The organism is Cellulomonas sp. ATA003 (assembly GCF_031582905.1).
Classification (GTDB): domain Bacteria; phylum Actinomycetota; class Actinomycetes; order Actinomycetales; family Cellulomonadaceae; genus Pengzhenrongella.
The window spans coordinates 1603923-1661593 of the sequence record NZ_CP133990.1; the positions used below are offsets into that span (position 1 = coordinate 1603923).

The 57671-nt window shown below is 73.8% G+C and carries 41 protein-coding genes, 1 tRNA gene and 13 pseudogenes (2 of these 55 cut by a window edge); 34 read left to right on the forward strand and 21 right to left on the reverse strand.

The annotated features are described in order from the left end of the window. Positions 1 to 1151: pseudogene (uvrA, locus tag REH70_RS07840) on the forward strand (excinuclease ABC subunit UvrA); it begins 1830 nt to the left of the window's first position. 13 nt (positions 1152 to 1164) lie between these two features. On the opposite strand, the pseudogene REH70_RS07845 reads toward uvrA, so the two are convergent. After that, a pseudogene (locus REH70_RS07845) lies at positions 1165 to 1643 on the reverse strand (OsmC family protein). A gap of 67 nt (positions 1644 to 1710) precedes the next feature. Here REH70_RS07845 and uvrC point away from each other — a divergent pair. From uvrC to REH70_RS07890, 9 genes and pseudogenes are all read left to right on the forward strand, one after another. After that, a pseudogene (gene uvrC / locus REH70_RS07850) lies at positions 1711 to 3949 on the forward strand (excinuclease ABC subunit UvrC). Next, a pseudogene (gene rapZ / locus REH70_RS07855) lies at positions 3946 to 4889 on the forward strand (RNase adapter RapZ). Before uvrC ends, rapZ begins: the two co-directional pseudogenes overlap by 4 nt. Before the next feature lie 4 nt (positions 4890 to 4893). Continuing rightward, positions 4894 to 5892, forward strand: a complete 999-nt coding sequence (gene yvcK, locus REH70_RS07860) for a uridine diphosphate-N-acetylglucosamine-binding protein YvcK (protein ID WP_310753579.1) — start codon at positions 4894 to 4896, stop codon at positions 5890 to 5892. Positions 5893 to 5964: 72 nt separating this feature from the next. Then, a pseudogene (gene whiA, locus REH70_RS07865) lies at positions 5965 to 6944 on the forward strand (DNA-binding protein WhiA). Between the two features lie 438 nt (positions 6945 to 7382). Further along, positions 7383 to 8390: a type I glyceraldehyde-3-phosphate dehydrogenase gene (gene gap, locus REH70_RS07870; RefSeq protein WP_310753580.1), complete on the forward strand. Its 1008-nt coding sequence runs from the start codon at positions 7383 to 7385 to the stop codon at positions 8388 to 8390. A gap of 116 nt (positions 8391 to 8506) precedes the next feature. Continuing rightward, a complete protein-coding gene (locus REH70_RS07875) occupies positions 8507 to 9706 on the forward strand; it encodes a phosphoglycerate kinase (RefSeq protein ID WP_310753581.1) in 1200 nt (399 codons plus the stop codon). Positions 9707 to 9764: 58 nt separating this feature from the next. After that, entirely contained in the window at positions 9765 to 10535 is a 771-nt protein-coding gene (gene tpiA / locus REH70_RS07880; protein WP_310753583.1) for a triose-phosphate isomerase, read from the forward strand. Positions 10536 to 10694: 159 nt separating this feature from the next. After that, positions 10695 to 10940, forward strand: coding sequence for a preprotein translocase subunit SecG (secG, locus tag REH70_RS07885; RefSeq protein ID WP_310753585.1), 246 nt, complete (start codon positions 10695 to 10697; stop codon positions 10938 to 10940). Between the two features lie 49 nt (positions 10941 to 10989). Then, positions 10990 to 11337 (forward strand): RNA polymerase-binding protein RbpA, encoded by a 348-nt coding sequence (locus REH70_RS07890; RefSeq protein WP_310753586.1) that lies wholly within the window; start codon positions 10990 to 10992, stop codon positions 11335 to 11337. Between the two features lie 108 nt (positions 11338 to 11445). Here the strand turns inward: REH70_RS07890 and REH70_RS07895 are convergent, their stop codons facing one another. From REH70_RS07895 to tkt, 10 genes and pseudogenes are all read right to left on the reverse strand, one after another. Next, positions 11446 to 12270, reverse strand: coding sequence for a sensor histidine kinase (locus REH70_RS07895; protein ID WP_310753587.1), 825 nt, complete (start codon positions 12268 to 12270; stop codon positions 11446 to 11448). Positions 12271 to 12310: 40 nt separating this feature from the next. Beyond that, positions 12311 to 12484: an STAS domain-containing protein gene (locus REH70_RS20555; RefSeq protein WP_396134738.1), complete on the reverse strand. Its 174-nt coding sequence runs from the start codon at positions 12482 to 12484 to the stop codon at positions 12311 to 12313. Then, positions 12412 to 12747, reverse strand: coding sequence for a hypothetical protein (locus REH70_RS07900; RefSeq protein WP_310753589.1), 336 nt, complete (start codon positions 12745 to 12747; stop codon positions 12412 to 12414). The genes REH70_RS20555 and REH70_RS07900 overlap by 73 nt, the downstream gene beginning before the upstream one ends. Beyond that, positions 12699 to 13139, reverse strand: a complete 441-nt coding sequence (locus REH70_RS07905; RefSeq protein ID WP_310753590.1) for a hypothetical protein — start codon at positions 13137 to 13139, stop codon at positions 12699 to 12701. Before REH70_RS07905 ends, REH70_RS07900 begins: the two co-directional genes overlap by 49 nt. 119 nt (positions 13140 to 13258) lie before the next feature. Beyond that, positions 13259 to 14010 (reverse strand): annotated as a pseudogene (pgl, locus tag REH70_RS07915) (6-phosphogluconolactonase). After that, positions 14007 to 14936, reverse strand: a complete 930-nt coding sequence (gene opcA, locus REH70_RS07920; RefSeq protein ID WP_310753593.1) for a glucose-6-phosphate dehydrogenase assembly protein OpcA — start codon at positions 14934 to 14936, stop codon at positions 14007 to 14009. The pseudogene pgl and the gene opcA overlap by 4 nt, the downstream one beginning before the upstream one ends. 33 nt (positions 14937 to 14969) lie before the next feature. Next, a pseudogene (zwf, locus tag REH70_RS07925) lies at positions 14970 to 16510 on the reverse strand (glucose-6-phosphate dehydrogenase). Further along, complete coding sequence (locus tag REH70_RS07930; protein WP_310754194.1) at positions 16507 to 18147, reverse strand: glucose-6-phosphate isomerase; 1641 nt, start codon at positions 18145 to 18147, stop codon at positions 16507 to 16509. The pseudogene zwf and the gene REH70_RS07930 overlap by 4 nt, the downstream one beginning before the upstream one ends. Before the next feature lie 74 nt (positions 18148 to 18221). Then, positions 18222 to 19376, reverse strand: a complete 1155-nt coding sequence (tal, locus tag REH70_RS07935) for a transaldolase (RefSeq protein ID WP_310753595.1) — start codon at positions 19374 to 19376, stop codon at positions 18222 to 18224. A gap of 44 nt (positions 19377 to 19420) precedes the next feature. Beyond that, positions 19421 to 21639, reverse strand: a pseudogene (gene tkt, locus REH70_RS07940) (transketolase). 458 nt (positions 21640 to 22097) lie between these two features. Here tkt and REH70_RS07945 point away from each other — a divergent pair. The 18 genes and pseudogenes from REH70_RS07945 to REH70_RS08030 all read left to right on the forward strand — a co-directional run bounded on the left by REH70_RS07945 (position 22098) and on the right by REH70_RS08030 (position 38944). Next, positions 22098 to 22970 (forward strand): heme o synthase, encoded by an 873-nt coding sequence (locus REH70_RS07945; protein ID WP_310754196.1) that lies wholly within the window; start codon positions 22098 to 22100, stop codon positions 22968 to 22970. 7 nt (positions 22971 to 22977) lie between these two features. Then, on the forward strand, positions 22978 to 23958 hold the full coding sequence (gene xerD, locus REH70_RS07950; RefSeq protein ID WP_310753596.1) for a site-specific tyrosine recombinase XerD: 981 nt from the start codon (positions 22978 to 22980) through the stop codon (positions 23956 to 23958). 10 nt (positions 23959 to 23968) lie between these two features. Continuing rightward, positions 23969 to 24857: pseudogene (locus tag REH70_RS07955) on the forward strand (ParA family protein). A 75-nt stretch (positions 24858 to 24932) separates the two neighbouring features. Further along, positions 24933 to 25727, forward strand: a pseudogene (locus REH70_RS07960) (segregation and condensation protein A); the annotation flags it as partial. Next, positions 25724 to 26398, forward strand: a complete 675-nt coding sequence (locus tag REH70_RS07965) for an SMC-Scp complex subunit ScpB (protein ID WP_310753598.1) — start codon at positions 25724 to 25726, stop codon at positions 26396 to 26398. The pseudogene REH70_RS07960 and the gene REH70_RS07965, both read left to right, overlap by 4 nt. A gap of 752 nt (positions 26399 to 27150) precedes the next feature. Beyond that, positions 27151 to 27894, forward strand: a complete 744-nt coding sequence (locus REH70_RS07970; RefSeq protein ID WP_310754197.1) for a pseudouridine synthase — start codon at positions 27151 to 27153, stop codon at positions 27892 to 27894. A 67-nt stretch (positions 27895 to 27961) separates the two neighbouring features. Beyond that, positions 27962 to 29083, forward strand: a complete 1122-nt coding sequence (locus tag REH70_RS07975; RefSeq protein WP_310753599.1) for a prephenate dehydrogenase — start codon at positions 27962 to 27964, stop codon at positions 29081 to 29083. A gap of 14 nt (positions 29084 to 29097) precedes the next feature. Beyond that, positions 29098 to 29817: a (d)CMP kinase gene (gene cmk, locus REH70_RS07980; RefSeq protein ID WP_310753600.1), complete on the forward strand. Its 720-nt coding sequence runs from the start codon at positions 29098 to 29100 to the stop codon at positions 29815 to 29817. Positions 29818 to 29900: 83 nt separating this feature from the next. Next, a complete protein-coding gene (locus REH70_RS07985) occupies positions 29901 to 30593 on the forward strand; it encodes a lysophospholipid acyltransferase family protein (protein ID WP_310753602.1) in 693 nt (230 codons plus the stop codon). A gap of 54 nt (positions 30594 to 30647) precedes the next feature. Next, positions 30648 to 32168 (forward strand): ribosome biogenesis GTPase Der, encoded by a 1521-nt coding sequence (der, locus tag REH70_RS07990; protein WP_310753603.1) that lies wholly within the window; start codon positions 30648 to 30650, stop codon positions 32166 to 32168. Beyond that, positions 32165 to 33298: a hypothetical protein gene (locus REH70_RS07995; protein WP_310753605.1), complete on the forward strand. Its 1134-nt coding sequence runs from the start codon at positions 32165 to 32167 to the stop codon at positions 33296 to 33298. Before der ends, REH70_RS07995 begins: the two co-directional genes overlap by 4 nt. A gap of 27 nt (positions 33299 to 33325) precedes the next feature. Continuing rightward, positions 33326 to 33399, forward strand: a tRNA-Pro gene (locus REH70_RS08000). 208 nt (positions 33400 to 33607) lie between these two features. After that, positions 33608 to 34858, forward strand: a complete 1251-nt coding sequence (locus REH70_RS08005; protein ID WP_310753607.1) for a ScyD/ScyE family protein — start codon at positions 33608 to 33610, stop codon at positions 34856 to 34858. Positions 34859 to 35001: 143 nt separating this feature from the next. Then, entirely contained in the window at positions 35002 to 35406 is a 405-nt protein-coding gene (locus tag REH70_RS08010; protein ID WP_310753608.1) for a metalloregulator ArsR/SmtB family transcription factor, read from the forward strand. Then, the gene (locus tag REH70_RS08015) at positions 35403 to 36050 is read left to right on the forward strand and encodes a cation transporter (protein WP_310753610.1); all 648 of its coding nucleotides are present in this window, start codon (positions 35403 to 35405) and stop codon (positions 36048 to 36050) included. The genes REH70_RS08010 and REH70_RS08015 overlap by 4 nt, the downstream gene beginning before the upstream one ends. Before the next feature lie 45 nt (positions 36051 to 36095). Next, positions 36096 to 37013, forward strand: coding sequence for a cation diffusion facilitator family transporter (locus REH70_RS08020; protein ID WP_310753611.1), 918 nt, complete (start codon positions 36096 to 36098; stop codon positions 37011 to 37013). A gap of 90 nt (positions 37014 to 37103) precedes the next feature. Next, a complete protein-coding gene (locus REH70_RS08025; RefSeq protein WP_310753613.1) occupies positions 37104 to 38213 on the forward strand; it encodes a CDP-glycerol glycerophosphotransferase family protein in 1110 nt (369 codons plus the stop codon). Further along, a complete protein-coding gene (locus REH70_RS08030) occupies positions 38210 to 38944 on the forward strand; it encodes an NTP transferase domain-containing protein (RefSeq protein ID WP_310753614.1) in 735 nt (244 codons plus the stop codon). The genes REH70_RS08025 and REH70_RS08030 overlap by 4 nt, the downstream gene beginning before the upstream one ends. Before the next feature lie 24 nt (positions 38945 to 38968). Here REH70_RS08030 and REH70_RS08035 read toward each other — a convergent pair whose 3' ends face one another. The 5 genes from REH70_RS08035 to fdhA all read right to left on the reverse strand — a co-directional run bounded on the left by REH70_RS08035 (position 38969) and on the right by fdhA (position 44917). Further along, positions 38969 to 39439 (reverse strand): DUF427 domain-containing protein, encoded by a 471-nt coding sequence (locus REH70_RS08035; protein ID WP_310753615.1) that lies wholly within the window; start codon positions 39437 to 39439, stop codon positions 38969 to 38971. 69 nt (positions 39440 to 39508) lie between these two features. Next, positions 39509 to 42292: an HAD-IC family P-type ATPase gene (locus REH70_RS08040; RefSeq protein WP_310753617.1), complete on the reverse strand. Its 2784-nt coding sequence runs from the start codon at positions 42290 to 42292 to the stop codon at positions 39509 to 39511. Positions 42293 to 42445: 153 nt separating this feature from the next. Then, entirely contained in the window at positions 42446 to 42985 is a 540-nt protein-coding gene (locus REH70_RS08045; protein ID WP_310753618.1) for a methyltransferase domain-containing protein, read from the reverse strand. Then, positions 42892 to 43530, reverse strand: a complete 639-nt coding sequence (locus REH70_RS08050; RefSeq protein WP_310753620.1) for a hypothetical protein — start codon at positions 43528 to 43530, stop codon at positions 42892 to 42894. Before REH70_RS08050 ends, REH70_RS08045 begins: the two co-directional genes overlap by 94 nt. Before the next feature lie 223 nt (positions 43531 to 43753). Continuing rightward, the gene (gene fdhA / locus REH70_RS08055) at positions 43754 to 44917 is read right to left on the reverse strand and encodes a formaldehyde dehydrogenase, glutathione-independent (RefSeq protein ID WP_396134739.1); all 1164 of its coding nucleotides are present in this window, start codon (positions 44915 to 44917) and stop codon (positions 43754 to 43756) included. A gap of 200 nt (positions 44918 to 45117) precedes the next feature. Between fdhA and REH70_RS08060 the strand changes: the two genes are divergently transcribed. From REH70_RS08060 to fdhD, 3 genes are read left to right on the forward strand one after another with little or no spacing between them, the layout of a single operon-like run. Then, entirely contained in the window at positions 45118 to 46737 is a 1620-nt protein-coding gene (locus REH70_RS08060; protein WP_310753621.1) for a LuxR C-terminal-related transcriptional regulator, read from the forward strand. A gap of 41 nt (positions 46738 to 46778) precedes the next feature. Beyond that, positions 46779 to 46931 (forward strand): hypothetical protein, encoded by a 153-nt coding sequence (locus REH70_RS08065; RefSeq protein ID WP_310753622.1) that lies wholly within the window; start codon positions 46779 to 46781, stop codon positions 46929 to 46931. Next, a complete protein-coding gene (fdhD, locus tag REH70_RS08070; RefSeq protein ID WP_310753623.1) occupies positions 46919 to 47755 on the forward strand; it encodes a formate dehydrogenase accessory sulfurtransferase FdhD in 837 nt (278 codons plus the stop codon). The genes REH70_RS08065 and fdhD overlap by 13 nt, the downstream gene beginning before the upstream one ends. 122 nt (positions 47756 to 47877) lie before the next feature. Here the strand turns inward: fdhD and REH70_RS08075 are convergent, their stop codons facing one another. The 5 genes and pseudogenes from REH70_RS08075 to REH70_RS08095 all read right to left on the reverse strand — a co-directional run bounded on the left by REH70_RS08075 (position 47878) and on the right by REH70_RS08095 (position 53684). Continuing rightward, positions 47878 to 49191, reverse strand: a complete 1314-nt coding sequence (locus REH70_RS08075; RefSeq protein WP_310753625.1) for an alkaline phosphatase — start codon at positions 49189 to 49191, stop codon at positions 47878 to 47880. A 365-nt stretch (positions 49192 to 49556) separates the two neighbouring features. Further along, positions 49557 to 50399, reverse strand: coding sequence for a hypothetical protein (locus tag REH70_RS08080; protein ID WP_310753626.1), 843 nt, complete (start codon positions 50397 to 50399; stop codon positions 49557 to 49559). Then, the gene (locus REH70_RS08085; RefSeq protein WP_310753628.1) at positions 50396 to 51034 is read right to left on the reverse strand and encodes a beta-galactosidase domain 4-containing protein; all 639 of its coding nucleotides are present in this window, start codon (positions 51032 to 51034) and stop codon (positions 50396 to 50398) included. Before REH70_RS08085 ends, REH70_RS08080 begins: the two co-directional genes overlap by 4 nt. 158 nt (positions 51035 to 51192) lie before the next feature. Then, positions 51193 to 52593: pseudogene (locus tag REH70_RS08090) on the reverse strand (glycoside hydrolase family 2 TIM barrel-domain containing protein); the annotation flags it as partial. After that, on the reverse strand, positions 52590 to 53684 hold the full coding sequence (locus REH70_RS08095) for a transaldolase family protein (RefSeq protein WP_310753629.1): 1095 nt from the start codon (positions 53682 to 53684) through the stop codon (positions 52590 to 52592). The pseudogene REH70_RS08090 and the gene REH70_RS08095, both read right to left, overlap by 4 nt. Positions 53685 to 54003: 319 nt before the next feature. On the opposite strand from REH70_RS08095, the pseudogene iolB reads away from it, so the two are divergent. The 3 genes and pseudogenes from iolB to REH70_RS08110 form a co-directional block, all read left to right on the forward strand. Continuing rightward, positions 54004 to 54929: pseudogene (iolB, locus tag REH70_RS08100) on the forward strand (5-deoxy-glucuronate isomerase). Further along, the gene (gene iolD / locus REH70_RS08105) at positions 54926 to 56821 is read left to right on the forward strand and encodes a 3D-(3,5/4)-trihydroxycyclohexane-1,2-dione acylhydrolase (decyclizing) (RefSeq protein WP_310753630.1); all 1896 of its coding nucleotides are present in this window, start codon (positions 54926 to 54928) and stop codon (positions 56819 to 56821) included. The pseudogene iolB and the gene iolD overlap by 4 nt, the downstream one beginning before the upstream one ends. A 62-nt stretch (positions 56822 to 56883) precedes the next feature. Then, positions 56884 to 57671 (forward strand): annotated as a pseudogene (locus tag REH70_RS08110) (CoA-acylating methylmalonate-semialdehyde dehydrogenase) (its annotated part continues 698 nt past the right edge of the window); the annotation flags it as partial.

Here is a 57671-nt window from a genome sequence, read left to right on the forward strand (position 1 = left end):
CGATCGACCCGTCCCGCCAGCTCACCGTGGTCGGTGCGAAGGAGCACAACCTCACCGGGATCGACGTGTCGTTCCCGCTCGGCGCGCTGGTCGCGGTCACCGGGGTGTCCGGCTCCGGCAAGTCGACCCTGGTGAACTCCATCCTCTACACGGTGCTCGCCAACGAGCTGAACCGGGCGCGACAGGTCGCGGGCCGGCACAAGCGCGTGACCGGGCTGGAGCACCTGGACAAGGTCGTGCACGTCGACCAGGGCCCGATCGGGCGCACGCCCCGGTCCAACCCGGCGACGTACACCGGCGTGTGGGACCACGTCCGCAAGCTGTTCGCGGAGACCACCGAGGCGAAGGTGCGCGGCTACACCGCGGGTCGCTTCTCCTTCAACGTCAAGGGCGGCCGCTGCGAGGCGTGCTCCGGCGATGGCACGCTGAAGATCGAGATGAACTTCCTCCCCGACGTCTACGTCCCGTGCGAGGTGTGCCACGGCGCGCGGTACAACCGCGAGACGCTCGAGGTGCACTTCAAGGGCAAGACGGTCGCCGAGGTGCTCGACATGCCGATCGAGGAGGCCGCCGACTTCTTCGCCGCGGTCCCCGCGATCTCGCGGTACCTGCGGACGCTGGTCGACGTCGGCCTGGGGTACGTGCGGCTCGGCCAGCCGGCGCCGACGCTGTCCGGCGGCGAGGCCCAGCGCGTCAAGCTCGCCGCGGAGCTGCAGAAGCGGTCCAACGGCCGGACGATCTACGTCCTGGACGAGCCGACCACCGGTCTGCACTTCGAGGACATCCGCAAGCTGCTCGCCGTGCTGCAGTCGCTGGTGGACAAGGGCAACAGCGTCCTGGTGATCGAGCACAACCTCGACGTCATCAAGAACGCCGACTGGGTCATCGACATGGGCCCCGAGGGTGGCAGCGGCGGCGGCAAGCTGGTCGCCGCGGGCACCCCCGAGCACGTCGCCAAGGTCCCCGGCAGCCACACCGGCCGCTTCCTCGCGGAGGTCCTCGCCGGCACCACGCCGATCCCGACCGCACAGCTCGTCCTTCCGCCGGAGGTCACCCCGGTCGTCCCGGCGAAGGGTCGACGTGCCAACGGCGCGGCGGCCAAGGCACCGGCGCGCAGCGCCAAGGCGCGTGCGGCGGCGAAGGCGAGCTGACCCCGCCGACCGTTCAGTCGAGCCGGTGGGTGACCGGCTCGTGCCGGACCGGGAAGTTCACCGACCGTGCGACGAAGCAGTGCTCGTGGGCGCGCTCGTGCAGCGCGGCGATCCGTGCGTCGGTCACGTGCTCGCCGCCGCGGACGGTGACCCGCGGGTGCAGGAGCACGTCGGTGAACTGCCCGGCGCCGGCCGACTCCACCCGCATCCGCCCGACGGCCTCGTCGCGGTACTCCACGACCACCACGCCGTCGGCGGACGCGAGGTGGAGGAACCACAGCATGTGGCACTGCGACAGGGACGCCACGAACAGCTGCTCGGGGAGTACCGCGCCGGGTCGCCCCGGAACGCGGGGTCCGCGGAGGCGAGCAGCACCGGGCGACCCTCGACCTCGACCTCGTGGTCCCGGCCGTAGGCCGTGTAGCTCGTCGTGCCGGTGTCCCCGGCCCCGGTCCAGCGGACGTCGACCGTGTACAGGTGCAGGGCTCCCATCGCCCCAACCTAGTGGTGCGGTCCGGGGCGTCCGGGGCTGTCGGAGGGGCGAACTAAACTCGTCACCATGGCCGATCCCGCGACCTATCGCCCTGCCCCGGGGCAGATCCCGGACCAGCCGGGCGTCTACCGGTTCCGCGACGCGCACGGCCGGGTCATCTACGTCGGCAAGGCGAAGAGCCTGCGCCCCCGGCTGAGCAGCTACTTCCAGGACCTGTCCGCGCTGCACCCGCGCACCCAGACGATGGTGACGACGGCGGCGTCGGTGGAGTGGACCGTCGTCGGCACCGAGGTCGAGGCGCTCGCGCTCGAGTACTCCTGGATCAAGGAGTTCGACCCGCGGTTCAACGTCAAGTACCGCGACGACAAGTCCTACCCGTACCTGGCCGTGACGCTCTCCGACCAGTTCCCGCGGGTGCAGGTCATGCGCGGCGCGAAGCGCCCCGGCACCCGGTACTTCGGGCCGTACGCGCACGCGTGGGCGATCCGGGAGACCGTCGACCTGCTGCTACGCGTGTTCCCGGTGCGCACCTGCTCCTCCGGGGTCTTCAAGCGCGCGAACCAGCAGGGGCGCCCGTGCCTGCTCGGGTACATCGACAAGTGCTCCGCACCGTGCGTCGGGCGGATCAGCCCCGACGACCACCACGCGCTCGCCGAGGACTTCTGCGCGTTCATGGCCGGGGACACCGCGAAGTTCACGCGCCGGCTCACCGAGCGCATGCGCGAGGCCGCCGCCATCCAGGACTACGAGCAGGCCGCCCGGCTCCGCGATGACATCGGTGCGCTCGAGCGCGCGACGGAGAAGAACGCCGTCGTGCTCCAGGACGGCACCGACGCGGACATCTTCGCCCTCGTCGGCGACGAGCTCGAGGCGGCCGTGCAGGTCTTCCACGTGCGGGACGGCCGGATCCGCGGGCAGCGCGGCTGGATCGTGGAGAAGGTCGAGGACGTCACCGACGGCGAGCTCGTCGAGCACCTGCTCCAGCAGGTGTACGGCGCCGAGGAGGACGCCCTCGCCGGGAACGGCTCGCGGTCCCGGGGCGAGCCGGCATCCGCCGCGACCCGCACCGCGGTCGTCCCGCGCGAGGTCCTCGTCCCCGTGATGCCGCCGGACGCCCCGCAGGTCGCCGCCTGGCTCTCCGGCCTGCGCGGCAGCCGGGTCGACGTCCGGGTGCCCCAGCGCGGGGACAAGCGCGAGCTCGCCGAGACGGTCCGGCGCAACGCCGAGCACGCCCTCGCGCTGCACCGCACCAAGCGCGCGGGCGACCTCACCACCCGCAGCCAGGCGCTGCGCGAGATCCAGGAGGCGCTCGACCTGCCGACCGCGCCGCTGCGAATCGAGTGCTACGACATCTCGACCACCCAGGGCACCCACCAGATGGCGTCCATGGTCGTGTTCGAGGACGGCCTGGCACGCAAGAGCGAGTACCGGACCTTCGCCGTCCGCGGCCCGGACGGCGAGGGCGCGCGCGACGACACCGCCGCGATGCACGAGGTCATCACGCGCCGGTTCCGCCGGTACGTCGCGGACCGCACTGCCACCGGCGACCTGGAGATGGGCGCGGGCGACGACGACGACGCCGTCGTGCCCGGCGCGGGGGCGGCACGCTCGCCGGCGGCGAGGTCCCGGCCGAGGTGGGCGAGCACCGGCGGTTCGCCTACCCGCCCAACCTCGTCGTCGTCGACGGCGGGCCGCCGCAGGTCGCGGCCGCCGCCCGTGCCCTGGCCGAGCTCGGCGTCGACGACGTCGCGCTGTGCGGGCTCGCGAAGCGGCTCGAGGAGGTGTGGCTCCCGGGGAGGACTACCCGGTGATCCTGCAGCGCAGCTCGGAGGGCCTCTACCTGCTGCAGCGCGTCCGCGACGAGGCGCACCGCTTCGCGATCACCGCGCACCGGCGCCGCCGGACGAAGGGCATGACGGCGTCCGCGCTCGACGACGTGCCGGGGCTCGGGCCGGCGCGCTCGCGCGCGCTGCTCAAGCACTTCGGGTCGCTCAAGCGGCTGCGGGCCGCGTCGGCCGAAGAGATCGCGTCCGTGCCCGGCATGGGCGCCCGCACCGCCGCGGCCGTGGTCGCCGCACTCGCCGCCCCCGACTCCGTCGCACCCGGGGCAGCCGCGGCAGGTCCCGCCGACCCCGGACCGGTCGCCGTGGCCGAGGAGAGCACCGGTCCCGCAGCCGCTGCCGACGACCCTGCCGACGACCGCGCCGATAGCCCCGCCGACGACCGCGCCGACGCCCCCACCGACGCCCCTGCTGACGCCCCCGCCCGAGCGGTCGCCGGCGTGACTGGCATGCTGGGGGCATGACCGGTGAACCCGATCCGCTGACCGTCCCGCACGGGATCCCGGCCCTCGAGGCCACCACGCGCGCCCCCGTCTGAGCAGCGCGCAGGTGCTGATCATCACCGGGATGTCGGGCGCCGGGCGCAGCAAGGCGGCGACCGTCCTGGAGGACCTGGACTGGTACGTCGTGGACAACCTGCCCGCGACGATGCTCACACCGCTCGTCGGGATGATGCAGCGTGGTGGCCCGGCCGGCGGTGTGCAGCGTCTCGCCGCCGTGGTGGACGCCCGCGGCGGTGAGTTCTTCGCCGACCTCGCGCAGGTGCTCGCGGACATGCGCGCGGCCGGCACCGACTACCGCGTGCTGTTCCTCGACGCCACGGACGAGGTGCTGGTCCGGCGGTTCGAGCAGGTGCGCCGGCCGCACCCGCTGCAGGGAGAGGGGCGCATCCTCGACGGCATCGCCGCCGAGCGGGAGCTCGTCTCCGACCTCCGGGAGCAGGCCGACGTCGTCCTGGACACCTCCGAGCTCAACGTGCACGACCTCGCCCGCGAGGTCCGCAAGGTCGTCTCCGGCGGCGCGGAGGAGGCGCTGCGCATCAACGTGCTGTCGTTCGGGTTCAAGTACGGCATCCCGCTGGACGCCGACCACGTCGTCGACGTGCGCTTCCTCGCGAACCCGTACTGGGTCAGCGAGCTGCGGCACCTCTCCGGCCGGGACGCCCCGGTCCGCGACTACGTACTCAACCTCCCCGGTGCCCAGGTGTTCATCGACCGCTACGTGGACGCGCTCGAGCCGATCCTGGCCGGCTACCTGCAGGAGGAGAAGCGCTACGTCACGATCGCGGTCGGCTGCACCGGCGGCAAGCACCGCTCGGTGGCGATCAGCGAGGCCATCGGCGCGAAGCTCCGCGCCCGCGGCCAGCACGTGATCGTCGGTGCGCGCGACCTCGGCAAGGAGTGACCCCATGAGCACGGGGTCGGTGGGCCCGGCCGTCGTCGCGCTCGGCGGCGGGCACGGGCTGGCGGCGACGCTCTCGGCGGTGCGGCTCATGTCGGACCGCCTGACCGCTGTCGTCACGGTCGCCGACGACGGCGGCTCGTCCGGTCGGCTGCGCGACGAGCTCGGCGTGCTGCCGCCCGGTGACCTGCGGATGGCGCTGGCGGCGCTGTGCGACGACTCGGACTGGGGACGCACGTGGCGTGACCTGCTCCAGCACCGGTTCCGCTCGAGCGGGGACCTCGACCAGCACGCCGTCGGGAACCTGCTGATCGTCGCGCTGTGGGAGCAGCTCGGGGACACCGTGGCGGGCCTCGACTGGGTCGGCCGGCTGCTCGGGGCGCGCGGCCGGGTGCTGCCCATGGCGGCGGTCCCGCTCGCGATCGAGGCGGACGTGCTCGCGGTGACCCCGGGGGCGGACGGCGCCGCGGGGGCACCGGTGCGCCGAGTGGTGCACGGCCAGAGCGCGGTGGCGATCACCCCCGGGCACATCGAGCAGGTGCGCCTCGTGCCGCCGGACCCGCCCGCCTGCCCGGAGGCCGTCGCCGCGATCGAGGCGGCCGACTGGGTCATCCTCGGGCCCGGGTCGTGGTTCACGTCGGTGCTGCCGCACCTGCTCGTCCCCGAGCTGGCCGCGGCGCTGCACCGGACGACGGCCCGGCGGTGCGTGACGCTGAACCTCTCCCCGGAGGAGGAGGGCGAGACCGCCGGGATGACCGCGACCGAGCACCTCCAGGTGCTGCACCACCACGCCCCGGAGCTGCGCATCGACGCCGTCGTCGCCGACCCGCGCGCCGTGGACGACGTCGCGCCGCTCGTGGACGCCGCCGCGGCGATGGGCGCCCGCCTGCTGCTGCGCCAGGTCCGGACCGGGGACGGCAGCCCACGGCACGACCCCCTGCGCCTCGCCGCCGCCTTCCGTGACGTCTTCGACGACTTCCTCGGCGACGTCGGGACGCCGGCGTAGCGCGCACCGAGGCGGCGCTCGTGCGGTCCGGACCCGTCGGGGTCCGTCGGAGGAGGATGGCAGGATGACGCCATGGCGTTGACGGCACAGGTGAAGGACGAGCTCGCTCGACTCCAGGTCGACAAGATCGCGTGCCGCAAGGCGGAGGTGTCGGCGACCCTGCGGTTCGCCGGCGGGCTGCACATCATCTCCGGTCGCATCGTCATCGAGGCCGAGCTCGACACCGGGATCGCCGCCCGGCGCCTGCGCCAGGCCATCGCGGAGGTCTACGGGCACACCAGCGACGTCATCGTCGTGTCCGCGGGCGGGATCCGCCGGGGAGCCGGTACGTGGTCCGCGTGGTCAAGGACGGCGAGTCGCTCGCCCGCCAGACCGGCCTGCTCGACAACCGCGGGCGCCCGGTGCGCGGGCTGCCGCCGCAGGTCGTGTCCGGCGGGGTCGGCGAGGCCGAGGCAGCGTGGCGGGGTGCGTTCATCGCGCACGGGTCGCTGACCGAGCCGGGGAGATCGGCGTCCCTGGAGATCACCTGCCCCGGGCCGGAGGCCGCGCTGGCGCTGGTCGGTGCCGCGCGCCGGCTCGGCATCACCGCGAAGGCGCGCGAGGTCCGCGGCGTCGACCGCGTCGTGATCCGCGACGGCGACGCGATCAGCGCGATGCTCACCCGCCTCGGCGCGCACGACGCGATGATGGTGTGGGAGGAGCGGCGCATGCGCCGCGAGGTGCGCGGCACCGCGAACCGCCTCGCCAACTTCGATGACGCCAACCTGCGCCGGTCGGCACGCGCGGCCGTCGCGGCCGGTGCCCGGGTCGAGCGGGCCTTCGAGATCCTCGGCCCGGACCTGCCCGAGCACCTGCGGGAGGCGGGCGAGCTGCGCCTCGCGCACAAGCAGGCGTCGCTCGAAGAGCTGGGCAAGCTGGCCGACCCGGTGCTCACCAAGGACGCCGTCGCCGGTCGCATCCGCCGCCTGCTGGCCACCGCGGACAAGAAGGCCGCCGAGCTGGGCATCCCGGACACCGAGGCCGGTCTGAGCCCGGATCTCCTGGACCTCTGACGGCCGTCGAGCGTACGGCGCCGGGCACGGTGGCCGAGCCGCTCGCGGCCTGTCGGCCCGAGCCGGCGGCGTAGACGCGCACACCCGACCGGCGGCGTGGACGCGCACACCCGACCGGCGGCGTGGCCGCGCACACCCGACCCGCGGCGTGGCCGCGGACACCCGACCGGCGGGCGTACCCCGGGACTCCCGACTTCGGGCCGTTGGACAGCGTTTTCCCAGCGAGGGGGCCATGTCCCTTACACCATGGACACAGGTCCGCAGGGTGACCTCGGTCTCTCCGGGCCGCGGCCCGGGGTATAGGCTCGGTGCCATCCGGCGGCTGGCGAGCGGGCCTTTGCTGTGCCTGTTCGCGGCCCCGGGTCGCACAGCGCCGTGCGTGATCGTCCGTCAAGGCAACTGTGTGCGCCGGCTCGCGCCGGCGCTGAGGAGGGCATTGTGACCACCCGCGTCGGTATCAACGGCTTCGGCCGCATCGGACGTAACTTCTACCGGGCCATCGTGGCATCCGGTGCTGACATCGAGATCGTCGGTGTCAACGACCTCACCGACAACAAGACGCTTGCGCACCTGCTCAAGTACGACTCCGTGCTCGGTGTGCTCGACGGCGAGGTGACCTACGACGACACCTCGATCACCGCGAACGGCAAGTCGTTCCGCGTGCTGGCCGAGCGTGACCCGGGCAACCTGCCCTGGGGCGAGCTGGGTGCCGACATCGTCATCGAGTCGACCGGCTTCTTCACCGACGCCACCAAGGCGAAGGCCCACATCGACGGCGGCGCCAAGAAGGTCATCATCTCCGCGCCGGCCAAGAACGAGGACGCGACGTTCGTCGTCGGTGTCAACCACACCGAGTACGACGCCGCCACGCAGCACATCATCTCCAACGCCTCCTGCACGACGAACTGCCTCGCCCCCATGGCGAAGGTGCTCGACGAGGCGTTCGGCATCGAGCGTGGTCTCATGACGACCATCCACGCGTACACCGGTGACCAGAACCTGCAGGACGGCCCCCACAAGGACCTGCGCCGGGCCCGCGCCGCGGCGATCAACATCGTCCCGACGTCGACCGGTGCGGCCAAGGCCGTCTCGCTCGTGCTCCCGCAGCTCAAGGGCAAGCTCGACGGCTACGCGCTGCGCGTCCCGGTCCCGACCGGCTCGGCGACCGACCTCACCTTCACGGCCGGCCGCGAGGTCACCGTCGACGAGGTCAACGCGGCGATCAAGGCGGCCTCCGAGACCGAGGAGCTCAAGGGCATCCTCGTCTACACCGAGGACCCCATCGTCTCCTCGGACATCGTCACCAACCCGGCGTCCTCGATCTTCGACGCCGGCCTCACCAAGGTGATCGGCGACCAGGTCAAGGTCGTCTCCTGGTACGACAACGAGTGGGGCTACTCCAACTCGCTCGTCAAGCTGACCACCTACGTGGGCGAGCGTCTCTGACCTCCGCGTCCACCCCGCACTGAACATGCGTCCGCGTGCCCGGCGCGACCCCACGGTCGCCGGGCACGCGGACGCTGTCGCGTGACGACCCACCCGCCCGACGGAAGGCCCCCAGCATGAAGACGATCGACGACCTCGGTGACCTGCGCGGCACACGCGTCCTGGTCCGCGCCGACCTCAACGTCCCCCTCGACGGCACCACCATCACCGACGACGGCCGCGTACGCGCCGCCGTCCCCACGCTGCGCCGTCTCCTCGACGCCGGCGCGAAGGTGGTCGTCGCCGCACACCTCGGCCGCCCCAAGGGCGCCCCCGACGCGAAGTACTCCCTCGCCCCCGTGGCGACACGGCTCGGCGAGCTGCTCGGGAGCCCGGTGCACCTGGCCGAGGACACGGTCGGCGACTCCGCGCGTTCGACGGTCGCCGCGCTCGGCGAGGGCGAGGTCGCCCTCCTGGAGAACATCCGCTTCGACCCGCGTGAGACCTCCAAGGACGACGCCGAGCGTGCTTCGCTCGCCGCCGACCTCGCCCAGCTCGCCGACGCCTACGTGTCCGACGGCTTCGGCGTCGTCCACCGCAAGCAGGCGTCGGTGTACGACATCGCGCAGGTGCTCCCGGCCGCCGTCGGTGGTCTCGTGCTCAAGGAGGTCGAGGCGCTGCGGCGCGCGACCCAGAACCCCGAGCGCCCCTACGTCGTCGTGCTCGGCGGCTCGAAGGTCTCCGACAAGCTCGGCGTGATCGCGAACCTGCTCACCAAGGCCGACCGTCTCCTCATCGGCGGCGGCATGGTGTTCACCTTCCTCGCCGCGCAGGGTCACTCCGTGGGCAAGTCGCTGCTCGAGGAGGACCAGATCGAGACGGTCAAGGGCTACCTGGCCCAGGCCGCCGAGGCCGGTGTCGAGATCGTGCTGCCCACGGACATCGTCGTGGCCGACTCCTTCGCCGCCGACTCCCCGCACGACGTCGTCGGCGCCGACGCGATCCCGGACGAGCGCATCGGGCTCGACATCGGCCCGGCGTCCGCGGAGCTGTTCGCGAGCAAGATCGTCGACGCGAAGACCATCGTCTGGAACGGACCGATGGGCGTGTTCGAGTTCGAGGCGTTCGCCGGTGGGACGCGTGCCGTCGCGCAGGCCCTCGTCGACGCGGGCGCCGACGGCGGCTTCAGCATCGTCGGTGGCGGCGACTCCGCCGCCGCCGTGCGCCGGCTCGGCTTCGACGAGGCCGGCTTCGGCCACATCTCGACCGGCGGCGGGGCGAGTCTGGAGTTCCTCGAGGGCAAGGACCTCCCCGGCATCGCCGTCCTCGACAGCTGATCCAGCACCCCAACGCAGAAGGAGCCACCGTGGCCACCACCACCCCCGTACCCCGCTCATGGCGGGGAACTGGAAGATGAACCTCGACCACCACCAGGCGACGCACTTCGTGCAGAAGCTCGCCTGGACCCTGGGGGACGCCAAGCACGACTTCACGGCCGTCGAGGTCGCCGTCCTGCCGCCGTTCACGGACCTGCGCAGCGTGCAGACCCTCGTGGACGCCGACAAGCTGGAGCTCAAGTACGGCGCGCAGGACGTCTCGGCGCACACGTCCGGCGCCTACACCGGGGAGATCTCGCCGGTGTTCCTCGCCAAGCTCGGCGTCTCCTACGTCGCCGTCGGGCACTCCGAGCGGCGCCAGTACCACGGCGAGGACGACGCACTGGTCAACGCCAAGGCGAAGTCCGCGTTCGGGCAGGGCATCGTCCCGATCGTGTGCGTCGGCGAGGCCCTCGAGGTGCGCAAGGCCGGCGAGCAGGTGCCCCACACGCTCGCCCAGCTCGACGGCGCACTGGACGGGATCCCTGCGGACCAGGCGGCCCAGGTCGTCATCGCCTACGAGCCCGTCTGGGCCATCGGCACCGGCGAGGTGGCCACGCCCCAGGACGCCCAGGAGGTCTGCGGCGCGATCCGCGGCCGCCTCGCCGAGCTGTACGACGGCGACGTCGCCGCGGCCGTGCGGGTGCTGTACGGCGGCTCGGTCAAGTCCGGGAACGTCGCGTCGATCATGGCCCAGCCCGATGTCGACGGCGCCCTCGTCGGCGGTGCAAGCCTCGACGCGGAGGAGTTCGCGAAGATCGCCCGCTACCAGGCGCACGCGACCGCCTGACCGCCACCCGGGTGACGACCACCCGGTCCGACGTGACCCACCCGGCCGACACGGCGAGGGTGTTCGTCGGATCGGGTGGTCGTCGCCTACCCTTGACCCGGCGCCGCCGGTGCCGCCTGATCGATCTCGTGCCACCCGCTGAGGAAGCGACCGAACTCCATGGACGCCCTGCGTATCTCACTCCAGCTGCTGCTGGTCCTCACCAGCCTGCTGCTGATCCCGCTCGTCCTGCTGCACAAGGGCAAGGGTGGCGGGCTGTCCGACATGTTCGGCGGTGGGGTGACGAGCAACATCGGCAGCTCCGGCGTGGCGGAGCGCAACCTCAACCGCATCACGGTCATGACGGCCGTGCTGTGGGCCGTGGTCATCGTGCTGCTGGGCCTGGTCCAGCGCGTGTCCAGCTGACCGTCCCCGCGACGACGACCCGAACCGACCACACACCGGAGGAACGACCGTGGCGAGTGGCAGTGCCATCCGTGGCTCGCGCGTAGGCGCCGGACCCATGGGCGAGGCGGAGCGCGGCGACAGCGCTCCCCGCGTCCGCATCTCCTACTGGTGCTCGAACGGGCACGAGACCCGTCCGAGCTTCGCCGAGGAGGCGGGACGCGAGGCGCCCGCCACCTGGGACTGCCCCCGGTGCGGGTACCCGGCCGGTCAGGACCAGGCGAACCCGCCGGCACCGGCGAAGAACGAGCCGTACAAGACGCACCTCGCGTACGTGAAGGAGCGCCGGACGGACGAGGACGGCGAGGCGATCCTCGATGAGGCCCTCGCCGCGCTCCGCGCCCGCCGCGGCGGCTGAGCGCCGACGACCGACCGCCGGGTCAGACGACGGAGCCGTCGGCGCTGTCGTCGACGCTGAACGTGATGGTGTAGCCGTCGTCGGCCCGGCGGTGGTGGACCTCTGCGATCAAGAGGTGGACCATCCACATGCCCCGGCCGGACGGGCTCTCGGGCAGCTCGGCGAGCATGCCCACGAGGGGTGCGGACCGCGGCCGCCGTCGCTGACCGCCACGGTCACCCGGCCGGGGGCCGACCATGCGCGTAGGCGCACGGGTGGCAGACCGTGGACCGAGGCGTTGGTGACGGTCTCGCTGGTGGCGAGGATGGCGCACTCCCTGGCCGTCGGCGACAGCCCGCTGGCGGCCGCGATGCCGCCCACAGCGCGGCGGGCCGCCGCGGCGGTCGGACCGACGAGCGTCAGCGTCGGCTCGGTGGCCTCCACCGGGTGGCGGGGGACGTCGAAGAAGCCCTGCGTGTCGTCCGCTCGCTCGTCGTACCCCGGGTTGCTGCCGTCCACCGTGGCGGTATGGACGGAGGGGTGACTGGCCCGTAGCTCGTCCAGCCAGCGCGGATCGAGGTGCGCGAGGTCGTGCGCGCACTTGCCCCACGCCGGGTACGGGGCCAGTGCGACGTTCGCCGCAGCCTCGTAGCGACGCCACCCGAGCCACTGCTGGGCGGTCATCGGCGGCATCTGGTTGACGATCCGCACGCGTCGCCCGGTGTCGTCGAGCTGGGCCAGTGCCCGCTGCGCCCGGTGCAGCTCCCGCCCCGGGAACCGCTGGCCGTGGCGCTCCGCGAGCACGTGCACGGGGTCCACCTCGGGCACCTCGGCCACGACGGCGTCGACGAAGTCGCGTTCCCCGAGCAGGAGGACGTGCTCCCCGGCCGCGGTGCCGTCGCGCACGAAGGGGACCATCATCTCGAGCAGCTCGGCCGGCCCGTCGTGCAGCACGAGATCGTGCCGGAAGGCGCCCGTCCCCTGCACAGCGGGGTCACGACCGCTCCGGCACGCTGAGGCGGTCCAGGCCCAGGGCGTCCACCAGCAGGGCGACGAGTGGTGACCCGCCCACCAGCTCCACCCGTGTCCCGGAGGTCAGGGCTGCCCGGTGCAGCTCGACCAGACCCGTGTGGTCGATGAAGACGAGCTCGGAGAGGTCGAGGACCAGGGAGCGGGCAGCCCGGCGGCGATGGTGGTGATCGCGCGACCGAGCCCCGGAGCCGAGCTCCGGTCGACCTCACCGGCCAGACCGAGGCGTCCGTCGTCGTCGGTGGCGTGCAGCAAGAAGGAGCAGGGCATCCCGCCCGTCCGCGCGTGGACGCACGCGGCCTCGGCCACGGGCACGTCGCCGAGCCGGTCGACGTCGTAGCCGCACACGATGGTCAGCGCGTGGTGCGGGCTGTACCGGTCGATGAGGTGCTCCGAGCGCACCCAGGTGGCGCGCGCGCGGAGTCCTCGGCGAGATCGGTGGCGTCGGTGAGGAGCCGGAGCCCGGTGTAGCCGTCGGCCAGGGCGGCGCCCACCATCGACCCGAGGTACTCGGTCGGGTCCGCCGACGGTTGCCATGCCGGGTCCGACTCGAGCCGGACGAGCACCGGTGCGTCGGCCGCCGCCGACGAGCCCACCTCGTCGGCGTCCGACACGTGGCCGTACCGGATGCCGCCAGGGCCGAGGCGGCAGTACGTCACACGCTCCCGGCGCCGCAGCCCTTCGACGACGTAGTCGCCGGCAGCCGGGACGAGTCCGGCCATCCCGTGGAACGGCCAGCAGACATGGTCGCCCGGGGAGAGCCCCGTCACCTGGGCCATGAATCGAACAGCCACAGAGGTCACCGTCCGCCCGCTTGCCGCGTCGCCCGCGTCCCGACCCTCCGATCGTCGCACGGTCCGGCACCCCGCGCTCTCCCATGACGGGAGGGGCGGCGCGTCCGCGCGCGGGCAGCTCAGTCGGTCGCGGCCGCGGCGACGTCGAGGAGCCACAGCGTCCGCTCACGCCCGACGGCGCCCGCCGCCGGCGTCTGCTCGACGGGCGCGCCCGCCAGGGCCGAGGCGACGGCGTCGGCCTTCTCCGCCCCGGCCGCCACGACCCACACCTCGCGTGCGGAGCGGATCGCGTCGAACGTCAGCGACACCCGCTCGGGCGGCGGCTTGGGGAGCCGTGCACCCCCACGGTCGCCGTGCCCGACACCCCGAGCGCGGCGTGCCCGGGGAACAGCGACGCGACGTGCCCGTCCGGGCCCATCCCGAACAGCGCGATGTCGAAGGCCGGGACGGCGACCGCCGCGGACTCCGGGGCGAACCGGGCGAGCTCGGTCGCGTAGCGTTCCGCGGCCTCCTCGGGCGTGGTCACCGACGCGTCCTGGGCGGGGATGGCGTGCACGTTGCCGGTGGGCAGCTCCTCGCCGAGCGCGTCGAGGAGCGCGTCGCGCGCCTGGGTCTCGTTGCGCTCCGGGTCGCCGGTGGGCAGGAACCGCTCGTCGCCCCACCACAGGTGGACACCGGTGAGGTCGACGGCGGCCCGGGCCGGGTGGCGGGCCACCGCGGCGAGGGTCTTCGTGCCGACGGTGCCCCCGGTCAGGACCACGTGCACCGGCCGTCGGACCGACTGCAGGTCGAGCAGCCGCGTGATCAGCCGGGCCGCGGCGGCCTCGGCGAGCACGTCCGCGTCCGGGTGCACGACGACGGCGCGGGTCATGCGGGCACCCGGGCCAGCCCGCGGGTCAGCGTCTCGGCGTAGACCTCGTCGGGGTCGAGCCGCCGCAGCTCCTCGGCGAGGCACTCGCGCAGCTGACGGATCGGCAGCGCGATGCGGTGCTCGGGCTGCTCGGGCTGGCGCAGCGCGGCGGTCTTGCCGTCCGGCCGGTCGAGCACGATCTCGCCGGAGCGACGCTCGAGGCTCACCCGGGTGATCGCCTGCGCGTCGTCGTCCCGCTCGACCGTGACGGGGCAGTCGAGCTCCTCGGCGAGCCACGCCGCGAGGAGGTCGACCGACGGGTGCGTGGTCTGCCCGCTGACCACGACCCGGTCCACGGACTCGTAGGGCGGCTGGTCGAGGGCAGCGGCGAGCAGGCCGCGCCACAGCGTGATGCGTGTCCACGCCAGGTCGCTGTCACCGGGCTGGTGCACGTCGGCGAGCCGGCGCAGCACCTCTTGCGGGGCGTCGCACGCGGTCGAGTCGGTGATGCGCCGCTGCGCCATCCGGCCCAGCGGGTGGTTCGCCGGGTCCTCGGGCGGCTCGTACGGCCACCAGGTGACGATGGGGGCGTCCGGGAGCAGCAGGGGGATCACGAGCGTGTCGCCCTCGGGCACGACCTGCCCCGACGGGCGCAGCACGATGACCTCGCTCGCGCCGGCGTCGCCACCGAGCCGGATCTGGGCGTCGAGGCCACCCTCCTCGGCGTCGTCGGCCCCCTGCGCGGCCTCGGTGATGACGATGACCCGGCAGGGGTGCTCGCGACTCGCGTCATTCGCGGCCTCGATGGCCTCCTCGACGTCGTGCCGGCCGACGTCGACGACGAGGGTCAGCACGCGCCCGAGGGCCACCGCGCCGCCCTCGTCGCGCAGCTTGACCAGCCGCTTGTTGACGTCGTTCGTGGTGGTGCTGGGCAGGTCGATGATCACGCGGGACGCCTCCGGGCGGGGAAGGGGGACGGTTCACGGTCGCCGCCAGGTGCGGCCGTCGCGCGCCATCATCTCGTCGGCCGACGCCGGGCCCCAGGTGCCCGCGCGGTACGGGTCGGGCTTGCCACCGGACGCCCAGAACTCGGTGATCGGGTCCAGGATCTTCCAGGACAGCTCGACCTCCTCGTGCCGCGGGAACAGCGGCGGGTCGCCGAGCAGCACGTCGAGGATGAGGCGCTCGTAGGCCTCGGGCGACGCCTCGGTGAACGAGTGGCCGTAGCCGAAGTCCATGGTGACGTCGCGGACCTCCATCGCGGTCCCCGGGACCTTCGCGCCGAACCGGAGCGTGACGCCCTCGTCCGGCTGCACCCGGATGACGAGCGCGTTCTTGCCGAGCTCCGCGGTCGCGGTCGACTCGAACGGCAGGTGCGGGGCCCGCTTGAAGACGACGGCGATCTCGGTGACCCGCCGCCCCAGCCGCTTGCCGGTGCGCAGGTAGAACGGGACCCCGGCCCAGCGTCGGGTGTCGATGTCGAGCCGGACGGCGGCGTACGTCTCGGTGGTGGACTCCTCGTCGAAGCCCTCCTCCTCCAGGTACCCGATGACCTTCTCCCCGCCCTGGAACCCCGCGGTGTACTGCCCGCGCGAGGTGTGCAGGGACAGGTCCTTGGGCAGCCGGACGGCCGAGAGCGCCTTGATCTTCTCCGCGCGCAGGTCCTTGGCGTCGAACGACACCGGTTCCTCCATGGCGGTCAGCGCGAGGAGCTGCAGGAGGTGGTTCTGGATGACGTCGCGGGCCGCGCCGATGCCGTCGTAGTAGCCGGCGCGACCACCGATGCCGATGTCCTCGGCCATCGTGATCTGCACGTGGTCGACGTAGTTGGCGTTCCAGATCGGCTCGAACAGCTGGTTCGCGAAGCGCAGCGCCAGCAGGTTCTGGACCGTCTCCTTGCCCAGGTAGTGGTCGATGCGGAAGACGTCGTCGGGGGAGAAGACCTCGCTGACGACGTCGTTCAGCGCCTGGGCGCTGGCGAGGTCGTGACCGAAGGGCTTCTCGATGACGACCCGGCGCCACGCGTCGGGCTTGGACTCCGACAGCCCGGACTTCGCGAGCTGGCGGCAGACCAGCGGGAACGCGCTCGGCGGGACCGACAGGTAGAACGCGTGGTTCCCGTTGGTGCCGCGCTTCTCGTCGAGCTCGCTGACCGTGCTCGCGAGGCGCTCGAACGCGGCGTCGTCGTCGAACTCGCCCTGGACGAAGCGGATGCCCTCCGCGAGCTGCTCCCAGGTCGCCTCCCGGAACGGCGTGCGCGCGTACTTCTTCACCGAGTCGTGCACGACCTCGGCGAAGTCCTGGGTCTCCCAGTCGCGCCGGGCGAACCCGGTGAGTGCGAACCCGGGCGGCAGGAGTCCCCGGTTGGTGAGGTCGTACACGGCCGGCATGAGCTTCTTGCGGGCGAGGTCGCCGGTCACGCCGAAGATCACCAGGCCGGACGGCCCGGCGATCCTCGGCAGCCGGCGGTCCCGGGGTCCCGCAGCGGGTTGGCGCCCTGCGCCACGGGTGCCGGCGTCATGCGTCCGCGCCGGCGCCGAGCAGGGTGGCCAGCCGGGACAGCGCCGCCGGGTCCGTCACGTGCAGCCGCAGTACCGGTCGGCCGTGGTCGGCCAGCACGGTGGCGTCGCCGGCGGCCTGCGCCGCGATGAGCCGGCCGAAGGTGAACGGACGGTCCGGCACCTCGAGGTCCGTGCCCGCGTCGCCGGTGATCTGCAGGTAGACGCCGATCGGCGCACCACCCTTGTGCAGCTGACCGGTCGAGTGCAGGAACCGCGGCCCCCACCCGAACGTCACCGGGCGGCCGGTCCGCGCGGCGAGCGCGTCCCGGACGCCCGCGAGGTCGCTGTGCGCCTCGCGGTCCAGGTACGCCATGACCGCGAGGTAGCCGCGGTCCCCGAGCGTCCCGAGCAGCGCCGCGAGGGCGCCCTCGACGTCCTGGACGCCGTCGACGAGGCCGGGTGTCGCCCGGACCTCGATGCCGTCGTCGGAGAACGCGGCCGGCTCGGGCTCCGGCGTGGCGTCGAGCATGCCGCGCGCGGCGATCTTGGCGCTCTCCACGTCGGGCTGGTCGAACGGGTTGATCTCGAGCAGGCGCCCGGCGATCGCGGTGGCGTACTCCCACAGCAGCATCTGGGCGCCCAGCGGACCGGCCACGGTGACCTCGTCACCGGGAGCCGCGACCTGTGCGTCGTCGTCGCCCTCGGGCTCGTCCGCCATCGCGACGAGGCGGACGGCGAGGACGTCGTCGGCGGGAGAGGCGAGCTCGGGCGGCTCGGCCGCCGGGCTCGTGGTCACCACCGGCAGGAGGCCGGTGCCGTTCTTGCCGGTCGACTCGGCGATGAGCTGTTCGGCCCAGTCGCCGAGCCCCACGATGCCGGACCCCTCGTCGACGATCACGAGCTTGTCCCGCAGCGGCGACGTCCCGCCCAGGGCTGCGCCGAGGACGACGGCGGGGTTGGACTCGGCGTCCTCGGCGAGGAGCTCGGCGACCGCCGCGGCCTCGTCGAGCAGCTCGCCGACGTCCACCCCGGCCAGCGCCGACGGGACGACGCCGAACGCGGACAGCGCGGAGAACCGGCCCCCCACGTTCGGGTCGGCGAGGAACACCGCGCGGTAGCCGGCGTCCCGGGCGGACTGCTCGAGCGGCGAGCCCGGGTCCGTCACGACCACGATGTGACGCGTCGCGTCGAGGCCGGCCTCGGTGAAGGCGGTCTCGAACACGCGCCGCTGCGAATCCGTCTCCACGGTCCCACCGGACTTGCTCGAGACGACGATCACCGTGCGGGCGAGGTCGCCCTCCAGGGCGGCGCGCACCTGACCCGGGTCGGTCGAGTCCAGCACGACGAGCGGCACGCCCGCCGTGCGGGTGATGACCTCCGGGGCGAGCGAGGAGCCGCCCATGCCCGCGAGCACGACGCGGTCGATGCCCTCCGCCGCGAGCCCGGCGCGCAGCGCCTCGAGCTCGGGCAGGATCTCGCGCGTCGTGGTGTGCAGGTCGGTCCACCCGAGCCGCTTGGCGGACTCCTCCTCGGCCTCGGGGCCCCACAGCGTCGCGTCGTGCCCGGCGATGCGGGACGCCACGCGGTCGGCGACGAGCGTCGGGGCGTGCGCGGCGACCGCGCGTGCGGCGGCCCCCGCGGCCGTCACCTCGAGCACGGCGGCGTCACCCTCGCCGGCCCAGGCGAGGACCCAGCCGCCGTCGGCGTCGCCGGTGCGCGCGTCGTCCGTGCTCACTGACCGGCCTCCTCGGTGCTGTCGTTCCCGGCCGCGCGGGCCAGCCCGTCGGACACGGTGGCGAGCAGCTCGGTCCAGCTGGCCTCGAACTTCGAGACGCCCTCGGCCTCGAGGGCCTCGGTCACGTCGTCGATGTCGATGCCCAGGCCGCGCAGCCCCTCGATGACGGCCTCCGCCTCGGCCTTGGTGCCCGAGACCGTGTCGCCGCGCACCTGCCCGTGGTCGGCGACGGCGAGCAGCGTCGCCTCCGGCATCGTGTTGACCACGCCGGCGACGACGAGCTCGTCGACGTACAGCGTGTCGGGGTACGCCTTGTCCTTCACGCCGGTGGAGGCCCACAGCGGACGCTGCGGACGGGCCCCGGCCGCGGCCAGCTTCTGCCACCGCTCGGTCGCGGTCCGCTCCTCGTACAGCGCGTAGGCGAGGCGGGCGTTGGCGATCGCGGCCTTGCCGCGCAGCCCCTTGGCCTCGTCGGTGCCGAGCTCGTCGAGCTTGGGGTCGATCGCCGCGTCCACCCGCGACACGAAGAACGACGCGACGGAGCCGATCGGGGCCAGGTCGTGGCCCGCGGCCTGTGCGCGCTCGAGCCCGGCCATGTACGCGTCGATCACCTTGCCGTACCGCTCGATGGAGAAGATCAGCGTGACGTTCACGCTGATCCCCTCCGCGATCGCGTCCTCGATCGCCTGCAGACCCTCCTGGGTCGCCGGGATCTTGATGAACGCGTTCGGCCGGTCGATGCTCGCCCACAGCTCGCGGGCCTGCGCGATCGTGGCGTCCCCGTCCTTGGCCAGGCGCGGGTCGACCTCGAGGGAGACCCGGCCGTCGACCGTGCCGCTCCCGTCGTAGACGGGCTTGAGCACGTCGGCCGCCTCACGGACGTCGTCGCTCGTGATCTGGAGCACGGCGGCCTCGGTGTCGACGCCGGCGGTGGCGAGCTCGGCGAGCTGCTCGTCGTAGGCGCTGCCCTTGGACAGGGCCGAGGCGAAGATGGACGGGTTCGTCGTCACGCCGACGACCCGGTGGTCCCGGATCAGGTCGGCGAGGTTCCCCGTCCGCAGACGCTCCCGCGAGAGGTCGTCGAGCCAGACGGCGACCCCCGCGTCCGAGAGGGTGTCGAGCGGGGTGGTGGCACGGGCGGTGTCGGTCACAGCGTCCTCCTGGGAAGTGTCGCGTACGGGTCCGCTAGGCGAGCTCAGAGCTGGTCCCCGGCCTTGCTGTCGGTGGGTGCGCCGGGGGTGCTGCCGGTCGGGGCGTCCCCGCGCGCGGCGGAGATCGACTCCCGGGCGGCGGCGACGACGGCGTCCGCGGTGATGCCGAACTCCTCGTAGAGCTTCTCGTAGGCGGCGGACGCCCCGTAGTGCTCGAGGGAGACCGTGCGACCGGCGTCGCCGACGATGCGGTGCCACGACATCGCGATCCCGGCCTCGACCGACACCCGGGCGCGCAGCGCGCTGGGGAGCACCGACTCGCGGTACGCCTCGTCCTGCTCGGCGAACCACTCCTGGCACGGCATGGACACCACCCGGGTTCCGATGCCCTCGGCCTCGAGCGTCTCGCGCGCGGCGACCGCGAGCTGGACCTCGGAGCCGGTGCCGACGAGCACGACCTCCGGCTCGCCGTTGCTCGCCTCGAGCAGCACGTACGCGCCGCGGGCAACGCCGTCGGCCGTCGCGTAGCCGTCCTCGCCGCGCGGGAACGTCGGGACGTTCTGCCGCGTGAGGATGAGGCCGACCGGCTCGTCGAATCGCTCGAGGATCGACTTCCACGCCTGGGCGGTCTCGTTGGCGTCCGCGGGGCGGACGACGGCGAGGCCGGGGATGGCGCGCACGGCGGTCAGGTGCTCGACCGGCTGGTGCGTCGGGCCGTCCTCGCCGAGACCGATGGAGTCGTGCGTCCACACGTAGGTGACGCCGATGCCCATGAGCGCCGCGAGGCGCACGGCACCGCGCATGTAGTCGCTGAACGTGAAGAACGTCCCGCCGTAGGGGCGCGTCGGGCCGTGGAGCGCGATGCCGGACAGGATCGCGCCCATCGCGTGCTCGCGGATGCCGAAGTGCAGCGTGCGGCCGTACTCGTTGCCGGCGAACTCGTGCGTCGAGCGGTGCTCGGGCAGAAAGGACGGCTCGCCCTTCATCGTCGTGTTGTTCGAGCCGGCGAGGTCGGCGGAGCCGCCCCACAGCTCGGGCAGCACCGGCGCGAGGGCGGACAGCACCTCACCGGACGCGGCCCGGGTGGCGACGGCCTTGCCTGCCGGGAAGGTCGGCAGCGCGTCGGCCCAGCCGTCGGGCAGCTTGCCGGCCTGGAGCCGGTCCAGCAGCGCGGCGCGGTCGGGGTTGGTCTCACGCCACGCGGCGTACTTCCCCTCCCACTCCTGCCGGTAGGCACCGTTCCGCTCGCCCACCCGGCGGGTGTGCGCGATGACCTCGGGGTCGACCTCGAAGGTCTTCTCGGGGTCGAAGCCGAGGACCTCCTTGAGCGCCTTGACCTCGTCGCCGCCCAGCTTGGAGCCGTGCGCGCCGTGGGTGTTCTGCTTGCCCGGCGACGGCCAGGCGATGATCGTGCGCAGGCCGATGATCGACGGGCGGGTGGTCTCGGCGGCGGCCGCGGTGAGGGCGGCGTCGAGGGCCTCGACGTCCTCGTGGTAGACGGAGCCGTCGGCGGTCTTGGTCCAGTCGACGAACTGGACGTGCCAGCCGTACGCCTCGTACCGCTTCATGACGTCCTCGGTGAAGGCGATGTCGGTGTCGCCCTCGATCGAGATGTGGTTGTCGTCCCACAGGACGGTGAGGTTGCCGAGCTCCTGCGTGCCGGCGATCGAGGAGGCCTCGGAGGTGACGCCCTCCTGGAGGTCGCCGTCGGACGCGATGACGAAGACCTGGTGGTCGAAGGGCTCGTCCCGGGGGCGGCCTCGGGGTCGAACAGCCCGCGCTCACGGCGCGCGGCCATCGCCATGCCGACGGCGCTCGCCAGGCCCTGGCCGAGCGGTCCCGTGGTGATCTCGACGCCGGTGGTGTGGCGGAACTCGGGGTGGCCCGGGGTCTTGGAGTCCCAGGTGCGCAGCGCCTGCAGGTCCTCCAGCTCGAGGCCGTACCCGGCCAGGTAGAGCTGGATGTACTGGGTCAGGCTCGAGTGCCCGGCGGAGAGCACGAACCGGTCGCGACCCAGCCAGTGCGGGTCCGCGGGGTCCAGGTGCATCCGGTTCTGGTACAGCAGGTAGGCCACCGGGGCCAGGCTCATCGCCGTGCCGGGGTGTCCGTTGCCGACCTTCTCGACGGCGTCAGCCGCCAGGACGCGGACGGTGTCGACCGCCTTCCGGTCGAGATCGGACCACTGGAGGGGGCAGCCGGGTCGAACGCGTTCACCGAACCTCTTCTCTGCCCGGACACGTCGGTCCGGGACGTCGCCTCTCATGACGGGCAGCCGCACGCCCGTGCGGCCGTCTGTCTCGAGACTAGCGACCCCGCGGGATCGCGGCCGGGTGGGCCGCAGAGCGGGACGCGGACCCCCGGACGCCGCCCGCGTCCACGCCGCCGACGACCCCCGACGACCTCCGACGACCGCGGCGAGCACGGCCGGGGAGGAAGATCACAGCCGGGACCCGCGCGGGGAAAGGCCCGGCGGGGGAGCGTGGGCCTACCATGGCCGGGCAGGACGGTCGGCCGCCCCCGGCCGCACCCGGCCCGGCGTCGAGCCGGCCGACCCGCCCCGAGGAACGGAAGATCGCAGAGCGTGCCCACTCCCAGCTCGGTACCGATCGACAGGACGCCGGCGGCGCCCAACCCCCGGTGGCGACCGGTCACCTCCGTGAAGGTGCGCAGCGCGGACCCGTCGTCGGCGACCGCGCCGCGGGCCCGGCCCGGGCGCGGTCCGTGGTGGGCGCGTACGTGGCGCTGACCAAGCCGCGGATCATCGAGCTGCTGCTCGTCACGACGCTGCCGACGATGATCCTCGCCGCCGGCGGCTTCCCGTCCCTGGGTCTCGTGCTGGCCACGCTCGTCGGCGGTGCCGCCGCGGCGGGCTCCGCGAACGTCCTCAACTGCTACCTCGACCGCGACATCGACAAGCTGATGAACCGCACCAAGCGGCGCCCGCTGGTCACCGGTGAGGTGACCCCGCGCAACGCGCTGGTGTTCGGCCTCGTGCTGGGCGTCGTGTCCCTCACCTGGTTCGCGCTCGTGGTCAACGTGGTCTCGGCGCTGCTCACGGCGGGCGCGATCCTGGTGTACGTCGTCGGCTACACCATGATCCTCAAGCGCCGGACGCCGCAGAACATCGTCTGGGGCGGCATCGCAGGCTGCATGCCGGTGCTCATCGGCTGGTCCGCGGTCACCGCGTCCCTCAGCTGGTCCGCGGTCGCGCTGTTCGGCGTCATCTTCTTCTGGACGCCGCCGCACTACTGGCCGCTGTCGATGAAGTTCCGACGCGACTACGCCGCCGCCGGCGTCCCCATGCTCCCGGTCGTCGCAGGCGACCGCCGGGTCGCCTCCGAGGTGATCGTCTACGCGGCCGCGATGGTCGCGTGCTCGCTCGTCCTGGTCCCGCTGGCGTCGATGACGTGGGTCTACGCCGTGGTCGCCACCGCGCTCGGCGCCTGGTTCATCGCGGGCTGCGTCGCGCTGTACCGCCGCGCGCAGCGTCCGGGCACCGTCAAGCTCGGTGAGATGAAGCTGTTCCACCTCTCCATCACCTACCTGACGCTGCTCTTCCTCGCCGTCGCGGTCGACCCCTTCCTGCCCTTCTGAGGGTCCCGTGACCACGGGGGCCCTGCCCGGCGTCGTGCAGGAGTACCTCGCCCACCTCACGGTGGAGCGCGGGCTGTCCGCCAACACGCTCGCCGCCTACCGGCGCGACCTCGGCCGCTACGTCACCTACCTGCAGGACCGGGGCCGCGCGACGGCGGCGGAGATCACCGAGGCCGACGTCGAGGACTTCGTGGTGGCCCTGCGCACCGGGTCCGACGGCGGTGCGGCGCTCTCCGCGTCGTCGGCCGCACGCGCCGTGGTCGCAGTACGCGGCTGGCACCGCTTCTGCGCGCTCGAGGGGCTGGTGGGCTCCGACCCCGCGAGCACCGTCCGCCCGCCCGCCCAGCCGCGGCGCCTGCCCAAGGCCATCTCGACCGACGACGTCGAACGGCTGCTCCAGGCCGCGAGCATCGGCGACGGACCGCGGCCGCTGCGCGACCGCGCCATCCTCGAGCTCCTCTACTCCACCGGCGCGCGCATCTCTGAGACGGTGGGTCTCGACATCGACGACGTCGACCTCACGCCCGGTCGCGCCGCGGTGCGGCTGCTCGGCAAGGGCGGCAAGCAGCGGGTCGTGCCCGTCGGCTCGTACGCGGTGGAGGCGGTGGAGGCCTACCTCGTGCGGGCGCGGCCGGCGCTGGCCGCCACCGGCCGCGGCACGCCGGCGCTCTTCCTCAACACGCGCGGGGCCCGGCTCAGCCGGCAGAGCGCCTGGGCCGTCCTGCGGGTCGCCGCGCAGCGCGCCGGCCTGCCGGGTGCCGACCACATCTCACCCCACACGCTGCGGCACTCGTTCGCCACGCACCTGCTCGCGGGCGGGGCGGACGTCCGGGTGGTGCAGGAGCTGCTCGGGCACGCCTCGGTCACGACGACGCAGCTCTACACGCTGGTGACGCCGGACACCCTGCGCGAGGTCTACGCCGCGGCGCACCCCGCGCGCTGCGCTGACGGTGACGCCGGTGCCAGGGGCGCCGGAGCCCTGCGGTAGGTTTGGGCGCGTGACCAGCCAGGCCTCCTCCGGACCGTCCACCAGCACGGACGCCCCCGCTCTGGACCCCGCGGGCCGGCCGCTCCCCGACTTCCCGGTGCCGGCGCCGCTGGCCTCCCACGGGCCCGGCCGCGTCATCGCGATGTGCAACCAGAAGGGCGGCGTCGGCAAGACGACGACGACGATCAACCTGGGTGCCGCGCTCGCGGAGATCGGCCGCCGGGTCCTCGTGGTCGACTTCGACCCGCAGGGCGCTGCTTCCGTCGGCCTCGGCGTGAGCCCGCACGAGCTCGACCTGACGATCTACAACCTCATGATGGAGCGGACGGCCGACATCCGTCAGGTGGTGCGCACCACCGAGATCGAGAACCTCGACCTGCTGCCGGCCAACATCGACCTGTCCGCGGCCGAGGTCCAGCTCGTCGGGGAGGTGGCCCGCGAGTCGGTCCTGTCCCGCGTGCTGCGCCCCGTGGTCGACGAGTACGACGTCATCCTCGTGGACTGCCAGCCGTCGCTCGGCCTGCTCACCGTCAACGCGCTCACCGCCGCGCACGGCGTGCTGATCCCGCTTCGAGTGCGAGTTCTTCGCACTCCGCGGTGTCGCGCTGCTGGTCGAGACCATCGAGAAGGTCCGCGACCGCCTCAACCCGCGGCTCGAGGTCGACGGCATCCTCGCGACGATGTACGACTCGCGCACCCTGCACTCCCGCGAGGTGATCGCGCGCGTCCACGAGGCCTTCGGCGACACGCTGCTGCACACCGTCATCGGCCGCACGGTCAAGTTCCCGGACGCGTCGGTCGCGGCCGAGCCGATCACGTCCTACGCGCCGAACCACCCGGGTGCGGCCGCGTACCGCCAGCTGGCCCGAGAGCTCGTCGCCCGTGGCGACGCCGCCTAGGACCCAGCGCCAGACCGACGACCGCCCCCGGTCGACCCGCCGGCGGGCGACCACGACCGCCCTGTCGGCAGACCCGAGTTCCGGGTCCACCTCACCAACTTCACCGGTCCGTTCGACCTGCTGCTCGGCCTGATCAGCAAGCACCAGCTCGACATCACCGAGGTCGCCCTGGCGCAGGTCACCGACGAGTTCATCGCGCACATCCGGGCGGCGGACGCCGCCGGCGCGGGCGGCTGGGACCTGGGGCAGGCCAGCGAGTTCCTCGTGGTCGCCGCCACCCTGCTCGACCTCAAGGCCGCGCGGCTGCTGCCGGCCGGCGAGGTCGAGGACGCGGAGGACCTCGCGCTGCTGGAGGCGCGCGACCTGCTCTTCGCCCGCCTGCTGCAGTACCGGGCCTACAAGCAGGTCGCGGCCGGCATCGCCGAGCGCCTCGAGACCGAGGGGCGCCGGTTCCCGCGCACGGTCCAGCTCGAGCCCCATCTGGCGGCACTTCTTCCGGAGCTCGTGTGGCGGATCGGTCCCGAGCAGCTCGCGGCGCTCGCCGCTCGCGCGCTCGCGCCCCGCCCCGGGCCGCCGTCGGTCGACGTCAGCCACCTGCACGCGCCCACGGTGTCGGTGCGCGACCAGGCGGCGGTGCTGGTCGACCGGCTGCGGCACGGCGGCGCCGCGTCCTTCCGCGCGCTGGTCGCCGACGCCGCCAGCACGGGGGTGGTGGTCGTGCGCTTCCTCGCGCTGCTCGAGCTGTTCCGCGAGGGTGCCGTGGCGTTCGACCAGGTGACGCCGCTCGGGGAGCTGACCGTACGGTGGACCGGGGCCGAGGACGGCGACGTCACGGTGTCCGACGACTTCGACGAGGAGGACCGCGCGTGAGCGAGACCGAGACCGAGGCCGCTGCCGTCCCGGGCCCGGTCGAGGGGTCGACCGGTGCGCCCGGCGCCGCGGTCGACGAGCTGGCGTTCGACGTCACCGGGCTGCCCGGCGGGGCGCTCGCCGCGCTCGAGGCGGTGCTCGTGGTCGCCGACGAGCCGATCCCCGCCGTGCGGCTCGCCTCCGTGCTGGCCCTGCCGACCGCGGAGGTCGAGCGACTCCTCACCCAGCTCGCCGAGGAGTACCGGGGGAACGGCTCGACGCGGCCGCGCGGCTTCGAGCTGCGCCAGGTGGGCGACGGGTGGCGGATCTACACCGCGCCCGCCCTCGCCGACGTGGTCGGGCGGTTCGTGACCGACGGGCAGTCCGCGCGACTGACCCAGGCCGCCCTGGAGACCCTGGCCGTCATCGCCTACCGCCAGCCGGTGACCCGCGGCCAGGTCTCCGCGGTCCGTGGCGTGAACGTGGACGGCGTCGTGCGCACCCTCGCGGCGCGCGGCCTGGTGGCCGAGATCGGCACCGACCCTCGAGTGGTGCCGTTCTGTACGGCACCACGGGATACTTCTTGGAGCGGATGGGGCTCGGGTCGCTCGACGACCTCCCCGCTCGCCCCGTACCTTCCCGACATGGACTCCTTCGACGGAGTCGACGACGTAGCAGGAGAGCACTCGTGAGCACCGAATCAGGCGCCGGCAGGCCCGCACGCAACCAGCGGGGCACCGGTCGACCCGGCCAGGGCTCCGGCGCACCTCGGTCCGGGGCACCTCGGTCCGGGGCGCCGCGCTCCGGTGCACCCCGGTCCGCGGGCTCGCGCTCCGGCGCTCCCCGGTCGGACGGGCCCCGCTCGGACGGGCCCCGCTCGGACGGGCCCCGCTCGGGTGGGCAGAGCTCCTCGGGCCGCACGTCCGACCGTTCGTACGGCGAGCGCTCGTCGGGCGGTCGTCCCTCCGGTGACCGCCCGTACCGCGACCGCTCGTCCGGCGACCGCTCCTTTGGTGACCGCTCCCGCGGTGACCGGCCCGCCGGCGACCGCCGGGCCCCCGACCGCCAGTCGGCGCCGCGCGGCGACGAGCGCACCGGCGCCGGACGCACCGGTGCCGGACGCAGCGCTGCCCGCACCGACCGTGCGCCGTTCGGCGCCGACCGGGCCTGGGCCGAGCGCCAGGGGCGCGGGCCGCGCCCCGGTGCGGCGCCCGACCGGGGTGCTCCCGCCCGCGGCGGGTCCGGCGGGGCTGCCGGCCGCGGCGGGTCCGGTGGGGCCAACGGCCGCGGCGGGTCCGGTGGGGCCAACGGCCGCGGCGGCGCGCCCGCGCGCGGGGCGTCGTCGTCGGCGGGGGCGACGCGCGGCGGCGGGACCGGACGCCCGGGCGCGAAGTGGCCGCCGAGCCGCCCGCCGGCAGGCCGTCGTCCGCAGCCCGCGGCCGACCTGCCGGACGTCCACGTCGAGGACGGCGTCCGCCTGCAGAAGGTGCTCGCGTCCGCCGGGCTCGGCTCCCGGCGCGCCTGCGAGGACCTCATCACCGCCGGTCGCGTGACGGTCGACGGCATCCCGGTGACCGAGCTCGGTGTGCGAGTCGACCCCCAGGCGGCCGCGATCCACGTCGACGGCATGCGGGTGCAGCTGGACACCTCGGTGATCACGCTCGCCCTCAACAAGCCGCTCGGTGTCGTCTCGACCATGCACGACCCCGAGGGACGGCCGTCGCTCGCCGCGTTCGTCGCGAACCGCGAGGAGCGGCTGTTCCACGTCGGGCGTCTGGACGCGGAGACCGAGGGCCTCATCCTGCTGACCAACGACGGCGAGCTCGCCAACCGGCTCTCGCACCCCTCGCACGAGGTCGCCAAGACCTACCTCGCGCACGTCGAGGGTCGGGTGGGCCCGCACATCGGGCAGCAGATGCTGCACGGCATCGAGCTCGAGGACGGCATCGCGAAGGTCGACAGGTACCGCGTCGTCGACACGACGCCGGGGGCGGCGCTCGTCGAGATCGTCCTGCACGAGGGGCGCAACCGGATCGTCCGACGGCTGTTCGAGGCCGTCGGGCACCCCGTCGACCGCCTCGTGCGCACCCAGATCGGCCCCATCCGGCTCGGCGACCTCAAGCCGGGCAAGACGCGCGTGCTGAGCAAGCCCGAGGTCGGCAGCCTCATGACCCAGGTGGGCATGTGAGCGCGACGCCGTCCGGCGCCACCGGCACCCTCGGCAGCCCGTGCGTCGTCGGCGGGCCGGATCGCCGATGACGCAGCGCTCCGGCGCACCGGTGGCCACCCGCGGCCCGGTGCGCATCGTCGGCACGGGCCTGCTCGGGACGAGCATCGGCCTGTCCCTCGCGACCCGCGGGGTCGACGTCGTCCTGCACGACGCCTCGCGCACCGCGCTCGCGCTCGCGCGTGACCTCGGCGCCGGCCGCACGCCCGCGCCCGACGACGCCCCGGTGCGCCTCGTCGTCGTCGCCGTCCCGCCGGACATCACCGCCGACGTCGTGCTCGGCGAGCTCGCCGCGCACCCCGAGGCGGTCGTGACGGACGTCGCCAGTGTCAAGGCGTACGTGCTCGAGGAGCTGCAGGCAGCCGGCGTGGACCTGACGCGCTACGTCGGGTCGCACCCCATGGCCGGACGCGAGCTCAGCGGGCCGGTGGCGGCCGTGCCGGACCTGTTCGTCGGGCGCCCGTGGGTGCTCACCGAGCCGGCGCACGCCGACGCCGTCCTCGCGGTGCGCACGCTCGCGACCGATCTCGGTGCGGTCCCGGTGACCATGGGCGCCGACGCGCACGACGCCGCGATGGCGCTCGTGTCGCACGTGCCGCAGGTCGCCGCGAGCCTCGTCGCGGGCCGGCTCACCGACGCCCCGGAGGCGGCGCTCGCGCTCGCCGGGCAGGGGGTGCGGGACGTCACCCGGATCGCCGCGAGCGAGCCCCGGCTGTGGACGTCGATCCTGGCGGCGAACGCCGGACCGGTCCGCGACGTGCTGGTCGACCTGCGGGCCGACCTCGACGCCGTGATCGGCGCGCTCGAGCTCGCCGACCGGGCGACCGGTCCCGAGACGGTCGCCCGCGGGTCGCTCGTCGCCGTGCACCGCACGATCGCGCACGGCAACGCCGGCGTCGTCCGCATCCCCGGCAAGCACGGCGGCGCGCAGCGCGAGTACCGCGTGCTCACCGTCCTGGTCCCGGACGCGCCCGGCGAGCTCGCCCGCCTGCTGACCGACGTCGGCGACGTGGGCGTCAACCTGGAGGACCTGCGCATGGAGCACTCGCCGCGCCACCCGATGGGCATGGCGGCGATCTCGGTCGTCCCCGACCGCGCCGAGCACCTGGAACGAGAGCTGGCCGCCCGCGGATGGCGGCTCGCGAGCTGATGGAGGACGCACACATGGACACCCCCGCACCCGCCCTGGTCGTGGCGATCGACGGACCGTCCGGGTCGGGCAAGTCGAGCGTCTCGCGGCGCACGGCCCAGCGACTCGGGCTGGCCTACCTGGACACCGGCGCGATGTACCGCGCGGCCACCTGGTGGTGCCTGGACCAGGACGTGCGGCTCGACGACGCCGAGGCCGTCGCCGCGCAGGTGCTGCGCATGCCGCTCGTCATGGGGGTCGACCCGGCGGCGCCGACCGTGCACGTCGGGACGGTGGACGTCGGGGCCCCGATCCGCAGCCCCGAGATCTCCGCTCAGGTCAGCGCGGTCGCGACGAACCTCGCGGTGCGCGCCGAGCTCGGACGCCTGCAGCGCGAGGCGATCGCGGCGCAGACCCGCCCGGGGTCGTTCTCCGACGGTCGCGGCGTCGTGGCCGAGGGCCGGGACATCACCACGGTCATCGCACCCGACGCGGACGTCCGCCTGCTGCTCACCGCGAGCGAGGAGGCGCGCCTCGCCCGTCGCGCGCTCGAGGTGCACGGGTCCGACGACGCCGCGGCCGTGGCCGCCACCCGGGACGCGGTGGTGCGGCGCGACGCGGACGACTCCACCGTGGTGGAGTTCCGGACCGCGGCGGACGGCGTGGTGACCATCGACTCCTCGGACCTGGACCTCGAGCAGACCGTCGAGGCGGTGCTCGAGGTGGTCGCGCGCGTCACCGGACGGCGCGCGTGAGCCGACCTCGCCGGGCGCGGCGCCCCGGTGCGACGCCCACGCCGCGCCCCGAGGGGACGGCGACCGACCGGGAGGTGCCGGCCGTGCCGGCGTGGTCCCGGCGGATCGGGCGGTTCCTCGCCCACGGCGTGTGGGACACCGAGGTCATCGGCTCGGACCACGTGCCCGTCGCCGGACCGGTCATCCTGGCGGCCAACCACACCGGCGTGGTCGACGGCCCGCTCGTCGTCGGGGTCGCGCCGCGCGGGGTGCACATGATGGTCAAGGAGGCGGCGTTCGTCTGGCCGGTCGGCGTCGTGCTCCGGGTCTCGGGGCACATCCCGGTGGACGGCACCGGCGGGCGTCCCGCGCTGGTCGCGGCCAGCGCGGTGCTGCGCCGCGGCGACGTCGTCGGCATCTTCCCGGAGGGCAACCGTGGCCGCGGTGACGCCGCCCGTGCGCACGCCGGGGTCGCGTGGCTCGCGGTGAACTCCGGGGCGCCCGTGGTGCCCGTGGCGGTGCTGGGGACCCGCCGCACCGGTGAGGAGTGGGGCACGTCCCCGGGCTGCGACGCCGGCTCGTGGTCCAGTTCGGCGAGGCGCTGCACCTGGAGCGCCGCGGCGGCGTGTCCGGGCGCGCGGCCGTCGAGCACGCGAACGAGGCGATCCGCACCGCGCTGTCGGCACTGGTGGCCGACGCGTCCGAGCGGACCGGCCTGCTGCTGCCGGCCGACGACCCGCAGCGTGAGGCGTCGGAGGAGGGGCGCCGCCGGGCGGGACGCGCGTAGCGGCGCGTGACGGTGCGCGACGGTGCGGTCGTCGTGGGCCCCGCGTCCCTGGGACACTAGGGGCATGACCACCACCGACCAGCCCCTGCCCGACGACGGAACCCAGCCGTCGGCCGCGCCCGGCGAGGGCGCCGCGGAGCTCGCCGGCGACGACGTCTCACGTGAGCACGCGCTGCGCGCGGGCCTGACGGAGTACGAGCTCGAGGACGACGACCTCGCTCTCCTCGAGGGCGGCGACGAGGACGACGACGACGGCGGCCCGTCCGCCCCGCTCCCCGTGCTCGCCGTCGTCGGCCGGCCGAACGTCGGCAAGTCGACCCTCGTCAACCGCATCCTGGGCCGCCGCGAGGCCGTCGTCGAGGACAAGCCGGGCGTCACCCGCGACCGCGTGAGCTACCCCGCGGAGTGGGCGGGGCGGCGCTTCACGCTCGTCGACACCGGCGGCTGGGAGGTCGACGTCGCCGGGATCGAGGCGCGCGTCGCCGAGCAGGCCGAGGTCGCCATCTCGCTGGCCGACGCCGTGATGTTCGTCGTCGACGCGACCGTCGGCCCGACCGCGACCGACGAGAAGGTCGTCCGGCTGCTGCGCAAGGCCGGCAAGCCCGTCGTGCTGTGCGCCAACAAGGTCGACGGCCCGCGGGTCGAGGCGGACGCGACCGAGCTGTGGAGCCTGGGGCTGGGGGAGCCGCACCCCGTCTCGGCACTGCACGGCCGCGGCACCGGTGACCTGCTCGACGCCGCCATGGCCGCCCTGCCGACGACGTCCGAGCACGGGGTGGCGATGCCCGAGGGCGGTCCGCGGCGCGTCGCGCTGGTCGGCCGGCCCAACGTCGGCAAGTCGTCGCTGCTCAACAAGCTCGCGGGCGCCGAGCGCGTCGTCGTCGACCCCACCGCGGGGACCACGCGCGACCCCGTGGACGAGCTGATCTCGCTGCGCGGCCGGCCGTGGTGGTTCGTGGACACCGCGGGCATCCGCCGCCGCGTGCACCAGACCAGCGGCGCGGACTTCTACGCCTCGCTGCGCACCCAGGCCGCGATCGAGAAGGCCGAGGTCGCCGTCGTGCTCGTCGACGCGAGCGTGAAGATGACCGAGCAGGACACCCGCGTCATCCAGCAGGTCGTCGACTCCGGGCGCGCGCTGGTCATCGCGTACAACAAGTGGGACCTCATGGACGAGGACCGCCGCCCGTTCCTCGAGCGGGAGATCGAGCAGGACCTGGTCCAGGTGCAGTGGGCGCCGCGCGTCAACATCTCCGCGCGCACCGGGTGGCACGCCGACCGGCTGGTCCCCGCGCTCGAGCGCTCCCTGGCGTCGTGGGACACCCGCGTGCCGACCGGCAAGCTCAACGCCTTCCTCGGCGAGCTCGTCGCGGCGCACCCGCACCCGCTGCGCGGTGGCAAGCAGCCGCGCATCCTGTTCGCGACGCAGGCGTCCACGCGGCCGCCGCGGTTCGTCATCTTCGCGTCCGGCTTCCTCGAGGCGGGCTACCGCCGGTTCATCGAGCGCCGTCTGCGGGAGACGTTCGGCTTCGAGGGCACGCCGATCGAGATCTCGGTCCGGGTGCGGGAGAAGCGCCGGCGGTGACCACCGCGTCCGCCCGCGACGACCGGCCCGGCCCGCTGCTGCGCTGGGGGCTTCCGCGCGACCCGGCGGCGTCGTCGAACCTGGCCGGCTTCCTCGTCTCGACCGTCGCGACGGTCCTGCTCGTGCGCGCCTTCCTGGCCGCGGCGGGCTACCCGCAGATCGGTGGGGACGGGCTACACATCGCGCATGTGCTGTGGGGCGGGCTGCTCATGGCGATCGCGTTCGTCGTGCTGCTGTCCTTCGCCGGTCCGGTGGTGCGGCCGGTCGGGTCGCTGCTCGGCGGGATCGGCTTCGGGCTGTTCGTCGACGAGGTCGGCAAGTTCGTCACCAGCGACAACGACTACTTCTACGAGCCGACCGCCGCGCTGATCTACCTCGTGGTCGTCGCGCTCGTGCTCCTCGGTGAGGTGCTGCACGGGCGCCGGCCGCACCACCCGCGCGAGTACGTCGCGGGCGCGGCCGACCACGCCGTCGCAGGGCTGGTCGGCGGGTTCACCTACCGCGCGCGCGCCGAAGCGCGTGAGCTCCTCGACCGGGCGGAGGGGGCCCGGGGGAGTGCGGAGGTGGGGGCGCTGATCGACGCCGTCGAGGACGACCCGGACGAGCTCGTCAACCCGATCGACGCGGTCGGCGGGTTCGTCGTCCGGCTCACGCACCGGGTCGTCTCGGCGCGTTGGGTGCCGTGGCTGACCATCGCGGTGCTGACGCTCACCGGCGCGGTCACCGTCGGACGCGGGGTGTGGGCGTGGTGGAACGGCGCGGACGTGCCGTGGTGGATCGTCGCCGGCCTCGTCGCGAGCGGTGCGGTGTCCCTGGCGTTCGCGGTGCGCGGCCTGCTCCTCGTGGGCCGTGACCGCTGGACGGGCTACCTCGCGTTCCGGCGCGCGGTGCTCGTGAGCCTCCTCGTCACCCAGGTGTTCGCGTTCCGCATCGACGAGTGGGCCGCGACCGCAGGCCTTCTCGTGGACCTCGCGGTGCTTGGCCTGATCGCCGCCGAGCTGCACGAGATCAACACCGAGCGTGCGGACCCGGACCCGGACCCGGACCCGGGGCCGGAGTCGGGCAGCGATGACGCACGTCGTGCGGCCGACGCGGGAGCAGTGGGCGAACCGACCCGCGAGGTGCGATAGAGTTCTGGCGGCTCGGAAACGGGCCGGCGGGCTGTAGCGCAGCTTGGTAGCGCACTTGACTGGGGGTCAAGGGGTCGCAGGTTCAAATCCTGTCAGCCCGACCGCAGGGCCTCGATCTGCTCATGCAGGTCGGGGCCCTTTCTCGATGTTGCGCGCTGGGGCCGATCGGCGTCCGGCACGGCCGTTGACGCGCGGGTGCGGCGGTGCCACGGTGGGTCCGGCCGCAGGTGGCGACGACACGCGCCTCCTCATCCCAGACCTGTCCTCCGGCACGCCAGCCAGGGTCGACCCGCGGTCGGGAGGTGCATCATGCAACGACTCCGTATGGCCCTGGTCGGCGTGGCCGCCACGTGTCTGGTCCTGCCCCTGGGCGTGGGGTCCGCCGTCGCGCACGGCGACGACGACGTCCTCGACGTCGAGGTGCTCGTCACCGGCCTGGACGGGCCGCGCGGGCTGGCGCTGGACCACCGCGAGAACGTCTGGATCGCCCAGTCCGGCCGAGGAGGCGACGGGCCGTGCTTCGTCGGCGCGGAGGGCCCCACCTGCCTCGGCGCGACCGGCAAGATCTCCGTGCTCGTCGAGGACGACGACCGCGGCCGCGGGCGGGACCGGGACAGGCAGGGCCGAGGCGACAGCCACGGTCACGGCCACGGTCACGACGACGGGTACTCGCTCCGGGACGTGGTGACCGGGCTGCCGTCGCTGGCGCTGCAGGGCACGGAGGACAACCCCATCGGCCCGACCGACGTCGCGTTCGACCGGCGCGGGCGGCTGCTGGCGACCGTCGGCCTGGGGGCCGACCCCGGGGTACGGACGCTCTCCGCGGAGGAGGGCGGGCTCGGTGGCTCGGCCCTCGCGCTCGAGCTCGCCACCGTGCGGCGGGTGGACGTGCGCTCCGGCACGACCTCCCTGGTGGCGGACATCGGCGCCTTCGAGCTCGGCGAGAACCCGGAGCCCGAGGACTTCGACACCAACCCGTTCTCGCTCGCCGTGCACAAGAACACGACCCTGGTCGCCGACGCGGGCGGCAACACGCTCCTCCGGGTGGCCCGAGACGGCGGCGTCGAGACGGTGTTCACGTTCCCCAAGGAGGCGCCCGTCCAGAACCCGTTCGCGCCGCCCGGGACGACGATCGAGGCCGACGCGGTCCCGAACTCCGTGGTCCGCGGGCCCGACGGTGCCTTCTACGTCGGTCAGCTGACCGGCTTCCCGTTCACCGTCGGCGCGGCCACCGTCTGGCGGTTCGAGCACGGTGAGGAGCCGACCGTGTACGCGGACGGCTTCACGAACATCATCGACCTCGCCTTCGACGACCACGGCAACCTGCTCGTGCTCGAGATCGCCCGGAACGGGCTGCTCGCGGCGACCGGGCCGGCGCAGGACTGGAGCGGCGCGCTCATCAAGGTGTCCCGGCGCGACCCGAGCAGGCACACGGTCCTGCTGACGGACCCGCTGTTCGCACCGAGCGGCATCGTCGTCGACGACGACGACGCGTACATCTCGAACCGGTCGAACGAGGCCGGGGCGGGCGAGATCCTCAAGATCGAGCTCGACGACTGACGGGACGCCGGTCGGCCGGCCCGACGACCGGCCGGGCGACGGACGGCCCGTGACCCCGAGCGGGCGCGGGGTCACGGGCCGTCCGTCGGCGAGGGGCGGGTGCGGCGTTGCTCCCGCCCACGCGCCTGGCCTAGCATCGCCACATGGCGATGACACAGGTGACCGGCGATGCACCGGTCGACGAAGCGGCCGCGCTGTCCGTCGCGGCGTGCCTGTTCCACGGGTTCAGCGACCCCTCGCGGCTGGCGATCCTGCGCCACCTGACCCTCGGCGAGCACCGGGTCGTCGACCTGACCGGTCACCTGGGGCTGGCCCAGTCGACCGTCTCCAAGCACCTGGCGTGCCTGCGTGACTGCGGGCTCGTCACGTCCCGCCCGCAGGGGCGCGCCTCGATCTTCTCCCTGACCCACCCGAGGGCGACGGTCGAGGTGCTCGCCGCCGCCGAGCGGCTGCTGGGGCTCACCGGGGACGCGGTCGCGCTGTGCCCGGTGTACGGCGTCGCCACCACCCGGGCGTCAGACCTCGGCGCCGAGGAGCCGGCACGGTGACCGCCGCCCCGCTGACCGACCCGCAGGCCGAGGCGCTCACCCGGCGCGGGCTGCGCCTGGCGCAGGTCACCGTCGCCTACAACGTCGTCGAGGGTGCGGTGGCGATCACCGCGGGCGTCCTCGCCGGGCTGGTGTCGGTGATCGGGTTCGGCATCGACTCCGGGATCGAGTCGGTCGCCGCCGTGCTGGTCGGGTTGCGGCTGGCCGCCCGGTTGCGGCACGGGCACGCGGACGAGGCCAAGGAGAAGCGCGTCCTGCGGTTGGTGGCCGTCACGTTCTTCGCGCTGGCTGCCTACGTGACCGTCGAGGGCGTGCGCAGCCTGCTCGACGGACGGGCGCCGGACAGCTCACCGGTCAGCCTCGTCCTGCTCGGCGCGTCCCTCGTCGTGATGCCGGTGCTCGCGGCGGCCAAGCGCCGGGTCGGTCTGGCCCTGCGGGACAACCTCATCCTGGCCGACGCCGCCGAGACGAGGATCTGCGTCCTGCTGAGCGTGTCGACGCTGCTGGGTGTCGGCCTGTACGAGCTGACCGGCGCCGCGTGGCTGGACCCCGTCGCCGGCTTCGTCATCGCCGCCTTCGCCGTCCACGAGGGCCGGGAGGCGTGGGAGGGCGAGCTGGTCGATGACGACGACGATGACGACTGATCCTGCCCTCGGGGTGGACCGGGTCCGCCGGGACGGCCCGCACTGATGGGCGCGGGGCACACGCACGCGCACGGGACGGCGACCGGGCGGCACCGCCGACGCCTGGTCGCGGTGCTCGCGATCACCGTGTCCGTGGTGGGCGTGCAGGTGGTCGGTGGCCTGCTGTCGGGGTCGTTGGCGCTGCTCGCCGACGCGGGCCACATGCTCACCGACGCGACCGGGATCGCCATCGCGCTGACCGCCGTCTCTCTGGCGGGCCGGCCGGCGACCAAGGCCCGCACCTACGGGCTCCAGCGGGCCGAGATCCTCGCCGCCCTGGCCAACGCCCTGCTCCTCGGGGGTCTGGCGGTGTGGGTCATCGCCGAGGCCGTCGGACGGTGGCAGGACCCACCGGAGGTCGCCACCGGTGTCATGCTCGCCGCGGCGGCGGCGGGTGCGGCGGCGAACGGCGTGAGCCTGCTCCTCCTGCGCGGCGGGCAGCGCGAGAGCCTCAACCTGCGCGGCGCCTACCTGGAGGTGCTCGGCGACCTCGTCGGATCGGTCGCGGTCATCGTGGCCGGCGTGGTGATCGCGACCACCGGGTACACCCGCGCCGACGTCATCGCCTCGGTCCTCATCGGCCTCTTCATCCTGCCCCGGGCGTGGACCCTGCTGCGCCAGGTGGTCGACGTCCTGCTGGAGGCGACTCCCGAGGGGATCGACCTCGACGACGTCCGGACGCACATCGGCGCGGTCCCCGGCGTCGTGGACGTGCACGACCTGCACGCGTGGACCATCACGAGCGGCGTCCCCGCGCTGTCGGCGCACGTCGTGGTGGATGATGACTGCCTGGACGGCGGCCGGTCCGGGGAGGTCCTCGACGCGCTGGCGGACTGCCTCGGTGAGCACTTCGACACCGACCACTGCACCTTCCAGCTCGAGCCGGTCGGACACGCCCGGCACGAACGTGCCCGGCACGACTGACGACGTCGGGTACCAGGGCGGCCGAGCCGTCCATGACGTCGTCGTGCAGGGGGCACACTTCAGGATGACGGGTCACCAACGACCCCGGGCGTGGCCCCTCGACAGAGAGAAGACCGTGAAGATCGTCTACTACAGCTTCGGCGGACGTTACTCCGACAACCCGCGCGCCCTGCACCAGCGCGCGGTGTCCCGCGCGACCGCCGACGTCGAGCACGTCTGGCTGGCGCACCCCGCCATGCGGCCGCCTTCCCCGCCGGCACCACCACCGTCCCGGTGGGCACGCCCGACGCCGTGGCCGCGCTGCAGTCGGCCGACGTCGTCGTCGCCGACAACCACCTGCCGGCCTGGGACAAGCGCCCGGACACGATCTACCTCCAGACGTGGCACGGGACCCCGCTCAAGCGCATCCACCGCGATGCCCGGCTGCAGACCGACACCGAGGAGAAGCTGGCCCGGCTCGACGACGACGTCGCGCGCTGGGACGTCCTGGTGGGGCCGAGCGAGGCGGCCGCCGCCCCGCTGCGTACGGCGTTCCGCTTCACCGGCTCCGTCCCGGTGACCGGCTACCCGCGCAACGACGCGCTGCTCGGAGCGGACGTCGCCGAGCGCCGTGCCCGGGTGCGCGCCGAGCTCGGGATCGCGGAGGACCGGACCGCCGTGCTGTACGCGCCGACCTGGCGCGACGACGCCCGTTTGGAGGGCGCCCCGCCCTTCCGCCTCGCCCTGGACGCCGGCCGCTTCGCCGAGCGGCTGGGTACCGACGCGGTGCTCCTGCTCCGCCTGCACCACCTGGTGCCCGACGTGGAGCGCGGCACCGACGTGCCCGGCGTCCTGGACGTCTCCGGCCACCCGGACATCAACGACCTGTATCTCGCGGCCGACGTCCTGGTGACCGACTACTCCTCGGCGATGTTCGACTTCGCGATCACCGGCAAGCCGATCCTGCTGTTCGCGTACGACGTCGAGCACTACCGCGACGTGCTGCGCGGCTTCTACTTCGACCTGCACGACATCGCGCCCGGTCCCGTGCTGCGGACGTCCGAGGAGGTGCTGGACGCCCTCGCCGACCTGGACGCCGTGCGCTCGGGCTCCCGGGACCGCTATGCGGCGTTCCGGGAACGGTTCTGCCATGCCGAGGACGGCCGCTCCGCCGACCGCGTCCTCGACCTCGTGCTGCCCGTCGCGGCGGTGACCGCATGAGCCGCGTCGTGCAGGCCGTCGTCCTCGCCGCGGGCCTCGGTACGCGGCTCGGCCGTCCGCTGCCGAAGTCCCAGACCCAGCTGCGTGACGGGCGCACGATCATGCGCCAGCAGCTCGACAACCTGCGGGCCGCCCTCGGGCCGGACGTGCACGTCGCGGTCGTCGTCGGCTTCAAGGCCAACCTCATCATGGAGGCTCACCCGGACGTGCGGTTCGCCTACAACGAGGTGTTCGACGCGACCAACACGTCCAAGAGCCTGCTCCGGGCGCTGGAGACCTCGCACCCCGGCGGCGTCCTGTGGATGAACGGCGACGTCGTCTTCGACCCGCGGATCCTGCAGCGCGTGCAGCCGTGGCTCGAGCGCGACGAGACGTTCGTGTGCGTGAACACCGCCGCGGTCGGCGACGAGGAGGTCAAGTACACCGTCGACGACGACGGCTTCGTGCACGAGCTGTCGAAGTCGGTCAGGGACGGGCTCGGCGAGGCGGTGGGCATCAACTACATCGGCGGCGCGGACAAGGCCGTGCTGGTGGAGGAGCTGCGCGCGTGCGCCGACACCGACTACTTCGAACGCGCGCTGGAGACGGCGATCGCGCACCGCGGGCTGCGCGTGGTCCCGGTCGACGTCTCGATGTACGACGCCGTCGAGGTGGACTTCGAGGACGACCTGCTCCGCGCGGACGGCATCGCGGCGGAGAACCTGCGGCTGGACGTCTCCGACCCGGGCTGAGGGACGGCGGGCACCGCGGCGCCGTCACCAGCCGCGGGTGCCCGCCTCGCCCTTGAACGGGCCGACGACCCGGCTGGTCCGCCACCCGCCGTAGAAGTCGCCGGCCTGGGCCAGGACCGGCTCGCCGTCGACGGTGCACCGCGTCATCCGGCCGGGGTAGAGGGCGATGTGCCCGCCGAGCACGCGGAACGCGGGCGTCGGGTCGGGGTAGGTCCACGCGGCGGCCCGCTCCACGAGCGGGCCGCCGTCCGCGTCCTGCCCGACGACGTCGAGGTAGGTCGCCCGGCCCTTGAACTCGCACACCGTCGTCGGGGCATCGGCGGCGACCAGGGCGCCGTCCGCGACGTCGGCGAGCGGCAGGTAGTACGTCGGCGGGTGCGACGTCTCCAGCACCCGCAGGGCCCGGCGGGTGTCGACGACGACGCGCGTCCCCAGCCGGACGACGACGTGCTCGGTGCTCGGCTGCACCGCGGGCGGGCGGGGGTAGTCCCACACCGACTCCTGACCGGGCCCAGGGGGACGGCCGGTCGGCCGCCGGGGGCGGCGTGCGGGGCCGCCAGACGTTCACCTGTCCGCCCTCCCGCGCGCCCCGACCCGCCGGACGACCGCCTTCGCGGCCTCCACGAGGAGGAAGACCAGCACGGCGGTCGCCGCGGTGAGCCCCCAGCCGTACGCCCCGATCGGCGCCGAGTCGAACCAGCGGTTCATGAACGGCGCGTAGGTGAAGACGAGCTGCAGCACGACCAGGGCGGCCGCGGAGATCCACAGGGCCCGGTTGCCGGTCAGCACGCGCCGCGTGAAGGCGGACCCGTTGAGGAGGCGGCAGTTGAGCAGGAACGCGAGCTGACCGAGGGCCAGCATCATGACCGCGGACGTCTGCGCGACGGCGAGGTCACCGGTGCGGTCGCGCTCCAGCAGGAAGACGACGAGCGTCGCCCCGCCGATGACGAGCGAGGCGACGGCGATCACCGCCACGGCGCGGGCGGACAGCACCTGCTCGCTCGGGGACCGCGGCGCGCGGCGCATGATGCCCGGCTCGGCGGGCTCGCCGGCGAGGGTGAGCGACAGCGTCAGCGCGGTGATGAGGTTGATCCACAGGATCTGCACGGGCGACAGGGGTAGCTCGAGCCCCACCAGGACCGCGGTGAGGATCACGAGGGACTGCGCGCCGTTGGTGGGCAGCAGGAACACGACGGCCTTGCGGATGTTGTCGTAGATCCGCCGGCCCTCCTCCACGGCACGCTCGATCGTCGCGAAGTTGTCGTCCGCCAGGACGATGTCGGCGGCCTCCTTGGTCGCCTCGGTGCCCTTGATGCCCATGGCGACGCCGACGTCCGCCCGGGTGATGGACGGCGCGTCGTTGACGCCGTCGCCGGTCATCGCCACGACCTCGCCGTGCGACTGCAGCGCCCGCACGATCCGCAGCTTGTGCTCGGGGGAGGTGCGCGCGTAGACGTCGACGTCGCGCACGACACCGCGCAGCGCGTCGTCGTCCATGGCCTGCAGCTCGGGGCCGGTGAGCGCGCGGGCCTCGCCCGTGGCGGACGCGATGCCGAGCTCGCGGGCGATGGCGGTCGCGGTGCCCCGGTGGTCGCCGGTGATCATCTTGACCCGGATGCCGGCGGCATGGGCCTCGGCGATCGCCGCGGTCGCCTCCGGGCGGGGCGGGTCGACGATCCCGACGACGCCGAGGAACGTCAGGCCGCCGTCGACGTCGTCCAGACCGATGCCGTCGACGCCGTCTGCGGGGCGGACCGCGGCGGCGAGCACCCGGAGCCCGTCCGCGGAGAGCACGTCGACCCGCCGCTCCCACGCGGCCCGGTCCAGCGGGACCGCCCTGCCGTCCGCGGACCGCTCCGAGTCCGCGCGGTCCAGCAGCCGGTCCGGCGCGCCGACCACGTGGACGGCTCGGCTCGTGCCGGACCCGGCCGGGACGTCGTCGAGGGTCGCGGCGAACTTGTGCGCGGACTCGAACGGCACGCCGCCGACCCGGGTGGCGGCGTCGACCGGCGCACCGGCCTTGGTGGCGAGCACCCGCAGCGCGCCCTCGGTCGCCTGCCCGACGACGCGCCAGCCCTCGTCGGTCGCCTCGACGCGGGCGTCGTTGCACAGGCCGGCGGTCAGCACGAGCTCGGCGAGGTCCGGGAGGGCGTCCAGCCGTGCCGTCGTGCCGTCGGCGGTGACGAGCCGACCGGCCGGGTCGTAGCCCGTGCCCTCGACGTCGTAGGCACCCACGGCGGTCACGACGGTCCGGGCGGTCATCTCGTTCTGGGTGAGCGTGCCGGTCTTGTCCGAGCAGATCGTCGTGGTGGAGCCGAGCGTCTCGACCGCGGCCATCCTGCGGGTGATGGCGTTGCGCCGCGCCATCTGCTGCACGCCGAGCGCCAGGGTGATGGTCACGAGCGCGGGCAGTCCCTCGGGGACGGCGGCGACGGCGAAGCCGATGGCCGCGGAGATCAGCTCGTCGGCGTCCAGCCCGTGCACGAACCGCCCGACCAGCAGCATGACGACGGCGAGCACGCCGATGAGGACCGACAGCTGCGTGCCCAGGCGCGCCAGCTGGCGGGCCAGCGGGGTGTCCAGTGCATCCTGCTCGGCGACGAGCGCGGAGATCCGCCCGATCTCGGTGTCCCGCCCGGTCGCCACGACCACGGCCTCGCCGGTGCCGGCGGTCACGATCGTCCCGGAGAACAGCATGGACGCCCGGTCGCCCACGCCGGCGTCCGCGGCGACGACGTCGTCGGCCTTCTCCGACGCGACCGACTCGCCGGTGAGGGCGGACTCGTCGACCTGCAGCTGCGTCGAGGTCAGCAGGCGCGCGTCGGCCGGCACCCGGTCGCCGCTGCGCACCCGGACGACGTCCCCGACGACGAGGGTCGCCGAGTCCACCACGGCCCACTCGGCGTCGCGCCGGACCTGGGCGCTCAGCGACTGCATCCGCCGCAGCCCGGCGAGCGCCGACGCCGCGCGGCCCTCCTGGATGAAGCCGATGAGTCCGGTCGCGACGATCACCACGACGATGACGGTGAAGTCGACCCAGTCCCGGGTGAACGCCTTGAGCGCGGCCGCCCCGACGAGGATGTAGATGAGCACGTCGGCGTACTGGCTCAGCAGGCGCCGGAGGACCGACGGCTGCGGCGGGGTGGGCAGCTCGTTGCGGCCGTCGCGGGCCAGCCGGTCCGCGGCCTCGGGACCGGTCAGCCCGGCGACCGAGCCGTCGACGGCACGCAGCACCTCGGGGCCGGGGAGCGACCACGGGGCGGGGATCGCCGCGGAGGGTTGGGCGGGACGGAGATCGCGCGCGGCGGTCGTCATACGGGCGCCTCTCGGCAGGATGGGTCCAGCCATCGGCCGCTCCGACGACGACGGCATGCTCACCGTACGCGATGGGGTCGCAGGGTCCGGACCCCGCGGCGGGACGACGTCGGCCCGCAGCCGCACCCCGGCTCAGTGCCCAGGAGGAATCCCCGCTCGGGGCCGTGCGCGCCGGTCGGCGGGGCGTCAGCGCCGCGCCACGAAGTAGGCGTTGAACGGGTCGGCGTCGACCTGCTTCTGCTCGACGTCCCTGAACCCCGCGTCGGCGAGCATGGCCGCTGCGGTCTCCACCTCCCACGCGGTCCCCAGTCCGTCCCCGCCCAGACCGAGGGAGACGCTCATGCAGTGGTACGTCGAGACCGCGTACAGGTAGCCGGCCCACGGCAGGTCGAGGTTCTGCTCCAGCCGGCTCGACGCCTGGATGTCGACCATGAGGAACGTCCCGCCGGGGCGCAGCGCGTCGTGGATGTTCGCCAGGACCGTCGCCGGGCGCGCCTGGTCGTGGATGGCGTCGAACGCGGTGACGAGATCGAAGCCCCGGTCCGTGTCCAGGTGCGTGACGTCGCGGACCTGGAAGGTCGCGTTCGCCAGGCCCAGAGCGGCCGCCTCGGCGCGCGCGGCCTCGATCGCCGTCACCGAGAAGTCGTAGCCGGTGAAACGGCTCGCCGGGAACGCCTGCGCCATGAGGTTGACGGCATGGCCGCGGCCGCAGCCGACGTCGGCCACGTCGAGACCCTCCCGCAGCGCATCGGGAAGCCCCGGGACGAGGGGCAGAACGCCCTCGACGAGGGCGGCGTCGTGTATCGCGGCACTCGTCTCGGCCATGTTGCGGTGGAAGTGGGGGTAGTCGGCGTAGGAGAGGCCACCCCGTGGCGGAACCGTTCGATCACCCGCTGCTCCACCTCACCCATCATGGCGACGTGCTGCATGAGGATGGCCACGTTGTTCGCCCCGGCCGCCGGCGTCAGCACGGCCGCATGCTCTCCGGGCAGCGCGTACGTCGCTGTCGCCGGGTCGTAGCGCACGATCCGGGCCGTCGTCATGCCGCCGAGCCACTCCCGGACGTACCGCTCGTCGAGACCGGCGGCGTCGGCGATCTGCTCGCTGGTCGCAGCCGGCAGCGCCGCCATGGTCCCGAACAGACCGGTCTGGTGACCGGTGCTCGTCAGGACGGCGACCGCTGCGTCGTTGAGGACGCCCAGCATGCGCCCCGCGAAGGCCTCGACGGCCGCAGCGTCCACCTCCGCCGCCGTGTGCGTGCTCGTGCTCATCTCGCTCCACCTCGCTCCCGCCGTGCCCGGATGGCCAGCTCGCTTCGACCGTAGGGAGGCGCCCCGTGGCGCCACATCGGGCGGATCGTGCGTCCTCGTCACGCGGGCATGGGGCGAACGGTGCACACGCGACGGCCGGGCAGCGCGACGGCGGACGCCCCAATCGGGGCGCCCGCCGTCGCGGTCGTCGGCTCAGCCCGTCGGCCCAGCCCGTCGGCTCAGCTCAGGACAGGTAGCCGTTGGCGTCGAGCACGTACTTCTGGGCCGCCCCGGCGTCGAACTCGGCGTAGCCGCGGGGTGCGTCCGCGAGCGAGATCGGCTTCGCGTTGACGTTCTTCGCGATGCTCGTCCGGTCGTGCAGGATCGCCATCATCAGCTCGCGGTTGTACTTCATCACCGGGCACTGGCCGGTCGTGAAGGACAGCGACTTCGCCCAGCCGGTGCCCAGGCTGAGCGAGAGCGAACCCTTCTGCGCCGCCTCGTCGATGCCGCCCGGGTCGCCGGTCACGTACAGCCCCGGGATGCCGAGCGCCCCACCCGCCGCGGTGATGTCCATGAGCGAGTTGAGGACGGTGGCCGGGGCCTCGTGCCCGGCGTCCTTGCCGTGCCCACGGGCCTCGAACCCGACGGCGTCGACGCCGCAGTCGACCTCGGGGACGCCGAGGATCTGCTCGATCTGCTCGGCCGGGCCACCCTGCGTGAGGTCCACCGTCTCGCACCCGAAGCTGCGGGCCTGCGCGAGCCGGTCGGTGTTCATGTCACCGACGATGACGACCGCCGCGCCGAGGAGGAGCGCACCGGTGGCCGCGGCCAGGCCGACCGGACCCGCTCCCGCGACGTAGACGGTCGACCCGACGCCGGCGCCCGCGGTGACGGCGCCGTGGAAGCCCGTCGGGAAGATGTCCGAGAGCATCGCCAGGTCGAGGATCTTCTCGAGCGCCTGGTCCCGGTCGGGGAATCGCAGCAGGTTCCAGTCGGCGTACGGCACGAGCACGTACTCGGCCTGGCCGCCGACCCACCCGCCCATGTCGACATACCCGTAGGCGCTGCCCGGTCGGTCGGGATTGACGTTGAGGCAGATGCCGGTCTTGCGCTCCTTGCAGTTGCGACACCGACCGCAGGCGATGTTGAACGGGACGGACACGATGTCCCCGACCTTGATCACCTCGACGTCGGAGCCGACCTCGACCACCTCGCCGGTGATCTCGTGGCCGAGGACGAGGTTCGGCGGAGCCGTGGTGCGGCCACGGACCATGTGCTGGTCGGAACCGCAGATGTTGGTCGCCACCGTCTTGAGGATGACGCCGTGGTTCACCTTGCGGCCGACGTTGGCCGGGTTGACGCCCGGGCCGTCCTTGAGCTCGAACGTGGGGTAGTCGATGTCGATGACCTCGACCTTGCCGGGGCCCTTGTAGGCGACGCCTTGTTACCTGACACGTGGATCTCCTTTGATCTCGGCCGTCCGTACGGACAGCAGCGTGTCCTGGCCACAGTAGTGACGCGTCCCGGGCCCGGACCACGGCCGTCGCATGGGGAAACCCCCACGCCCCGCCCGGTCCCACGGGCGGGTCTACCGTGGAACGGACCATGGACGGCACGGGCGAGCTGACCGCGGGACGGCAGGCGTACGACCGAGGCGACTGGCAGGGCGCCTACGGGGCGCTGTCACGGGCGCGGGCGGTGACCGAGCTCGGCCCGGCGGACCTCGTGCTCCTCGGTGGTGCGGCGTGGTGGACCGGCCGGACCCACGAGTCGCTCGACGTCAGCGAGCTGGCCTTCCACACCCTCGAGGAGGACGGCGACACCCTGGGTGCGGCGATGAGGGCGCTCGACCTCGCCATCCTCTGGGGCGGCCGGGGTGACCTCGTCGTGACGTCCGGATGGCTGAACCGCGCCCGGCGGCTGCTCGCCGACCAGGCGACGACGGCGGCGCACGGCTACCTGTCCTACGTGGAGGGCGCGCTGGCACTGGCGCGCTGGGACCTGGACGGCCTCGACGGGGCGGCCCGTCGCCTCGCGGGGGTCGCACGCGGCATCCGCGACCCCGCGCTGTCCTCGCTCGGACTGGTCCTCGCGGGGCTCTCCGACCTGCGCCGCGGCCGGACGGGCGACGGGTTCGCGCAGCTGGACGAGGCGATGCTGCCGGTGCTCGCGGGGCGCCTCGATCCGGCGTGGGCCGGCGAGGTCTACTGCACCGTCATCCACGCGTGCCACGAGCTCGGGGACCTGGACCGGATGCGGGCGTGGACGCGCGCGACCGAGCGGTGGTGTGAGCAGTTCCGGGGCGAGGAGATGTTCTCGGGCATCTGCCGCGTCCACCGGCTGCAGCTGCTGTGCAGCGAGGGCGGGTGGGCTGAGGCCGAGGCGGGGATCGAGCGAAGCGGGGTCGAGCTGGAGGGCCGCAACACCTGGGTCGCCGGGGAGGCCCTGTACCAGCTCGGCGAGATCAGGCGCCTGCGCGGTGACCTCGACGGCGCGCGGGGCGCGTACGCCCGTGCTCGCGCCCTGGGCATCGAGCCGCAGCCCGGGGAGGCGCTGCTCCTGCACGCCACCGGGGACGGCGACGCCGCCTGGTCACGACTGTCCGGCGCCCTCGCGGGCCGGGACCGGCTCGCCGGGGCCCGGTTGCTGGCCCCGGGCGTCGAGGTGGCCCTCGGCCTCGGCCTGGTCGACGAGGCCGCCAGCTGGTGCGCCCGCCTCGAGCAGACCGCCGCGCAGTTCGACACACCCGGCCTGCGTGCGTGGGCGGCCCATGCGCGCGGGGCGGTGCAGGTCCACGAGCGACGGTACGGGGACGCCGTCGCCACCCTCGACGCGGCCGCGCGCGAGTACCGGAGCCTGGGGTGCCGGTACGAGACGGCGCGGGTCTACGAGATGCTCGCCCGGGCGCACCACGGGACCGGCGAGCCGGCGACGGCCGCCGCGGACCGTGCGACCGCCCTCGCGATCCTGCGCGAGCTCGGGGCGGCGCCGGACGTGCGTCGTCTTGAGCAGGACGACCTGCCCGGGGGACTCACCGATCGCGAGGCCCAGGTGCTGACGTGCGTGGCCGCCGGGCTCACCAACCGTCAGGTGGCGCGCCAGCTGGCCATCAGCGAGAAGACGGTGAGCCGTCACCTGGCGAACATCTTCACCAAGATCGGGGTCTCGTCCCGGACCGCCGCGGCCGCGTGGGCGCACGAGAACCACGTGCACGGGCGGGCCTGACGCGGGCCGGGCCGATCTGGGCGCTCCACAGCCTCGACAGCGTGACCAGCGGCCTCATGCTCGTCATGGTCCTGCGGCACCACCCGACCGAGGGCGCCGGGCTCCAGCCGGACGACGACCGACGTCGACGTCGACGGGCCCGCGGGCCGCTGCGGCTCGCGTCGTGCGCGAGGATGCGGGGATGGCGCGGGTGACGAAGCGGTGGCGGGTGCAGCACATGTCCGCCGCCGGCGTCGTCCGGGAGCGAGCCGACCTGCTCGCGGGCGAGGAGCCGCTCGAGGTCCGGGTCGGGGGCACCTCCTTCACCGTGACGATGCGGACGCCGGGTCACGACTTCGACCTCGTCGCGGGTTTCCTCGTCTCCGAAGGGGTCGTGCACGCGCGTGACCACATCGTCCGGATGGACTACCGCACCGGGATCGGGACCGCGGGGGAGCGCGACTACAACGTCGTCGACGTCCGGCTGGCACACGACGTCGCGCCCCCCGACACCTCGATGCAGCGGCACGTCTACACGTCGAGCAGCTGCGGGGTGTGCGGGACGGCGTCCATCGAGGCGGTCACCAAGGTCTCCCGGTACGACGTCGCGGCCGACCCGGGGTCCGTCCTGCTCGACCACCTGCTCGCCCTGCCCGAGCGTCTGCGCGAGCGGCAGGGGACGTTCACCGACACCGGCGGCGTGCACGCGGCCGCGCTGTTCGCACCGGCCAGGCGGCCCGGCACCGCCGGCACACCGGGGCCCGACGACGCCGCGCCCGAGCTGCTGTGCGTGCGCGAGGACGTCGGGCGCCACAACGCCGTCGACAAGGTCGTCGGCTGGGCGCTGCGCGAGGGGCTGCTGCCGCTGACCGGCGCGGTGCTCCAGGTCTCCGGTCGTGCCTCGTTCGAGCTCGTCCAGAAGGCCGCGATGGCCGGCATCCCGGTGCTGTCGGCCGTCTCCGCGCCGTCCGCCCTGGCCGTCGAGCTCGGCGCGGACCGCGGCCTCACGGTCGTCGGGTTCAACCGAGGGGGACGTTGAACACCTACACGCGAGGCGACCGGATCGTCGTCGCGTGAGGCGGGGCGGCCAGTGGCGAGGCGTCGCGGCCTCACGGCCCGGCGGTGCCGACACCGGCCGGGCCGTGAGGCGCGTCGACCCGACTACCAGCGCCCGCGCATCGCGGCGAGCGCGACGCGGAACACGTCCGTCGAGTCCTGCGACCGGGCGAGGAGCTCGGCGGCCGGCCCCTCGGCGGTGAGCGGGGTCGCCGCCCCGGTGTGCCCGGTCGTCGTCCAGTCGACGAAGAACTCGAGGTCGGAGCCCGCGACCGGGAAGGGGCCGTCCTCGAGACTGCGCAGCACGTTCTCCTCCGTGCTGCCCAGGTCGCCCGACTCGTCGGCGGGGTCGACGTTCTCGATCGCGAGGCCACCCGTCTCGTGGTCGCCCACCACGATCACGAGGGTGCCGCGGTGGTGGTCGGCGAACTCGGTGACCAGGGCGACCGTCTCGTCGAGGGACTGCCCGGCCTGGATGGTCCGGGCGGCGTTGTTGTTGTGCGCCATCTCGTCGATGGCCTCCTCCTCCACCATGAGGAAGAAGCCCCGGCGGTTCTGGGAGAGCACGTCGAGCGCCTTCTCGGTCATGGTCCGCAGGGACACGACCGGGTCGTACTCGTCGCCCTCGCCCTCGGGGGCCTGCTCGAACATCTCCTCGTTGGCGAACAGCCCGAGGAGGCGGTCCGCGTCGGAGTCCAGCAGCTCGGCCTCGGTGCTCACGTAGTCGTACCCCTGGGCCTCGGCCTGCTCGACGAGGTTGCCGAACGGGCTCCGGCTGACCTCGGGCCGCACGTCGTCGGGGTCGTCGGGGTAGGCGCCCTCGTCGCCCTCGGGGAACCACCAGTCCTCGCCGCCGCCGAGGATGACGTCCGGCCGCGTCACCTCCAGGTACTGCCGCGCGATCTCGCTCTGCTCGCCCCGGTCGGGCACGTGGGACCCGAACGCCGCCGGCGTCGCATCTGTGACCTGCGACGTCGTGACCAGCCCCGTCGACTTGCGCAGCTCCTTCGCGTGCTCGAGCAGCGTCGGCACCGCGTTGCCGTCGGCGTCGACGCCCACCGCGCCGTTGTAGGTGCGCACACCGGTCGCGAACGCCGTCGCGCCGGCTGCGGAGTCGGTCACGGCCTCCTCCGGGTCGGCGGAGTCGGTCTGGGTCCATCCCGCGTACCGGAGGGAGTCCATCGCGAGCTGCCCGTCCTGCCCGACGGTCGCGAGCCGGACGGCATCGCGCGCCGCGATGCTCAGGCCGTCTCCGACCAGGAGGATGACGTTCCTCGCCCGGTCCACCCGTCCGCGGTCCCCGCGGTCACGATCGTCCCGGTATCCCTCGGTGGTCGCGGTCCCCGCCGCGAACGCGACCGCCAGCACGGCGGTCCCTGCGGCGCCGCTCAGTGCGCGCCGTGATCCGAACATCCCCATCGCTGCCGTCCTCTGGCTTGACGTGCTCGTCACCTCGAGAGCCGTGGCCGACGACGACGCGGCGCGTCGCCGTCGGGGCACGGGTGCCGGTCGGGACCCGCCGCGGTCGTCGTCGTCGACGCCCGCCGGCGCGTGCGCCGGACCTGCGTGCCGGTCGGCGTCGGCCGAGCGGCGTTCGCCCCCGCGGGGGACGGTGGCAGCGCCACGGCGCACAGTGTGCTCCCCGCAGCGGGTGCTCCGCGAGGGTTCGGCGCACCGGTCGGGCATCGGATGTCGGGCGTCCCCACGGCGTCCCGGGGCAGCAGGGCCCGGCCGTCGGCCAGCACGTCCGGTCCGCCGTCGACGGCGCGCCCCGCTCGGCCGGCTCAGGCGTCCGCGCGACCCCCTCCGTCACCGACGGGGACGGCCGAGAGCACGACCTGCCACCGGACGGTGCGGGGCCGCAGCCGGTACGCCTCCAGCACGCCCTGCCCGCACGAGGCGGTCCCGATGCCGTGTTGCGCGGCGTCGACGGACACGTGCGCGACGTCGGTGCGGGGCAGCTCGTGGTCGTGCGCGGTGGCGGCGACCGTGCGTCGCGACCACGGGCGCGCGGTCACGGCGAGGTCGTCGCCGCGCACCCGCAGGTGCGCGGGCCCGCCGAGCCGGACCGTCGCGTCCTGCACCACGCGGGCGCCGTGCTCCTGCGGGCGCACCGTGCGCACGGCCAGCTCGTCACGACCGACGTCCCACCAGCCGCGTCGTGCGGCCTGCCCGGTGTCGGGGTAGCGCGGCCCGGGCCCGAGACCCTGCCACGCCATGCCCTCCAGCGGGGCCGCGACGGTGAGATCCAGCCCGACCCGGGCCCAGTCGCACGACCACGGGCCGTACGGCTCGACGGTGAGGTCGCCGGTGAGCGACGTCCCGTCGCTGGTCCAGCGCCAGGTGACGTCGACGCCGACGTCGTGCACCGGCGGGGCGACGCGGGTGCGGACCACCAGCGCGGTGCCCGCGACGTCGAGCGAGACGAGGCGCGAGACCATCCCGTCGAGCCGGAGCGCGGCCCACTGATCCGCCTGCGACGGCGCGTCGGGGCGGTCCCAGCCGACGCCGCGGTCGTTGTCGGTGGGTGCGCGCCACAGCCCGAGGGCGGCGTCGTCGACGGTGAGGTCGCCGAGCCCGACGAGGGCACCGGTGCGGGTGTCGAACCGTGCCGGTCCCAGCGTCACCACCCCGGGCGAGCGCGCCGGTGGGAACGGCGTCTCGGTCGCGGCCGGCCGGGGGCGGGGGCCGTGGGCAGGGTGCGCTGCGCCCACGCCACCTCGTGGCCGGCGTCGCACCAGGGCGTCGGCTGCGCGAGGCGTGCGGACACGGTGACGACCTCACCCGGCTCGACCGGGCCGACGTCGAGCGGGGCGACCACCGCCGCGCCGGGACCCGTCGGCGGGACGACGACGATGCCCGAGCGTGCGTCACCCCCGTGGCGCGCCACGGCCCACGTGAACGTCAGGTGCGACAGGTCGACGGCGTCATACCGGTTGTGCACCCGCACCGACGTGAGGTCGTCGGCGACCGTCATCGTGACCGGCTCCCACACCTTCTTCAGGTCGGCCAGGCCCGGCCGGGGCTCGCGGTCCGCGGAGACGAGGCCGTCCACCACGAAGTTCCCGTCGTGCACCGGCTCGTCGAAGTCGCCGCCGTAGAGCATCGGGGGGCGGTCGCCGTCCACCGCGGTGGTGGCGCCGGGTACCCGGAGGCCGTCGAAGGCGTGCTCGACCCACTCCCACACGAAGCCGCCGGCCAGGCGCGGGTGGCGGTGGAACAGGTCCTGGTACTCCGTGAGCCCGCCGGGACCGTTGCCCATGGCGTGCGCGTACTCGCACAGCACGAGCGGCAGGGACCGGCGGTGGCGGTCCGTGTCCGAGGGTCCGAGGAGTCCGGGGCGTCCGGGCCGGCCGGCGGCTCGGTGGCGATCTGCTCGACCTCGGACGTCAGCGGGTACATCCGCGAGTACACGTCGGTGTACCGGCTGCTCCAGTCGCCCTCGTAGTGCACGAGGCGCGAGGTGTCGCGGGCCTTCGTCCAGGCGGCCATCGCCTCGAGGTTGGCGCCGGTCCCGGCCTCGTTGCCGAGCGACCACATGAGCACGGCGGGGTGGTTCTTGTCCCGCTCCACGGTCCGGCGCATCCGGTCGAGGTACGCCTCGCGCCACATCGGGTCGTCGCTCGGGTTGCCGCGCCAGCCGTTGAGCACGAACCCGTGGGTCTCGAGGTCGGCCTCGAGGATCACGTAGAAGCCCAGCTCGTCGGCCAGGTCGAGGAGGTCCGGGTGCGGCGGGTAGTGGGACGTGCGGATCGCGTTGACGTTGTGCTGCTTCATCAGGTGCAGCTCGTGGCGCGTCGTGGCGGGCGGCACCACGCGACCGGTGCGGGGGTGGTGCTCGTGCCGGTTCACGCCGCGCAGCAGGACCGGTCGACCGTTGACGAGCAGCGTGGCGTCGACGACGGACACGGTCCGGAAGCCGATGCGCAACTGGACCGTCTCGGTGGCGGTCGCGACCGTCGCGTCGTAGAGCCGGGGGCGCTCGGCGCTCCACGGCTCCACGTCCGCGAGGCGGTGCACGACGTCCGGGGCGGCGTCGACGAGACCCAGCTCGGGGATCGACACGGTGGCGTGGCCGTCGCCGTCGGGCTCGCGGGCGACATCGACGCGGACGGTCCCCGAGGCGCCGTCGTCGGCCAGGCCGGCGTGGACGAACACGTCGCGCACCCCGCCCCGCGGGCGCGCCAGCAGCGTGACGTCCCGGGAGATGCCGGGCAGCCACCACATGTCCTGGTCCTCGAGGTAGCTCGCCGCGGACCACTGCGCGACGCGCACCGCGAGCACGTTGGTGCCCGGTCGCAGGACCCCCGTGGTCGGGAGCTCGGTGGTGAGCCGGCTGCCGCGCGTGGTCCCGAGCTCGGTGCCGTTGAGCCAGACCGTCGCGGCGGACTCGATGCCGTCGAACCGCAGGACGGTCGGGTGCTCGAGCAGACGCGGGTCCGCGGTGAAGGTCAGCCGGTGGTCACCGATCGGGTTGGCGTCCGGCGGGTGCGGTGGGTCGACCGGGAACGGGTACTGCACGTTCGTGTAGGCCGGGGCGCCGTGGCCGTGGAGCACCCAGTGCGACGGCACCGGCAGCGTCGTCCAGCCGTCGGCCGCAGCGTCGTCCGACCGGTCGGCGGGGTGCTCGCCGAGCCAGTCGTCGTCGACGACGTCGGCCGGGCTGGGCCAGAGGCGGAAGGCCCAGTCGCCGTTCAGCGACTGCTGGGGGGCGTCGGAGCGCAGCCGCGCCCGCGGCGGCAGGGACCCCGGCCGGGGCCCGGGGCGGCCAGCTCGGCGGCGAGGTGGTCGGCGGGGTGTCGCGTCGTCGTCACGGGTCAGCCCAGCGGGTCCGGGACGACGACGTCGCGGACGAGGTTCTCGAGGTCGTGGTTGGACGCCAGGAACTGCCGCAACGTGAACCGCGACGCACCGAAGGTGTCGAACTCCGCGGGGGTCAGGCCGTCCACCTCGTAGGCGCGGGTGAACTCGGGGACCCGGGTGCGCAGCGAGTCCAGGACGCGCGGGTCGACCGGGACGTCGATCCGCGGCTCGCCCCGCAGCCCGGACCGGACGAACTTCTCCTGCCACGCGAACGGCGGCGAGATCACGAGGTCACCACCGACGAGCTCGCTCCACTGCATGTGGTTACGGTACGCGGCGGACAGCAGGCGGCTGCGGTATCCGCGCTCGACGAAGATCTCGTACGCACGCTTGAGCGCCGCGACGCCGGCCCACTCCAGGTGACCGGGGTCGAGCACGACGCCGTCGCGGGCCACGACCGCCTTGAGCCAGTCGTCCAGCCGGCCGCCCATGATGGTGATGACGGGGCCCATCGAGGTCACGTCGAGCCCCTCCGCCTCGCGTCGGCGCAGCCCGTCCTCGACCGCCTGCGCGGCCGCGACCGCCTGGGCGACGGTGAACGACAGCGTCGCGTTGATGCTGATGCCGCGGTAGGTCGCCTCGGCCATGGCGCGCACGCCCGCCGCGGTCGCGGGGATCTTGACGATCATGTTGACGGCCAGCGCGTCGAACTCCACGGCCTGCTCCACGAGGCCGTCGGTGTCGGCGTGGAGCCGCGGATCGGTCTGGATGGACAGGCGCCCGTTGCGCCCGCCGTGCTCGGCGAACACCGGCTCGAGCAGCGCGGCGGCTGTCACCGACATCTCCCGGACCGCCGCCCACCCGAGCTCGGACTCCGTCGCGGTCGGGCGCTCGGCCGCGAGCTCGGCGAGCCGTGCGCGCCACACGTCCGGGTGCTTCTTGAGGGTCGTGTACGCGATCACCGGGTTGCAGGTCGCGCCGACGGCGCCGTACGTCATCGACCGGCGCAGCTCGTGGCTGTCCGCCGAGTCGTTCCACAGCACGGTCGGGGTCGTGCGGGTCATCGTGAGCAACGGGTTGCTCGTGTCGGTGCTGATCGCGGTCTGCATGCTGCTCGCTCCATCGGGGGCTGCCGTCGAGGTCGTCCTCGCCGCGTGCGGCCCGAGGGCGCGGCGGTGGACCCATTCAAAGTGCTGCCGTAATCGCCTGTCAACCAGTTGTCAGGACATACGGTGTAACTACGAGACGTGGTGGCGCGCCAGGTGGCGGTCCAGTGCCGCCGTGGATGGAAGGAGCATATGTCCTGACATATGCTTGACGACATCGCATCGCTGCGGAAGGCTGGCAGCGATCGACCGGCCGGGTCGTCGGCGACGCGGACGTCGCCGGGCCCGGGCCGCGGACGTGGCCCCAGGGGCCGGACGGGAGATGGGTGTGACCGACGACGACGACCGGCTGCTGCTGCGTGCGGGCCGGGCCACCGGCCCGGGGTACGCGGTGGACGTCACCCCCGAGCGCGCCGGGTGGCGGTACTCGGGCCTGCGGGTCGTCGAGCTCGAGCCGGGGGCCACCCGAGAGATCCGGACCGGTGCGGACGAGGTGCTCGTCGTCCCGCTCGCGGGCGGGTGCACCGTCGAGGTCGACGGCGCCACCCACTGGCTGACCGGTCGACCCGACGTGTTCACCGCGGTCACCGACCACCTGTACGTGCCGATCGGGACGACCTTCACGCTGCGCTCGGCAGGTGGCGGCCGCTTCGCGCTGGCCACGGCCCGCGCCGAGCGCCGGCTGCCGGTGACGTACCGGGGGCCGACACGGTGCGGGTCGAGATGCGTGGCGCGGGTGCGTCGTCGCGGCAGGTGAACAACTACGCGCTCGGCACCGACCTCGACACGCACCGGCTGCTGGTGTGCGAGGTGCTCACCCCGGGCGGCAACTGGTCGTCGTACCCGCCGCACAAGCACGACGAGCACTCCGAGGACGAGCGGGAGCTCGAGGAGATCTACCTGTTCGACGTCCGGCCGGGACCGCACGGGCCGGGCTTCGGCTTCCACCGCACCTACGGCACGGCCGACCGGCCGGTCGACCTGACCGCCGAGGTGCGCGCCGGCGACGTCGTCCTGACCCCGCACGGGTACCACGGCCCGTCGATGGCGGCCCCGGGGTACGACCTGTACTACCTCAACGTCATGGCCGGGCCGGCCGAGGACCGGACCTGGCTCATGACCGACGACCCCCGGCACGGCTGGGTGCGCGGGACCTGGGCGGACCAAGCGCTCGACCCCCGGCTGCCGATGACCCAGCCGCTCGACCAGCCCGCCGATCAGCCCGCCGACAGGAGCCCCGCACCATGAGCCCGCGCGAGACCGTCCGCCTCACCGTCGGCCAGGCGGTGGTGCGCTTCCTGAGCGTGCAGTACTCGGAGCGCGACGGCGTCGAGCGGCGCCTGGTCCCCGGGGTGTTCGGCATCCTCGGTCACGGCAACGTCACCGGCCTCGGCCAGGCGCTGCTGCAGAACGAGCTGGACCCCGCCGACGGCGAGCAGCCGCTGCGCTACTACGGCGCCCGCAACGAGCAGAACATGGTCCACACCGCTGTCGGCTACGCCCGGACGGCGAACCGGCTGCAGACCCTCGCCTGCACCGCGTCGATCGGCCCGGGCTCGACCAACATGGTGACCGGTGCGGCGCTCGCGACCATCGACCGCATCCCGGTGCTCCTCCTGCCGTCGGACGTGTTCGCCACCCGGCGGCCCGACCCCGTCCTGCAGCAGCTCGAGAACGAGCAGTCGCTGGACGTGTCGGTCAACGACGTGTTCCGCCCGGTGTCGCGGTTCTTCGACCGCGTCACCCGGCCCGAGCAGCTCGTGGGAAGCCTCCTGGGTGCCATGCGGGTCCTGACCGACCCGGCCGAGACCGGTGCGGTCACGGTGTGCCTGCCGCAGGACGTGCAGGCCGAGGCCGCCGACTGGCCGGTCGAGCTGTTCCGTCGCCGCGTCTGGCACGTCGCGCGCCCGGTGCCCGAGCCCGCCGCCCTGCGGCGCGCCGCGGACGTCGTGCGCTCCGCCCGCCGTCCCGTCGTCGTCGCCGGCGGTGGCGCGGTGTACTCCGAGGCGAGCGCCGCGCTGGCCGCGTTCGCCGACGCCACCGGGATCCCGGTCCTGGACACCCAGGCCGGCAAGGGTGCGCTCGCCTGGGACCACCCGTGCGCGGCCGGTGGGGTCGGCGCCACCGGGAACGACGCCGCCAACGCGCTGGCGGCCGAGGCCGACGTCGTCATCGGGGTCGGCACGCGGTACACCGACTTCACCACGGCGAGCCGCACCGTCTTCGCCGACCCCGACGTCCGCTTCGTCAACCTCAACGTCAAGGCGTTCGACGCCGCCAAGCACGGCGCCGAGATGGTCGTCGCCGACGCCCGCGAGGGCCTCGACGCCCTGCGCGAGTCGCTCGCCGGGTACCGCGGCCCGGCCGACCGGACCCGGCGCGTGCGCGAGCTCGTGGACGCGTGGTCCGTCGTCACCGACGAGTGCTACCACCGCGACCAGCAGCCGCTGCCGGCGCAGACCGAGATCTTCGGCGCGCTCAACGAGCTGATGGGCGACGAGGACATCCTCATCAACGCGGCGGGCTCCATGCCCGGGGACCTGCAGGCGCTGTGGCGGGCACGGACCCCGGTGCAGTACCACCTGGAGTACGGGTTCTCCTGCATGGGCTACGAGATCCCGGCCGCCCTGGGCGCCAAGCTGGCGCGGCCCGACAGCGAGGTCGTCGCGCTCGTCGGCGACGGCTCCTACCAGATGGCGCCGCAGGAGATCGCGACGATCGTCGCCGAGGGCGTCAAGGTGGTCGTCGTCGTCCTGCAGAACCACGGGTGGTCCTCGATCGGCGCGCTGTCGGAGTCCCACGGCTCGCAGCGCTTCGCGACCCGCTACCGCCTGCGCAACCCCGAGACCGGTCTGCTCGACGGCGCGCACGTCCCGCTCGACCTCGCCGCCAACCTGCGCAGCTACGGCATCGAGGTCCTCGAGCCGGCCGGCACCCAGGAGTTCCGGGCGGCGTACCGCACCGCCGCGGGCAACGCCGCGACCACCGCGATCGTCGTCGAGACGGACCTGTACGGCCCCGCGCCGCCGTCGTCGGCGTGGTGGGACGTCCCCGTCGCCGAGGTGTCCACGCTCGAGTCCACCCGCACCGCGCGCGCCGAGTACGTCGCGGCGCGCGACGCCCAGCGCCACCACCTCTGACCCGACCGCGCAGGCGGCCCCGTGGCCGCCGCTGCCCGCACTCACCCGACCGGAGACACCCCATGGACACCATCACCCACTGGATCGGCGGCGCCGAGCACGACGGCCCCGTCACGCGCACGGCCGACGTCGAGAACCCGGCCACCGGCCGAGCCGTCGCCACCCTCGCCCTGGCCGACGACGCCGTCGTCGACCACGCCGTGCAGGTCGCCACCGAGGCGCAGGCGGCGTGGGCCCGGACCTCGCTCGCGACCCGGACCGCGGTCATGTTCCGCATGCGCGCGCTGCTCGAGCAGCACACCGACGAGCTCGCGGCGATCATCTCCCGCGAGCACGGCAAGACCGTCGACGACGCCCGGGGGAGATCAAGCGCGGCGGGGAGACGCTGGACTTCGTGTGCGGGATCGCCCAGGCGTCGAAGGGTGAGTACAGCGCCGGTGCGTCCACCGGCGTCGACGTGCACACGATCCGCCAGCCGCTCGGCGTCGTCGCGGGGATCACGCCGTTCAACTTCCCCGCGATGGTCCCGTTCTGGATGCACCCGGTGGCCATCGCCACCGGCAACGCCTTCATCCTCAAGCCGTCCGAGCGGGACCCGTCCGCGTCGAACCTCGTCGCGCGCCTCTACGCGGAGGCCGGCCTTCCCGACGGCGTCTTCAACGTCGTCCACGGTGACAAGGTCGCCGTCGACGCGATCCTCGACCACCCCGGGATCGCCGCGGTGTCCTTCGTCGGGTCCACGCCGATCGCGCGGTACGTGCAGGAGCGCGCGATCGCGGCCGGCAAGCGTGTGCAGGCCCTCGGCGGGGCGAACAACCACGCGGTCGTCATGCCCGACGCCGACATGGCC

What these genes read in the sequence shown, in the direction of transcription:
- REH70_RS08050 (WP_310753620.1), bottom strand. Translation starts at nt 43,530, where the DNA reads ATGAGCACGAGCACGCACACGGCGGCGGAGGTGGACGCTGCGGCCGTC.
- REH70_RS07875 (WP_310753581.1), top strand. Translation starts at nt 8,507, where the DNA reads ATGAAGACGATCGACGACCTCGGTGACCTGCGCGGCACACGCGTCCTG.
- fdhD (WP_310753623.1), top strand. Translation starts at nt 46,919, where the DNA reads ATGGCGCGGGTGACGAAGCGGTGGCGGGTGCAGCACATGTCCGCCGCC.
- iolD (WP_310753630.1), top strand. Translation starts at nt 54,926, where the DNA reads ATGAGCCCGCGCGAGACCGTCCGCCTCACCGTCGGCCAGGCGGTGGTG.
- REH70_RS08005 (WP_310753607.1), top strand. Translation starts at nt 33,608, where the DNA reads ATGCAACGACTCCGTATGGCCCTGGTCGGCGTGGCCGCCACGTGTCTG.
- REH70_RS07975 (WP_310753599.1), top strand. Translation starts at nt 27,962, where the DNA reads ATGACGCAGCGCTCCGGCGCACCGGTGGCCACCCGCGGCCCGGTGCGC.
- cmk (WP_310753600.1), top strand. Translation starts at nt 29,098, where the DNA reads ATGGACACCCCCGCACCCGCCCTGGTCGTGGCGATCGACGGACCGTCC.
- REH70_RS08075 (WP_310753625.1), bottom strand. Translation starts at nt 49,191, where the DNA reads ATGGGGATGTTCGGATCACGGCGCGCACTGAGCGGCGCCGCAGGGACC.
- yvcK (WP_310753579.1), top strand. Translation starts at nt 4,894, where the DNA reads ATGAGCACGGGGTCGGTGGGCCCGGCCGTCGTCGCGCTCGGCGGCGGG.
- REH70_RS08060 (WP_310753621.1), top strand. Translation starts at nt 45,118, where the DNA reads ATGGACGGCACGGGCGAGCTGACCGCGGGACGGCAGGCGTACGACCGA.
- REH70_RS08040 (WP_310753617.1), bottom strand. Translation starts at nt 42,292, where the DNA reads ATGGCTGGACCCATCCTGCCGAGAGGCGCCCGTATGACGACCGCCGCG.
- REH70_RS08020 (WP_310753611.1), top strand. Translation starts at nt 36,096, where the DNA reads ATGGGCGCGGGGCACACGCACGCGCACGGGACGGCGACCGGGCGGCAC.
- REH70_RS08010 (WP_310753608.1), top strand. Translation starts at nt 35,002, where the DNA reads ATGGCGATGACACAGGTGACCGGCGATGCACCGGTCGACGAAGCGGCC.
- REH70_RS08085 (WP_310753628.1), bottom strand. Translation starts at nt 51,034, where the DNA reads ATGGGCAACGGTCCCGGCGGGCTCACGGAGTACCAGGACCTGTTCCAC.
- der (WP_310753603.1), top strand. Translation starts at nt 30,648, where the DNA reads ATGACCACCACCGACCAGCCCCTGCCCGACGACGGAACCCAGCCGTCG.
- tpiA (WP_310753583.1), top strand. Translation starts at nt 9,765, where the DNA reads ATGGCGGGGAACTGGAAGATGAACCTCGACCACCACCAGGCGACGCAC.
- secG (WP_310753585.1), top strand. Translation starts at nt 10,695, where the DNA reads ATGGACGCCCTGCGTATCTCACTCCAGCTGCTGCTGGTCCTCACCAGC.
- REH70_RS08030 (WP_310753614.1), top strand. Translation starts at nt 38,210, where the DNA reads ATGAGCCGCGTCGTGCAGGCCGTCGTCCTCGCCGCGGGCCTCGGTACG.
- REH70_RS08095 (WP_310753629.1), bottom strand. Translation starts at nt 53,684, where the DNA reads ATGCAGACCGCGATCAGCACCGACACGAGCAACCCGTTGCTCACGATG.